Source organism: Parabacteroides distasonis ATCC 8503 (genome assembly GCF_000012845.1).
In the GTDB taxonomy this organism is placed as follows: Bacteria; Bacteroidota; Bacteroidia; order Bacteroidales; family Tannerellaceae; genus Parabacteroides; species Parabacteroides distasonis.
The window spans coordinates 147,501-205,171 of record NC_009615.1 but is presented as its reverse complement, the minus strand read 5'-3'; the positions used below and the strand labels follow the sequence as shown (position 1 = coordinate 205,171).

The 57,671-nt window shown below is 43.4% G+C and carries 59 protein-coding genes and 1 tRNA gene (1 of these 60 only partly in view); 29 read left to right on the top strand and 31 right to left on the bottom strand.

Annotated elements, in window-relative coordinates; genetic code table 11:
* The 17 genes from secG to BDI_RS00885 form a co-directional block, all read right to left on the bottom strand.
* A protein-coding gene (secG, locus tag BDI_RS00965) for a preprotein translocase subunit SecG (protein WP_005861586.1) crosses the window boundary here: on the bottom strand, positions 1-40 show its 5' portion. Its footprint begins 344 nt before the window's first position; the window shows 40 of its 384 coding nt (coding positions 1-40); its start codon is at positions 38-40; its stop codon lies off the left edge, out of view.
* Between the two features lie 7 nt (positions 41-47).
* The gene (locus BDI_RS00960; protein WP_005861584.1) at positions 48-815 is read right to left on the bottom strand and encodes a hypothetical protein; all 768 of its coding nucleotides are present in this window, start codon (positions 813-815) and stop codon (positions 48-50) included.
* Between the two features lies 1 nt (position 816).
* Positions 817-1,353 carry an LptE family protein gene (locus BDI_RS00955; protein ID WP_005861582.1) on the bottom strand — a complete coding sequence of 179 codons (537 nt, stop codon included), beginning with the start codon at positions 1,351-1,353 and terminating at the stop codon, positions 817-819.
* A 4-nt stretch (positions 1,354-1,357) separates the two neighbouring features.
* Complete coding sequence (locus tag BDI_RS00950; protein ID WP_005861580.1) at positions 1,358-2,548, bottom strand: sigma-54 interaction domain-containing protein; 1,191 nt, start codon at positions 2,546-2,548, stop codon at positions 1,358-1,360.
* Positions 2,549-2,652: 104 nt separating this feature from the next.
* Positions 2,653-3,480, bottom strand: coding sequence for a lysophospholipid acyltransferase family protein (locus BDI_RS00945; protein WP_005861578.1), 828 nt, complete (start codon positions 3,478-3,480; stop codon positions 2,653-2,655).
* Positions 3,481-3,483: 3 nt separating this feature from the next.
* Positions 3,484-4,371: a CDP-alcohol phosphatidyltransferase family protein gene (locus BDI_RS00940; RefSeq protein ID WP_005861576.1), complete on the bottom strand. Its 888-nt coding sequence runs from the start codon at positions 4,369-4,371 to the stop codon at positions 3,484-3,486.
* A gap of 7 nt (positions 4,372-4,378) precedes the next feature.
* Positions 4,379-5,107 (bottom strand): SDR family NAD(P)-dependent oxidoreductase, encoded by a 729-nt coding sequence (locus tag BDI_RS00935; protein WP_011965922.1) that lies wholly within the window; start codon positions 5,105-5,107, stop codon positions 4,379-4,381.
* Positions 5,108-5,118: 11 nt separating this feature from the next.
* Positions 5,119-5,586 carry an adenylyltransferase/cytidyltransferase family protein gene (locus BDI_RS00930; protein WP_005861572.1) on the bottom strand — a complete coding sequence of 156 codons (468 nt, stop codon included), beginning with the start codon at positions 5,584-5,586 and terminating at the stop codon, positions 5,119-5,121.
* A gap of 168 nt (positions 5,587-5,754) precedes the next feature.
* Positions 5,755-6,864, bottom strand: a complete 1,110-nt coding sequence (gene pdxA, locus BDI_RS00925; protein ID WP_005861570.1) for a 4-hydroxythreonine-4-phosphate dehydrogenase PdxA — start codon at positions 6,862-6,864, stop codon at positions 5,755-5,757.
* 16 nt (positions 6,865-6,880) lie between these two features.
* On the bottom strand, positions 6,881-7,918 hold the full coding sequence (locus BDI_RS00920; RefSeq protein WP_005861568.1) for a DUF4837 family protein: 1,038 nt from the start codon (positions 7,916-7,918) through the stop codon (positions 6,881-6,883).
* Between the two features lie 16 nt (positions 7,919-7,934).
* On the bottom strand, positions 7,935-8,966 hold the full coding sequence (gene rlmN, locus BDI_RS00915; protein WP_005861566.1) for a 23S rRNA (adenine(2503)-C(2))-methyltransferase RlmN: 1,032 nt from the start codon (positions 8,964-8,966) through the stop codon (positions 7,935-7,937).
* 136 nt (positions 8,967-9,102) lie between these two features.
* Positions 9,103-11,238: a SurA N-terminal domain-containing protein gene (locus BDI_RS00910; RefSeq protein WP_005861564.1), complete on the bottom strand. Its 2,136-nt coding sequence runs from the start codon at positions 11,236-11,238 to the stop codon at positions 9,103-9,105.
* A gap of 96 nt (positions 11,239-11,334) precedes the next feature.
* Entirely contained in the window at positions 11,335-12,588 is a 1,254-nt protein-coding gene (locus BDI_RS00905) for a hemolysin family protein (protein ID WP_005861562.1), read from the bottom strand.
* A 1-nt stretch (position 12,589) separates the two neighbouring features.
* Positions 12,590-13,255: an LPS export ABC transporter periplasmic protein LptC gene (gene lptC, locus BDI_RS00900; protein WP_011965921.1), complete on the bottom strand. Its 666-nt coding sequence runs from the start codon at positions 13,253-13,255 to the stop codon at positions 12,590-12,592.
* A 2-nt stretch (positions 13,256-13,257) separates the two neighbouring features.
* Positions 13,258-14,622 carry a tetratricopeptide repeat protein gene (locus BDI_RS00895; protein WP_005861558.1) on the bottom strand — a complete coding sequence of 455 codons (1,365 nt, stop codon included), beginning with the start codon at positions 14,620-14,622 and terminating at the stop codon, positions 13,258-13,260.
* An 84-nt stretch (positions 14,623-14,706) separates the two neighbouring features.
* The gene (locus BDI_RS00890) at positions 14,707-15,987 is read right to left on the bottom strand and encodes a membrane protein (RefSeq protein ID WP_005861556.1); all 1,281 of its coding nucleotides are present in this window, start codon (positions 15,985-15,987) and stop codon (positions 14,707-14,709) included.
* A complete protein-coding gene (locus tag BDI_RS00885) occupies positions 15,974-16,801 on the bottom strand; it encodes a type III pantothenate kinase (RefSeq protein ID WP_005861554.1) in 828 nt (275 codons plus the stop codon). The genes BDI_RS00890 and BDI_RS00885 overlap by 14 nt, the downstream gene beginning before the upstream one ends.
* Before the next feature lie 36 nt (positions 16,802-16,837).
* Between BDI_RS00885 and BDI_RS00880 the strand changes: the two genes are divergently transcribed.
* The 9 genes from BDI_RS00880 to BDI_RS00840 all read left to right on the top strand — a co-directional run bounded on the left by BDI_RS00880 (position 16,838) and on the right by BDI_RS00840 (position 24,227).
* Complete coding sequence (locus BDI_RS00880) at positions 16,838-17,884, top strand: DUF2776 domain-containing protein (protein WP_011965920.1); 1,047 nt, start codon at positions 16,838-16,840, stop codon at positions 17,882-17,884.
* A gap of 343 nt (positions 17,885-18,227) precedes the next feature.
* A tRNA-Thr gene (locus BDI_RS00875) sits at positions 18,228-18,301 on the top strand.
* Positions 18,302-18,429: 128 nt separating this feature from the next.
* The gene (locus BDI_RS00870; protein WP_011965919.1) at positions 18,430-18,960 is read left to right on the top strand and encodes a DUF4199 domain-containing protein; all 531 of its coding nucleotides are present in this window, start codon (positions 18,430-18,432) and stop codon (positions 18,958-18,960) included.
* A gap of 21 nt (positions 18,961-18,981) precedes the next feature.
* Complete coding sequence (locus BDI_RS00865) at positions 18,982-19,932, top strand: glycosyltransferase family 2 protein (RefSeq protein ID WP_005861546.1); 951 nt, start codon at positions 18,982-18,984, stop codon at positions 19,930-19,932.
* The gene (locus BDI_RS00860; RefSeq protein ID WP_008774126.1) at positions 19,929-20,450 is read left to right on the top strand and encodes a nitroreductase family protein; all 522 of its coding nucleotides are present in this window, start codon (positions 19,929-19,931) and stop codon (positions 20,448-20,450) included. Before BDI_RS00865 ends, BDI_RS00860 begins: the two co-directional genes overlap by 4 nt.
* A gap of 1 nt (position 20,451) precedes the next feature.
* The gene (locus BDI_RS00855) at positions 20,452-21,018 is read left to right on the top strand and encodes a manganese efflux pump MntP (protein WP_008780773.1); all 567 of its coding nucleotides are present in this window, start codon (positions 20,452-20,454) and stop codon (positions 21,016-21,018) included.
* A 44-nt stretch (positions 21,019-21,062) separates the two neighbouring features.
* Positions 21,063-22,787 carry a dihydroxy-acid dehydratase gene (gene ilvD, locus BDI_RS00850; RefSeq protein ID WP_011965918.1) on the top strand — a complete coding sequence of 575 codons (1,725 nt, stop codon included), beginning with the start codon at positions 21,063-21,065 and terminating at the stop codon, positions 22,785-22,787.
* Positions 22,788-22,809: 22 nt separating this feature from the next.
* Positions 22,810-23,841: an FAD:protein FMN transferase gene (locus tag BDI_RS00845; RefSeq protein WP_011965917.1), complete on the top strand. Its 1,032-nt coding sequence runs from the start codon at positions 22,810-22,812 to the stop codon at positions 23,839-23,841.
* 8 nt (positions 23,842-23,849) lie between these two features.
* The gene (locus BDI_RS00840; protein ID WP_005865798.1) at positions 23,850-24,227 is read left to right on the top strand and encodes a hypothetical protein; all 378 of its coding nucleotides are present in this window, start codon (positions 23,850-23,852) and stop codon (positions 24,225-24,227) included.
* Positions 24,228-24,229: 2 nt separating this feature from the next.
* On the opposite strand, the gene BDI_RS00835 is transcribed toward BDI_RS00840, so the two are convergent.
* The 4 genes from BDI_RS00835 to BDI_RS00820 are packed head-to-tail and all read right to left on the bottom strand — an operon-like array spanning position 24,230 to position 26,687.
* Entirely contained in the window at positions 24,230-24,811 is a 582-nt protein-coding gene (locus BDI_RS00835; RefSeq protein ID WP_005861534.1) for a Maf-like protein, read from the bottom strand.
* 37 nt (positions 24,812-24,848) lie between these two features.
* Complete coding sequence (locus BDI_RS00830) at positions 24,849-25,370, bottom strand: KdsC family phosphatase (RefSeq protein WP_005865795.1); 522 nt, start codon at positions 25,368-25,370, stop codon at positions 24,849-24,851.
* Positions 25,363-26,130, bottom strand: coding sequence for a Rossmann-like and DUF2520 domain-containing protein (locus BDI_RS00825; RefSeq protein ID WP_011965916.1), 768 nt, complete (start codon positions 26,128-26,130; stop codon positions 25,363-25,365). Before BDI_RS00825 ends, BDI_RS00830 begins: the two co-directional genes overlap by 8 nt.
* A complete protein-coding gene (locus tag BDI_RS00820; RefSeq protein WP_041525532.1) occupies positions 26,127-26,687 on the bottom strand; it encodes a nitroreductase family protein in 561 nt (186 codons plus the stop codon). Before BDI_RS00820 ends, BDI_RS00825 begins: the two co-directional genes overlap by 4 nt.
* A gap of 121 nt (positions 26,688-26,808) precedes the next feature.
* Here BDI_RS00820 and BDI_RS00815 point away from each other — a divergent pair, with 121 nt between their 5' ends.
* The 6 genes from BDI_RS00815 (at position 26,809) to BDI_RS00790 (ending at position 33,877) form a co-directional block, all read left to right on the top strand.
* Entirely contained in the window at positions 26,809-29,220 is a 2,412-nt protein-coding gene (locus tag BDI_RS00815; RefSeq protein WP_011965914.1) for a TonB-dependent receptor, read from the top strand.
* A gap of 128 nt (positions 29,221-29,348) precedes the next feature.
* Entirely contained in the window at positions 29,349-29,759 is a 411-nt protein-coding gene (mce, locus tag BDI_RS00810) for a methylmalonyl-CoA epimerase (protein WP_005861524.1), read from the top strand.
* Positions 29,760-29,795: 36 nt separating this feature from the next.
* Complete coding sequence (locus tag BDI_RS00805; RefSeq protein WP_005861522.1) at positions 29,796-31,349, top strand: acyl-CoA carboxylase subunit beta; 1,554 nt, start codon at positions 29,796-29,798, stop codon at positions 31,347-31,349.
* Between the two features lie 21 nt (positions 31,350-31,370).
* Positions 31,371-32,258, top strand: a complete 888-nt coding sequence (locus BDI_RS00800; RefSeq protein WP_005861520.1) for an OadG family transporter subunit — start codon at positions 31,371-31,373, stop codon at positions 32,256-32,258.
* Between the two features lie 22 nt (positions 32,259-32,280).
* Positions 32,281-32,712, top strand: coding sequence for a biotin/lipoyl-containing protein (locus tag BDI_RS00795; protein ID WP_005861518.1), 432 nt, complete (start codon positions 32,281-32,283; stop codon positions 32,710-32,712).
* Between the two features lie 4 nt (positions 32,713-32,716).
* Entirely contained in the window at positions 32,717-33,877 is a 1,161-nt protein-coding gene (locus BDI_RS00790; RefSeq protein WP_005861516.1) for a sodium ion-translocating decarboxylase subunit beta, read from the top strand.
* A gap of 66 nt (positions 33,878-33,943) precedes the next feature.
* Here the strand turns inward: BDI_RS00790 and BDI_RS20950 are convergent, their stop codons facing one another.
* Both BDI_RS20950 and tsaB read right to left on the bottom strand, forming a co-directional pair.
* On the bottom strand, positions 33,944-34,090 hold the full coding sequence (locus tag BDI_RS20950; protein WP_005865784.1) for a hypothetical protein: 147 nt from the start codon (positions 34,088-34,090) through the stop codon (positions 33,944-33,946).
* 68 nt (positions 34,091-34,158) lie between these two features.
* Positions 34,159-34,875 (bottom strand): tRNA (adenosine(37)-N6)-threonylcarbamoyltransferase complex dimerization subunit type 1 TsaB, encoded by a 717-nt coding sequence (gene tsaB / locus BDI_RS00785; protein WP_011965913.1) that lies wholly within the window; start codon positions 34,873-34,875, stop codon positions 34,159-34,161.
* Positions 34,876-35,064: 189 nt separating this feature from the next.
* Between tsaB and BDI_RS00780 the strand changes: the two genes are divergently transcribed.
* The 12 genes from BDI_RS00780 to BDI_RS00730 all read left to right on the top strand — a co-directional run bounded on the left by BDI_RS00780 (position 35,065) and on the right by BDI_RS00730 (position 46,865).
* Positions 35,065-35,937, top strand: coding sequence for a YicC/YloC family endoribonuclease (locus tag BDI_RS00780; protein ID WP_011965912.1), 873 nt, complete (start codon positions 35,065-35,067; stop codon positions 35,935-35,937).
* Positions 35,938-35,951: 14 nt separating this feature from the next.
* Complete coding sequence (gene gmk, locus BDI_RS00775) at positions 35,952-36,518, top strand: guanylate kinase (protein ID WP_005861508.1); 567 nt, start codon at positions 35,952-35,954, stop codon at positions 36,516-36,518.
* A 3-nt stretch (positions 36,519-36,521) separates the two neighbouring features.
* Complete coding sequence (locus BDI_RS00770; protein WP_005861506.1) at positions 36,522-36,701, top strand: hypothetical protein; 180 nt, start codon at positions 36,522-36,524, stop codon at positions 36,699-36,701.
* An 11-nt stretch (positions 36,702-36,712) separates the two neighbouring features.
* Positions 36,713-37,279, top strand: a complete 567-nt coding sequence (nadD, locus tag BDI_RS00765; protein ID WP_005861504.1) for a nicotinate (nicotinamide) nucleotide adenylyltransferase — start codon at positions 36,713-36,715, stop codon at positions 37,277-37,279.
* Between the two features lie 490 nt (positions 37,280-37,769).
* Complete coding sequence (locus BDI_RS19995) at positions 37,770-37,982, top strand: hypothetical protein (protein ID WP_005861498.1); 213 nt, start codon at positions 37,770-37,772, stop codon at positions 37,980-37,982.
* Positions 37,983-38,056: 74 nt separating this feature from the next.
* Entirely contained in the window at positions 38,057-39,175 is a 1,119-nt protein-coding gene (locus BDI_RS00760) for a 6-bladed beta-propeller (RefSeq protein WP_005861496.1), read from the top strand.
* A gap of 19 nt (positions 39,176-39,194) precedes the next feature.
* Positions 39,195-40,742 carry a vitamin K epoxide reductase family protein gene (locus BDI_RS00755; RefSeq protein ID WP_005861494.1) on the top strand — a complete coding sequence of 516 codons (1,548 nt, stop codon included), beginning with the start codon at positions 39,195-39,197 and terminating at the stop codon, positions 40,740-40,742.
* Positions 40,743-40,747: 5 nt separating this feature from the next.
* A complete protein-coding gene (locus BDI_RS00750; RefSeq protein WP_005861493.1) occupies positions 40,748-41,791 on the top strand; it encodes a hypothetical protein in 1,044 nt (347 codons plus the stop codon).
* Complete coding sequence (locus BDI_RS00745; protein WP_005861491.1) at positions 41,782-42,573, top strand: galactosyltransferase-related protein; 792 nt, start codon at positions 41,782-41,784, stop codon at positions 42,571-42,573. The genes BDI_RS00750 and BDI_RS00745 overlap by 10 nt, the downstream gene beginning before the upstream one ends.
* Positions 42,574-42,774: 201 nt before the next feature.
* Positions 42,775-44,505, top strand: coding sequence for a lysine--tRNA ligase (lysS, locus tag BDI_RS00740; protein ID WP_011965911.1), 1,731 nt, complete (start codon positions 42,775-42,777; stop codon positions 44,503-44,505).
* Between the two features lie 12 nt (positions 44,506-44,517).
* Positions 44,518-45,513 (top strand): NAD(P)H-dependent glycerol-3-phosphate dehydrogenase, encoded by a 996-nt coding sequence (locus tag BDI_RS00735; RefSeq protein WP_005861487.1) that lies wholly within the window; start codon positions 44,518-44,520, stop codon positions 45,511-45,513.
* Positions 45,514-45,521: 8 nt separating this feature from the next.
* Complete coding sequence (locus tag BDI_RS00730; RefSeq protein WP_009276520.1) at positions 45,522-46,865, top strand: glucose-6-phosphate isomerase; 1,344 nt, start codon at positions 45,522-45,524, stop codon at positions 46,863-46,865.
* Between the two features lie 70 nt (positions 46,866-46,935).
* Here BDI_RS00730 and BDI_RS00725 read toward each other — a convergent pair whose 3' ends face one another.
* Positions 46,936-47,211, bottom strand: coding sequence for an HU family DNA-binding protein (locus BDI_RS00725; protein ID WP_008780759.1), 276 nt, complete (start codon positions 47,209-47,211; stop codon positions 46,936-46,938).
* Between the two features lie 586 nt (positions 47,212-47,797).
* Between BDI_RS00725 and BDI_RS00720 the strand changes: the two genes are divergently transcribed.
* A complete protein-coding gene (locus tag BDI_RS00720) occupies positions 47,798-48,553 on the top strand; it encodes an HAD-IA family hydrolase (protein ID WP_005861483.1) in 756 nt (251 codons plus the stop codon).
* A 64-nt stretch (positions 48,554-48,617) separates the two neighbouring features.
* Here BDI_RS00720 and BDI_RS00715 read toward each other — a convergent pair whose 3' ends face one another.
* Positions 48,618-49,520 (bottom strand): sugar phosphate isomerase/epimerase family protein, encoded by a 903-nt coding sequence (locus BDI_RS00715; RefSeq protein WP_005861481.1) that lies wholly within the window; start codon positions 49,518-49,520, stop codon positions 48,618-48,620.
* Positions 49,521-49,675: 155 nt separating this feature from the next.
* Between BDI_RS00715 and BDI_RS00710 the strand changes: the two genes are divergently transcribed.
* Positions 49,676-51,064, top strand: coding sequence for a DUF1080 domain-containing protein (locus tag BDI_RS00710; protein WP_005861479.1), 1,389 nt, complete (start codon positions 49,676-49,678; stop codon positions 51,062-51,064).
* Positions 51,065-51,141: 77 nt separating this feature from the next.
* On the opposite strand, the gene BDI_RS00705 is transcribed toward BDI_RS00710, so the two are convergent.
* From BDI_RS00705 to BDI_RS00680, 6 genes are all read right to left on the bottom strand, one after another.
* Positions 51,142-52,398 carry an ABC transporter permease gene (locus tag BDI_RS00705; RefSeq protein WP_011965909.1) on the bottom strand — a complete coding sequence of 419 codons (1,257 nt, stop codon included), beginning with the start codon at positions 52,396-52,398 and terminating at the stop codon, positions 51,142-51,144.
* 12 nt (positions 52,399-52,410) lie between these two features.
* Positions 52,411-53,589: an ABC transporter permease gene (locus tag BDI_RS00700; protein ID WP_011965908.1), complete on the bottom strand. Its 1,179-nt coding sequence runs from the start codon at positions 53,587-53,589 to the stop codon at positions 52,411-52,413.
* Complete coding sequence (locus BDI_RS00695; protein WP_005865742.1) at positions 53,586-54,599, bottom strand: HlyD family secretion protein; 1,014 nt, start codon at positions 54,597-54,599, stop codon at positions 53,586-53,588. The genes BDI_RS00700 and BDI_RS00695 overlap by 4 nt, the downstream gene beginning before the upstream one ends.
* A 30-nt stretch (positions 54,600-54,629) precedes the next feature.
* Positions 54,630-56,015, bottom strand: coding sequence for a TolC family protein (locus BDI_RS00690; protein WP_005861471.1), 1,386 nt, complete (start codon positions 56,013-56,015; stop codon positions 54,630-54,632).
* A 111-nt stretch (positions 56,016-56,126) separates the two neighbouring features.
* A complete protein-coding gene (locus tag BDI_RS00685; RefSeq protein WP_005861469.1) occupies positions 56,127-56,720 on the bottom strand; it encodes a Crp/Fnr family transcriptional regulator in 594 nt (197 codons plus the stop codon).
* Between the two features lie 2 nt (positions 56,721-56,722).
* Entirely contained in the window at positions 56,723-57,628 is a 906-nt protein-coding gene (locus tag BDI_RS00680; protein ID WP_005861467.1) for a hypothetical protein, read from the bottom strand.
* Positions 57,629-57,671: the final 43 nt, after the last annotated feature.

The following is a 57,671-nucleotide window of genomic DNA, read 5'->3' as shown; positions in this document are numbered from 1 at the left end:
TAGAGGCGATCAGGATTAAGATAGAAATAAATACGTACATCTTAGTTTTATTTTTTAGTGTTAATAATCAACTTTTCCAAAAATCTGATTTGGTCTGCAAAGTAAACATTTTTTTCTGGATATTTCAAGCTTAAGTTTTTAATAATTTGCAAAGCCTTATCATATCGTTTCTGTTTTATATAAATCCGAGCTAAAGTTTCCGTAAGGCACGAGTCTTCCAGCGATTTGGACTGCTCATCATCCAAATCTTTCACCGACTCTGGAGTCTCCGCACGGCTGGTTTCCTCACGGATTTCCAGCCCACTACCCGGCATACGCTGTTGGTCATTTTTAATGAACGAATCGATCAAGTCGTGATGTCGAAGCCTATTCTCCGCATCCTCTCCAGATGGCTTCTCTTCTTCCTCTTTCGATAATGACCAAAACATATAATCTGACGATACCGATGGCTGGAACAGGAACGAGGCTTCTTTCTTAGGCTCCGGTTCCTCGTTACGGTTAGAGAGGAATGCGTCTATCAAGGAGAAAGTATCCTCTTTTCGCATATCCGGCTCATGCTCCACACGGGAGTTCAAGCCATATTTATCTCCCTCTATCAGTTGGAACAGCTTTTTCCGGTCCGGCAAGAATATCGCCATCTTCTCCAGCTCCGAGGTAAAACTCATATCATTTAATACGGCCAGATTCTTTAGATACAACATCCGTGCCACTTGAAAATACGGGTAATCCTCCACGATTCGTCGCAACTCAAGAAGAGTCCCCTCGGTCAATTCCGAAGGCTCCTCCATCAAACGATATAAATCCTCCGCCCTCATTCTACCAATTGGCAACCGTAGCGTTATAGATTTGGTCTACTATTTCCTCTATGATTTCCTCGCATAATGTTCCCTCTACCTGCTGCGGCATCAAGTTACTGTCGAACTCGCGGTAAGCGGAGAACGACTGCTCAAAATCCTCATCCGGGTTAACCCGGTTGGAGTAACGAACCCGCACCGTGATCGTCAACCTCGTCTGCGAGGCGATAGCATCCTCCTTCACGGCCATTGGAGCGAAATCGTAACCAGTGATCTCACCCTCCAACTCAAGGTCGCCATTGCTCGGAACCAGTTGCAGACGAGTCTGACGGATGTAAATATCCTTCAAATCCTCCGTAAACTGCGGCGCAAGGGTCGGATTCACGTAGGGAGCTTGGTTCGTGAAGTCACGAATCGTAATGGTCTTCACCTTCGTATAATCGATAGAGGCTCCATTAAACTTATAGGAAATAGAGCAAGCCGTAGCCAATACCGTCAAAAATGAGAGTATAAGCCAATTGGCTGCCGACAAACGTATGTTGACAATCTTCTTTAGCATATTTTTATTCCAAATTGTATTCCTTGATTTTTCGATATAACGTACGCTCCGATATCTTCAAGTCGGCCGCCGCGTTCTTCCGTCGCCCGTTATGCTTCTCCAGAGCCTTACGGATCATCTCCTTCTCCACCTCTTCCAAGGATAAAGTCTCCTCTTCCACATCCTCGGCATCTTGGATCGTCGGGTGCATGGCATGAACCGCCGCCGGATGGATCGGATGCGCATAAGGGGTATCATCCGCCACCGTTGGCATCGGGATATTCCCTCCCATGATATCATGCACTAATTTCTTTAGCTCGTTCACGTCCTTTTTCATATCGAACAAGACTTGATAAAGGATCTCCCGCTCGCTGTTAAATATCTTTTGATCCGAATCTTGCTTCACCAATACCGGATATTTCTCAACATTTACGTTCGGCAGATAAAGGCGCAGGACATCCGCCGTTATATCCCGTGTCTCTTCGATTACGGAGATACGTTCCGTGATATTTTTCAACTCACGCACGTTACCCGGCCAACGGTAAGAAACCAATAATTGACGGGCCTCATCATCCAAGCGGATCGGCGGCATCCGGTATTTCTCGGCGCAATCACTGGCGAACTTACGAAATAATAAGACGATATCTTCCGGACGCTCCCGCAAGGGAGGCACTTGAATAGGCACCGTATTCAAACGATAGTACAAATCCTCACGGAATTTACCTTCCGAAACCGCCTGCACTAAATTCACGTTCGTAGCGGCAACGATACGTACATTCGTCTTCTGTACCTTGGAGGAACCGACCTTGATAAACTCACCCGTCTCCAACACACGAAGCAAGCGTGCTTGCGTAGGAGTTGGCAGCTCTCCTACCTCATCCAAGAAGATCGTTCCACCGTCCGCTACCTCGAAATACCCTTTACGGTCGGCCAACGCCCCGGTAAAAGAACCTTTCTCGTGCCCGAAAAGCTCCGAATCTATCGTCCCTTCCGGAATAGCGCCACAGTTTACGGCTATATATTGTCCATGCTTACGCTGACTGTTCTGGTGAATAATTTGCGGGAAAGTCTCCTTTCCGACACCACTTTCTCCTGTAATAAGAACAGATAAGTCGGTTGGCGCTACCTGGAGCGCAACATCGATCGCACGATTTAATCCCGGGTTATTACCAATAATCCCAAAACGCTGTTTTATCTGTTGTACATCAACCTTCATCACTCTTTCACTTTTAAAATCTGTAATTATTTCAGTTACTCTGCCAAAATTACAAATCTTAATTCAAACTACCACTATTGATAACAGATTCTATCGGTCGTTTCTTATTTTTTAGCACCATATGTACGTTTATACAAGAACTCGGCAAGATCCTTGTCTTCCGGGATGGCGGCGATTTCTTCCGGCGAGATAGGCTCACCGATATATACATCCGCTTTCTTTCCACGCTTATTGAAAGCCTCTGTAGGAATACGCAAGGTACGTATTTGCCAGCTGATATTCCCTAGCCAATAGAAAAAATGGGTATTTTGGAAATCAAAATAAACAGGGTATACCGGTGCTTTCGCCTTACGAACTAAGCGGATCACGCTATGCGCCCACGATAAATCCCGTACCTGTTTCTCTTTTTTATTATAAAATGAGATCGCTCCAGCAGGGAAGAAACCCATCGGATGACCTTCTTTCAGGCGTTGCAGGGATAGTCGCACGCCATTAACATTCGCCGGATTCGCCCCTCGCTTGTGGGAATCGGGCACCACGGATATGAAATTATCCTCCATCGCCCCGATCTTGGTCAAGATGCCGTTCACCATCACCTTAAAGTCCGGACGGCGGGAAGCGAAAATATCAATCAGCATGATTCCATCCAACGAACCGATCGGATGGTTGGAAACGGTAACAAAAGCCCCTTCCGGCAGATGATCTAAAATCTCTTTATTATGAACCTCATAGCTGAGATCGATAATGGGGTCATGCAATAAAGCGGAAGTAAACTCAGCGCCCCGTAAATGACAATTCCGGGCATGTACCTTATTAACCAGATCCACACGTAAGCACTTTATCAGCAACTTACCCAACCATGTCCCCACTCGCCCCTTGAAGAACGGGGCCATCTCTTGCAAATCGTAAATGTCAACAACACTCTTCTTCATACTTTATCCTAAAAACGAGGCACACATCTTCTCGTGTTTCCTCATCACTATCGCTAGTACGATGTTCAACACGATGATCTCGTATAGGTAATAAGCCCAGACCTGTCCCGTTAGTACGATCACAAACATAACCATCGTCCGGCCATTAAAGGTCAACAAGTCTATGTAACGCATTAAATGACGACTCTGTTTACGAAAGTCCACACGGATATTCTCCGGAATATTGTCCCCATACTTCGCGTGCAAATTTTGTAACATACTCTGTAAGGTAGGCGTAGCCTTCACTTGCAACATCGTATACCAACGATATAAGAAGTAGAAAAACTTGTTAATGCCATACTTCATCTCCTTATGTTTCGCCTCCACCTGTTCCAAAGACTGAAACTCCGAGCCTTTATCCTTACTGATAAAATAAAGGTGAAGCGTCTTATAATAATCCGTGATATTCGCTTGGACTAAATGAGACAGACCGGATAAGACCGCCAAGGCAAAGAACCAATCCGTACCGTAATCATGAGACAAACGAAGAGCGAATCCGATATAGATCGAAGCGAACCAGATATCCCCGGCGAATCCGTCCAAGATACGCCCGATAGCGGACTTGATCCCTGTAAGACGTGCCAGCTGCCCATCCACGCAGTCGAGGATATTGGCAAATACCAACAATAATATACCGCAGATATTATATGTCAAATTATCGTGATAAAACATAAATCCGACCGCCGCACCCACGAAGATCGAGATAACCGTAATCATATTCGGGGTAATCCCCGTGCCTCGCAACATACGAGCAATACGAAATCCTATCGGACGATAAAAAATTCGGTCTATCTTATTTTCTGTTTCTATCGACTTTAACGATGCTTCGTATTCCTTATCCAACTCGCTCATTTGTTTCTTATTTATACGAGTAACCGCCATCCACAATGACTACCTCGCCATTAAAATAACTATTCTCTATCAACATTTTATAAACTTCCGCCAATTCATCCGGGTCGCAGAACCGTCCCAAAGAGACCTTGTTCTCTATATTCCGACGGATCTCGGCAGGCTTTGTTTTCTGCCATTCCGTATCGACAAAACCGGGAGCCACGGCATTCACACGCAGTTCATAGGGAACTAAGAACTTCACCATGTTTTTGACCAGCGCATGAACAGCACTTTTCGTCACTCCATATGCCAAGGATACCGAATGAGGCTGTATTCCCATCAAGGAACCCGTAAACACGATACTTCCCCCCTTATTAATCCGTCCAACAATCTTCTGTAAAAGGAAGATCGGGAAATGGATATTAGCAAAGAAAACCCGGTCCCAATCCTCGAATGAAAGTTCCTCAAAAGGATCCCGACAGGTCATTCCCGCATTGAACACAAGGCCGTCCAAACGTAGCCTATTCTCCTCCAAGAAAGAATCGATAACCCCGATCGTATTCCGATCCGAGATATCGGCCCGCAGAATAGAAACCTGTATATCGAAACGCCCCACCAACTCGCTACGTACCTCCTCGGCCGCCGCTTGGTCGGAAGCATAAGTCAGTATAAGGTTATATCCGGCCTTTCCTAAACAGGACGCTACCGCCTTTCCTATCCCTTTTGTCCCACCGGTAATTAAAATAAATTTATCCATGAAACTGATCGTTATTTAGCGGCAGATCCTTTCACTGTTTCCGGCTTCGCCTGACGTTGGGTTGTCAGATTCGCCTCATAAGAATCATGTATCGTTTTTTTCAGATTCGAGGAGGAAACCCCCGTTCCGTAAGGGAAATAAAATACCTGAACGCCTAAATCCTTCAGATAGTCGTACTTTCCGAACCAGTCATCACCTACCACGAAAGCGTCGATATTCAGCTTCTTCACGATTTCCGTATGATCCAAGGAATGTTGTGGAATAACGATATCGGGAGTCTTCAACGCCTCGATGATCTGCAAACGTTCATGGAACGGAATGATCGGCTTCGCTTTATAAGAAGAGACCAACTCATCTGTACTAACCCCGACGATCAATATATCCGCCAAACTACGGGCGTAATTGATCATCCTAAGATGATTATAATGGAACATATCAAACGTTCCGGATGTATATACTATCGTTTTGTCTTTAAACATAATCGTAATTTTCGTTTTAAACCGCAAACTTACGCAAACTTTTCCTATCTTAAAAGTTTAAAACCAAAAAGCGTCCCACGTCCCATACAAAAATGTCATGTCAATAACATCCATTCGTTATTAACATGACATTTTATGTATTTATTGAAACTTGTCAGGAAAGATCTACTATAATCCGTCCGTATCGTCGTCTTTCGTCAAATCCAATTTCTCATTATCTCCCCCCCTATCGAAATATTGCTTACGCAACGGGTTGGCGGTAGCCTCCTGATAACGTAACCGGTTCCGGAAGATATCCAACGCCGCATATAAGGCTTGGCGGAACGACTCTTCTGAGGCCACGTTCTGCCCGGCTATGTCATAAGCTGTTCCATGTGCCGGAGAAGTCCGTACGATCGGCAATCCTGCCGTATAGTTCACCCCGTCATCCATCGCCAACGTCTTGAAAGGAGCGAGCCCTTGATCATGATACATCGCTAAGACACCATCAAATTTATCATACATCTGCGAACCAAAGAAACCGTCAGCCGCATAAGGGCCAAATGACATTACGCCTTTTTTCTCCGCCTCTTGCATTGCCGGTATGATAATCGTCTCCTCTTCCGTACCCAGCAATCCGGCATCACCCGCATGAGGGTTTAAGGAAAGAACCGCGATGCGTGGCTTCACAATACCGAAGTCTTGCTTTAACGACTGATTGAAAATACGCAGCTTATTCACGATATCGCCCACGTTGAGGGAAGACGCAACTTGCGACAATGGAATATGCCCCGTCACCAAAGCGACACGAAGATCATCTTTCATCAAGATCATCAAGGCTTTTTTATCCAAGCCACCGAAGCATTTCTCCAAATACTCAGTATGCCCGGGAAAATGAAAATCCTCGTTCTGGATATTATGTTTATTGATCGGGGCGGTAAGCAGTACATCCACTACTCCCCGCTTCATATCCGTAACCGCCGCTTCCAACGCCTTGAAAGCCGACTCACCGGCAACCGGCGTAGATTTCGACAACTCCACCTTGGTCTCGTCCTCCACGCAGTTAATAATGTTCACCCGGTTTACTCCCGCATCCTCCGCATGTGAAATAATATTCATATTGATAGGAGGAAGCTCCAATGCCTTCCGGTGATAAGCGGCTATCTTGGACGAGCCATAGATAATCGGCGTGCAAAGCTCCGCCATGCGGGTATCGGAAAAGGTCTTTAATATCACCTCATAGCCGATACCATTTATATCTCCGTGGGTGATCCCCACTTTAATCAGTCGTTCTTCCATATATTTTGTTTGTTTATTACTTTTTCTCTTTGGGGATATCCAATGTCTCAGTTACCGGTTCATCAAATTCACCCGGCAAACGTAACGTAAATAAGGCAGCTTCTATTCTACGCATGAAATTACGCTTGTCTGTCTCCGGAGCATACACAAATCCCTCGGCTACAACCACACGATGATTCTTTTCATCCAAGCGGGTGTGGCTTACGAACGGGCCTCCCATCATATCGCCTTGCATTCTCCACAAACCGCGCATCACGCCACAATATTTACCATTTAAGGTTATTGGCGTATACTCCACTCCCGCACGCGTTTCTGTTTGCATATAGGAACCCGGGAACGAACCCGGCAGATTCGCCTTCAATACAGAATCTCGTTTAGCGACCAGATATTCCTCCGTAAACGTATTCGGATCAGTATAAGGGAAAGTATATACGATTAAGTCCATACGGCCTGTGTTAGCGTTATTGGAAGACCAGAAGAAATCTGTCGTATCCTTATAGTACGTGAAGTTTGCCGGAGCGTTTAACATCACGTTCAGGTCGCTTTTCAGGTTATCCATAACCACCATACTATATTCCTTTTGTAATTGCTCTATCGCACGATTCATCTCCACCTTTACGAAGAAGTTGACCAACGCCTTCTCATGGGTCTTTGAATACTCGACGATCGACTCCGTATTAGGAGCTTTCAGCGAAACAACCACCTGTCCTCTAGCCCAGACATTATTCTCGTAGCCTACAGAAACTTTCGTATAAGCGGTGGGATCTATCGTAACCACTAATATATTCCTTACATACCGTAACAGACCTGTAAAATCCTTTGGTTGTACGTAGGTAATCTTCAAAGAAGGCTCGGCTTGCGGCAGTCCGGGCACCGAAGAGGCCAACTCAGACTTTATGGCTTCTCCCGCAGGGCCTTTCCAATCCTTTTGATCCATAACCACGACAACCTCATATGCGAAGCCCGTAGCTTGAGTCATCACAGAACCCGAATTACATGCTCCCATCAAAACAAGAAGCAGCAACATACCGATGAATAAAGAACGTGTTTTCATACCCGTGTGTTTTATATTATACAAATGTAACATTTTTTGCGGTAGAAAGCATTCCACAAGCGGCGAAAATATCCTCCCCTCGTGATGCCCTTATCGTACATACAACTCCTTTGGCGTTTAAGAAATCCCGGAACGCCTCCATTTTAGCGATATCGGAAGTCTCTAAAGACACATTCGGTATCGCATGAAAACGGATCAAGTTTACCCGACAAGGTATTCCACCTAATAAACAACTCAAAGCTTCGGCATGTTTCAAGCTATCGTTCAAATTTTTAAAAACAATGTACTCAAAAGAGACACGTCGTTGATGCGAAAAATCATATTGTTTGATTAAATCGATCACCTCCCTCGCTGGGAATGCCTTTTCAACCGGCATCAAGGAAAGACGTTCCATAGGATAGGGCGAGTGCAGACTTACGGCCAGATGACATTCGCTCTCCTCTAAAAAGCGTTTCAAGCCTTTCGTCACACCGATGGTTGAAACCGTGATACGCTTCGGGCTCCACGCATATCCATACGGGGCCGTGAGTATTTCCAAAACCTTGAAAAGCTCGTCTACGTTATCCAGTGGCTCCCCCATTCCCATGAAAACGATATTCGTCAATGAATCGTTTTCCGGCAAAGACTGGATCTGGTTCAATATCTGGTTCGCTGTCAGGTTTGCCGTGAAGCCTTGTTTTCCCGTCATACAAAACAAGCAATTCATTTTGCATCCGACTTGAGAAGAGACGCAAAGAGTCGCCCGATCATCCGTAGGAATATAAACAGACTCAACAAAACGCCCCGGTCCGGCAGCATATAGATATTTGATCGTACCGTCTTTCGACTTTTGATACTCAGATGGCGGATAAGCCCCGATCTCGAATGAATCCTCTAATAAAGCACGTTTGGCTACCGCTATATTCGTCATCTCCGAAATCCGGGTTATTTTCTTCTTATAAATCCAATCGGCCATTTGCTTAGCCGCATATGCGGGAAGACCCACCTCAGACGCTACACCTTTCAGTTCCTCCAAGGTCATCCCTAATAATTGTCTTTTGTCAACCATTCTATCGATATTTTCTTATTCGCGAAAGTACGAGAAATATTCCACAAAATAAAGATCCCCTGTTTTGTCGTCAAGATATATTTATTTTGACGGCAAAACAGGGGATCTTTTTTATCTTAAGTATAAATACTCTTTATTAATAGAAACGGATACGGTTGTCTTCCACCTTAGCGTTGTTGACCATAGATTGGATAGCTTGGAATCCTACACGATACGCATTCGAAGCATCCAACGCACGGATTTCCTCAGCCTCGTTGAACTCCTTACCATCTTTATTTCTTGCGTATACTTTGAACACATATACACCGTTGTTACCTTTAACCGGAGCACTTACTTGGTCAACTTGAGCCATAGAAACCATAGCGTTCAAGTTCGGTTCGATACCGATACCAGCGATACGGCGAGTACCAAAGTTCACGAACTTCACAGAGTCTACAGAAGAACCCATCGTTTCAGCATATGCCTCAACTGAAGTTAAATTCTTAGCAGCCAATTCCTGAGCGATCTTATCGCCTTTCTTCTGGGCAGCCAATTCAGCTCTCAAAGCCGGAGCGACCATATCAACCGGACGATACCCCTCGGAAATACTTCCTTCTACAGCAGCCACGACAAATTTATCACTACACTCGAAGATCTCAGAGATAGAACCTTTATCGTTCTGGAACGCCCAACGAATTACCGGACGTGAATTCTTGATAGAACCTAACAACTGATCATCTGTAGTAACCGTTGCACCTGAAATCAAGTTATAACCGGCTTCCTTCGCATTCTCCTCCAATTTAGCCATAGAGTTGTTCTTAGATACGAACTGATTCAACTCATTGTAGATGTTGCTATAGGTCTTAGAGCTAGGAGATACAGTCATGTCGATATCTGCGATCTTATATTTTTCAACATTTCCTGTTTTCTCTGTTACTTTTACAAGGTGAGTACCATATAAAGATTTCACAACCGCTACCTCATTCAATGGAGTTGAGAAGACAGCCTTCTTAAAATCATCATTCACACCTCTCAAAGCGGTAACCTCTGTAAACCAACCTAGTTCACCACCATTCTCGGCAGCTTGGTCTGCTGAGTATTTCTTAGCTAATTCAGCGAAATTAGCGCCACCTTTCAACGCCCCCATCAAGCTATCAGCCAAAGCTGTTGTCTCAGCCTCAGATTTACCGGCCAACATGATGTGGCTAACTTTTACTGAGTCCGGAGCGACCGTCTTATCGACTAGCTTAAACATTCTGTATTTGTCATTCTCGAATACAGGACCATAAACAGCGCCAACCTCAGAAGTCGTAGCGAATTGTTTCATCTCAGGATCCAAAGCCTTCTCCGTGAAGAAAGCGTCAACATAAGGAACCTCAGAGTTCTCGTTTACTACATCAGCCACTCTTTCAGACGTAGCTAGCTCCTCTTTCAAGCTCTCGATCTCGGCCTGTGCCTTATCATAATCCTCTTTACTCGGACGGATATCTACGGCGATATATTTAATTACCTTAGATTCTTTTTGTTTATAAAGCTCCTTGCGTTGGTTATACAATTTCTCGATCTCGCTCTTGCTTACCTCAATCGTTGAATCCGGAATCGTAGCATATGATTGCATAGCGTAAATGATATCCGAATTCTCGGCATTATCATTATAAGCTTCCTTAGCGTCCAATGAATTCGCGGAAATAGCCTTACTCAATAATGTCGTATATTTTTGCTCCAAACGTTGACGTTTGATGTTCTTCTCCCAGAACAACCAGAAGTTCTTAGCTTGAATCAGCTGTGCCTGTTGATCTGCCGGATAGCTAGCGATATTATCGGAATCGATTTGTTTCAAGAAATTCAACAAAGCGGCCTTATCAAAAGCACCAGTCTGAGGATTCGTAAACATTTGCATTTGTTGGATCAACGGAGAGATATTCTCACCTTGAACCATATCAAACAATTCTTCCGGACTTACTCCCATACCTAATTTAGCAGTAGCCTCGTCCAACACGACCTCTTGTACCATCGCATCGAATACGGACTGGCGAATCTGTGTCATATATTCCTCGGGCAGGCTGGCTGAACCGGATTGCATCTTATACATCTCGGCCATCTCATCAACGCGACCTTGATAATCTTGAATTTTTACAACCTCTCCATCAATCTCGGCGATCCGTTCCTGTGATTGCCTAAAATAAGTAGAACCAGAGTTTAAAAAGTCTCCAATGATAAAAGCGAACAATGCCAAACCCACCACGAGTACCAGCAGTCCTGCTTTGCTTCTAATTTTTTCCAGCGTAGCCATTTATCTTTATTATTTTTTAAAGTTTATTATTTCACATTTTAAGGGCACAAAGATATGAAAAAAAGGAAATTCCACAGCATATAATCCTTTTTTTTATCAAATCCCTACTTTCATACGTACAAGTTCGATCTTCGTAGCCGTTACTTTGATTATCTTAAACGAATATTTATCGATCTGGACAGTCTCGTTCAATTTCGGGAATTTTTGATAGAAGTGCAAGATAAAACCGGCGATGGTGACATAATCATCCGACTCAGGAAGATCCAACCCGAACATTTCGTTCAAGGTATCAATCTCCATCCTACCCGACAGCAAATACTCATTGTCCGATACTTTTTTAGCCACATGCGACTTCATATCGTGCTCGTCCTCAATCTCTCCGAAAATCTCCTCCACCAAATCCTCAAGTGTCACGATACCCGACGTACCGCCAAACTCATCCACGACAACAGCCAAGCTCTTCTTCTCTTGCATCAGCAGTTTCATCAGTTTATTCGCTGCCATCGTCTCCGGAACGATCGATACGCTACGGATATGCTGGGTCCAATCCTCCGGATTCTTGAAAAGCTCGGAAGAATGGATATATCCGATAATGTTGTCAATATTCTCGTTATACACCAATATTTTCGAAAGTCCTGTCTCGATAAACTTAGAACGCAATTCCTCCATCGTAGCCGACGTATCACAGGCTACGATCTCCGTCCGGGGCACGATACAATCCCTCAAACGGACATTCGAGAAGTCTAAGGCATTCTGGAAAATCTTAACCTCCGTATCCATATCCGAATTTTGAGGTGCATCTTCCAGACTTTGCTGTATAAAATAATCCAAGTCTACCTTGCCTAATGCCTGAGGTGAACTTTTCAAGTTCTTCACGCCCCCTAACTTCAAAATCAAAAAAGATAGCAGGGAAGAGAACTTGGAGACCGGATACAGGATGATATATATAATAAATAATGGTATCGCAAATATATTGAGTGATAAATTAGGATTCAACTTAAATATGGTCTTGGGAATAAACTCCCCGGCAAACAAGATCAAGATCGTAGATATCACGGATTGGATAAAAACGATCAATGCCTCATTCGCAACCACCTTGGCTATAAACGGCTCCAATACGATTGCCATCTGAAGACCATAAACGACCAACGCAATATTATTTCCTACCAACATGGTAGAGATAAACAAATTTGGATTACGATAGAAAATACCCAGTATCTTACTGGATAGACTACGTTCCTTCTTATCCAGCTCGAAACGAAGCTTATTGGAGGAGATAAAAGCGATCTCCATCCCGGAAAAGAATGCGGAAAATGCGAGGGAAATTAAAATATAAGTCAGCGTCCCCACCTTAATTACTTTTTATTGAATCTATTTGTGACACATCTCCCCGGGCACTATCCCCCTGAACTGTCCGTGTCGTATCGGCCAGAGCATCGCTCACCGGGAAAATACCTTGTGAGTTAAATATCTTATACTGAGTCATATCTTGGTTCGACTCAAAGCCTATGCCTGTTATGATCTTATCTTCTTGCTCGATACGCATAAACTTATCAGAATAAACCTTCTCCTGCTTCTGGTCCCAGAACAATTGGGAAGTCTCAAAATGCTCCCCTTGCAGACTTTCCACCTCTACATTACCGATCAGCTCCCAAAGCCCTTTTTTATCATAATAATAGGCTGTATCCGCCTTAATACTCGCTTCTGTCTGGAATAAGGTATCGAACTTCTCCACGTAGATCCCCTCGGGGAAATACCAATGGGGTTCCGCCGCCTTCCCGTAAATCTGCCACTCTTTCGCTTTCAAGCGATATCTCGTGATACCAGAATCGGAGATCAAGGATGACACATCCGTAGCCTTCATCGTATAAGTCTTGTCCGGATCAAACTCAACATCAACCACCTCCTTATGTTCCTTACTGCAAGAGGCAGAAAACAAAAGAAGCATAACAACCACCACGAAGGTAGTTGTTATGCCCATATTTTCCGTTTTACAATGAAAACGATTTCCTATCATAATTACCGAATCGTTGTACGCTCTCCGATCCAACCACCGACAGTGAAAGGTTTGCCCTTCTCCAAATCCGGGTGCATGAAGATCTCCTCCGTAGAAGGAAGGTGAGCACGATAAGATGATATCAAAGTATTAGCCTCTTCAGCAACACTCGGATCTACCTGTTTCGCTTTCTCAAATTTATCGATAGCGGCATTATAAGCAGCTCTTGCCAACACTCCATCATTCGGGAAGACAGATTTAGAAGTAGCGGCATACATCTTGCCGATCAATAAATAAGCATTACCATAGTTTGGATTTACCTCCAAAGCTTTCTGGCAATATTGTCTAGCCTTCGAATAAGCATTTTGCTCAAACAGCAACAATGCGATCATATAATAATCATCAGCTTTTGAAGTCGCGTCCGTTTCTAAATTCGCGGCCTCATCAAAGTATTTAATAGCCGTATCATAATCCTTTATCTTAACGGCTTTCTTTCCTAGCCCAACAGCTGCCTCGGCACTAGGTTCTTGACGATAAGCATAGTCTGATGCCAAAAAGTAAGCCTCGATTTCTTGGCAACCTGTTCTTCTCAACAAAGATATAGTCTCTTTCAAATAAGGTAAGTTATCCTTATTCTCCTCGATCTTAGCAGCATACAAATTCTGCAAAGTCTCGCAATCGGCAGCACCACTATTTGCAAAGGCATTATCAACACCACTCTTATATGCGGTCAAGGCATTCACTTCTTTTTGATTGTTTGCAGCCTGCGCAGCTTTTAACTGAGCATCCAAGCCAGCAGAAACCTTCAAATAATCTTGAATATACTGCTCTTTGAAGTTCGGATCGTTAAGCATTTTCTTCATAGAAGAGAAACTAAACAAGGAGAGACCTAGAGCCTCCGTATCAGCACCTTTCTCATCAACGATCTCCTTCAACCAAGTATAGGCCTGATTATAGTCGGCATTATCGCCTGTTTGCGCTAAATAATCTTGCACTTTTCGAGCAACGATCCAGTCTTTTCCATACCGGCGATCATTTCCAAAATATTTCACACGCTTGTCGTAAACCCCCATCAAATCATCAATAAGAGCATTCTTCTTAGCGGGATCTTTCTCTTGGGCGATCTTCCAGCCCATAATTTTCACACCGTACAAATAGATATCTTTTGTAGCGGCAGGACACTCATCGTACACGATCTTCCAGAAATCATAGGCATCTTTGAAGTTTCCGGCTTTCGCGTAAGGAACGAACAAGCTGATATTGGTAATACAACGCACGCTATCCTCACCGGAACCGAACTGTGTACCATTATCTACTCCTTTCTGCGCATAAGCACCCAATGTACCCATAGTACATCCAAGCGCTAGTAATAAAACTTTGATCTTCATATCTCTTTCTATTAAAGTTAGCTATAAATTTATATTCCTTCAAAAAAGTATCATACTCATTAGACCCTTTCGGCCATTCCCGGTTTAATCCACTTTTCGTTTAAAAAACCATAATTCGTTAAATGTATAGTTCACCGTAAACCGGAAATACTGCTCATCAATCATTGTACGTAATTCCGGACGGATCTTCACGTATTCAAATGACAGGTTCACTAATGAACGGTTATCGATCAATGGAAGCCCAAAACCGATACTCGCCCCATATTCATTATAACCATGTCCTTTATAACCATTCTCCTCGGAGCGACTGACTCTTAAGTACGAATTGCTATAATGAAAACCGGCACGGTATCTGATACGTCCCAGATAATTACGATTATCATAACGAGGAATAAATTCGGCACCAGCCGCTACACGTGTACGATTCTTGAATTGACCTTTCTCGTTATCAAAATAAGCGTTCGCCCAGTCCTCATATAAGAAGTCCGCAGCTAACGTCAACCGGTTCTCCTTCACATAAGAGATACCCGCTCCATAAGAGTTTGGCATATCAAACCGATAATTCTTAATTGTATCGTTCCTTGTATATCCGGATGTAGCCGAAGAACCGACAAGTTGAGTATCATACACAGTCGTATTCAGCTTTTTCCCAGGAGAATAAACGAAACCTACCGTGACATGCTCCGTCTTGCTCAAAGGATGCGTATATTGAATACCAAAATCTAACTTTAAATCACGAATCTCATAACGTTGGTTTCTATACACATCGTCCGCCCCTGTCGAACTCGGGAAAATCAAGTTGCGGGAATGTGTTATATTTCCAAATAAAAATCCGGCGTTCAAACCAATGGAAAGACGCTTCTTCCAAATATCATAGGAGAGCCCTAAATAGGCATCGCTTAAGCCACCTTCGCCACTAAAGCTTTCTCCCCAACTTAAACCGCCCTCAGTACGGCTCTCGCCGAAATCATATCCTACATATGAATAAGGTAATAAACCAATACTCATCGCTAAACGCCGGGTGATCGGAAATTGCATAGCGATATACTCCACGTTTCCATTCATCTGTCGTTGCTTATTCGTACCGTCATAGAACCAAGACACCTGACCGGACGCACCAAAATCAAAAAGGAATGTCAACGAATCCATACAACTATAAGATGCTGGATTTAATGGATTTATCTGTTTAGAGGACCTTAATCCATAACCGACTCCACCCATCGCCCTTCCGGCACCAAAAGATCGATCCGCCAACTCTCCATATCCAAATCGCGTATAAGGCGAGTTCGTGTTATTTTGAGCCCACAATGGCAATTGTGTAAAGATAAGAAAACTTATTATTACTACCTTATTAATTTTCAACATTATACTCTAAGATTCTGTTTAATCCTGTCAACACTAAATTAATGTCTGCAAAGATGGAGTTTTTTAGCCGTCTTTCAAAATAAAACGAATGACCGCCTGTTAAAAAAACCAAAAGATCCGGATATTTTACTTTCAGCTCGTCAATATATCCGTCCATCTCGTAAACAATCCCATTCACCACACCCGCTTGGATAGCCGTTTCCGTACTTCTCCCGATAAGCGGTATATCATCCTCTTCCGTTACCAAAGGCAGTTTCTTCGTAAAATGGTTCAACGCTCGAAAACGGGTTGTCATCCCCGGAGAGATATTCCCTCCCAGAAAGATACCCGGCGCTTCTATCACCTCATACGTGATAGCGGTACCGGCATCGATAACCAGCAGATTTTTTCCCGGCCGCAAATAATTCGCCCCCACGACAGCGGCCAAACGGTCCTTGCCTAGCGTTTTCGGCGTCCCATATTCCACCTTGATCGGTAAAGCTACATGTTCATCCAGAAAGACAAAACGCTGAAGCTTATTTTTTAGATAAGCGATCAACTCATCGTCCGTATCTATCACCGTCGATAAAATGCCTTGCGTAAAAGCGTACTTCTCAAAAAGAGCAGCGACCACAGATACACCGAATTGCTTGTATACAAAAGAAGCCTCTATATGCCCATTTTTATACACAGCGACCTTTGATGACGTGTTACCTTGTTCTATAATAAGATTCACTTCTCTGATATTTTCCGCAAAGAAAAACAAAAATGATGAAATAACACGCAAAAACATCGTATAACCTCTAAAATTCTTCTTGAACAAAAAGGATCGCATCTCTGTTTGAAGAAAAATCTAAATAAAAAACAAGTTATGAATTACGGGATTAGTGTCTTATTCAGGGCGATTCCATTGCTAATGGCCCTCTTTTGTTTCGGTTATGGATTTTTTGTCTTTAACTATGGAGTGGACTCCAGCAGATTCGTCGCCGGACCTGTCGTATTCTCTCTTGGCTTTATTTGTATAGCTTTGTTCGCTACGGCAGCGACCATTATTCGTCAAATTATCCATACATATGATAATGTAGCCAGATTCGCTTTGCCTATCCTTGGATATCTCTCGGCAACCATCACTTTTCTGGCGGGCTTTATCTTACTCATGTCCTCACCGGCGCCAGCAGACTTTGTCGCAGGCCATGTCATTTGCGGGGTGGGCCTTATAACCGCATGCGTAGCGACAACGGCTACCGCCTCTACCCGATTCACCTTAATACAAATGAACGCCAAAAGCGACGATCCCAGAATACCGGATAAAGCGTTCAACTTTTGGCAAGGGTTATTCTTGATCCTTGTAGCATCTCTTATATCCATAGTCGCATGGATTTGGGCTTACCGGTTGCTAGCGCATAGCGAGGAGCATTCCCAATACTTCGTCGCCGGGCACGTGATGGCCGGACTAGCATGTATTTGCACTAGCTTAATCGCTTTAGTCGCCACGATCGCCCGACAAATAAGAAACACATATTCCCGATTGGAAAAAAGGCTATGGCACCGTTTTGTCATCCTGATGGGATCTATCAGTCTGATATGGGGTCTCTTCGTATTAGGAGATAGCGACCCGGCTAATGCCTCAACCGGATATATCATGATCGGCCTTGGATTAGTTTGCTATAGTATCTCCAGCAAGGTGATCTTGCTGTCTAAAATATGGAGGGAAGAATTCAAGCTTGCCAACCGGATTCCATTAATTCCTATATTCACGGCTTTATTCTGCCTTTTCCTCTCCGCTTTCCTTTTCGAGATGGCGGCCGAGCATAGTTATTATGCCATTCCCGCACGGGTATTGGCCGGACTGGGAGCGATCTGCTTTACGTTGTTCTCCATCGTCAGCATATTGGAAAGCGGAACCTCTTCCAAGTAAACTGTTTTTTCATCGTGATGAAAATACTTTTTCTTCATGGTGAAAATACTTTTTCTTCATGATGAAAATATTTTTGCCTCACAATGAAAAAATCAACATTCTTTGATAAACCATCGGCCACAACACATAAAACATTCTTTAACACAACCAAAAGCATAAGGTTTTCAATTCTTTATAAACAATTATCATCCCAAGAGTAAGAAAACGCTTGCAAAGTAAAAAATAATATCTACTTTTGCACCCGGGTAAGTCCTACACGGCATGCTCCCTCGGAATCCCCCAGGGCTTGACCGCAGCAAGGGTACTTGGTCGTAGCGGCGCGATGTAGTAAGCTTACCCACCTGCCTCTTTAGCTCAGTTGGCCAGAGCACGTGATTTGTAATCTCGGGGTCGTTGGTTCGAATCCGACAAGAGGCTCAGATAAGACACATCTTAAAGAAGGAAGCTTATAAATAGGCTTCCTTTTTCGCATTTTAGGCATAATATAGTTGCGCATTTGCATTAATATATTAATTTTGCTGATAAGAATTCAAAACTGCAGCATCATGGAAGAGAATAAGAATTTACTTTTAAAAGGCGCTATGACTTATGGTTTGGCCATGGGTATATATTGGGTAGTGAAATACATCTTTTTCATCTTCAGCGTTTCCGTCCCCTCCTTAAGTCTTGTCTATTGGCTATTGACGCTCGCCGTCCCTTTCATCGCCTACTACATGACGAAAAGATATCGGCACGACATCGGTGGAAGGATCAGTTTCTTTCATGCATGGAGATTCGGCACGATGTTGTATTTTTTCGCCGCATTGATCGTCTCGCTTGAATACTTTGTCTTTTATCAGTTCATCGCCTCGCCTGATTTCGTGGCAAATGCGATCGGGCAATTAACGACTGTACTAAAGGATAGCCAAGTCAGCTCGGAGATGATCGACTCGCTCAGCAAGATTCGTATCTCGCCAATCCACATGGCCATACAAGGAATATTTAATAACGTATTTTACGGCATCATACTTTCTATACCGGTAGCGGCTCTCTTGTGCAGGAACAATTCGACAGGTTCCATCACTGAAAACCGCTAAAAAGTTAATTACAGACAAATAATGGACATATCAGTTGTTATCCCGTTGTATAACGAAGCCGAGTCTTTACCCGAGTTATTCTCGTGGATAGAGCGGGTGATGAAAGAACATAATTATACCTATGAAGTCATTTTCGTGAATGACGGCAGTACGGATAATTCTTGGGAAGTGATCGAGGAGTTGAAGCAACGTTCTCCACACGTCCGGGGAATCAAGTTCCGTCGCAACTACGGTAAGTCGCCGGGATTGCATTGCGGATTCCAACGGGCTAAAGGTGACGTGGTCATTACCATGGACGCCGATCTGCAGGACAGCCCGGATGAGATACCCGAACTTTACCGGATGATCACCGAAGACGGGTACGATCTGGTATCCGGCTGGAAAAAGAAAAGATATGACCCGTTGTCTAAGACGATCCCCACGAAATTATTCAACGCGACAGCTCGTAAATTCTCGGGAATAAAGAACTTACACGATTTCAATTGCGGATTGAAAGCGTATAAGAATGTTGTCATTAAAAATATAGAGGTGTATAACGATATGCACCGTTACATACCTTATTTAGCTAAGATTGCCGGATTTCACAAGATTGGCGAGAAAGTAGTGAAACATCAAGCCCGCAAGTACGGAACTACTAAATTCGGGTTGGATCGCTTCGTGAACGGTTATCTTGATTTGATCACGCTTTGGTTTACTTCCAAATTCGGAAAGAAACCGATGCACTTCTTCGGTTTATGGGGAAGCGCTATGTTCTTCATTGGTTTTATCGCTCTAGTAATCGTACTCAGCATGAAATTGATCTCGATGTACTCTGGAGATCTAAGACCTTTGGTTACAAGTTCCCCTTATTTCTATATTTCATTGACAGCGATGATTCTGGGAACCCAGATGTTCCTAGCGGGCTTTATCGGGGAGTTGATTTCCCGCAATTCTCCGAATCGCAATAACTATAAAATAGAGGATGAGATATGAGTTTCCTAGAATTAGCGAGAAAACGTTGTTCTATCCGAAAGTATGCCCCCAAAAACGTAGAGCAAGAAAAGATTGATTATATCCTAGAAGCAGCTCGTTTGGCCCCTTCGGCGGTAAATTATCAACCTTGGTATTTTGTATGGGTTCAAAGTGCGGAAGGAAAAGCTAAATTACAAGAATGCTATCCCCGGGAATGGTTCAAGCAAGCGCCTTATTACTTGATCGTTTGCGGAGATCATCAGCAATCTTGGAAACGGGGCGATCATAAGGATCATATGGATATCGATACGGCTATCGCTACGGAACACATTTGTTTAGCCGCTGCCGAACAAGGATTGGGAACTTGTTGGGTTTGCAATTTCGACACGGAACTTTGCCGTAAACATTTTAAAATTCCGGAAACGATCGAGCCTGTTGTATTGATACCGTTCGGCTATCCTTCCGACCCGGCATTATTCGATGAGACTCCAAAGAGACGTAAGCCCATAGAAGAAATTATTAAACGGGAATCATTCTAGTATGTTATACATTGAAGTTCTGCTACTAGCGATCGGCTTATCCATGGATAGCCTAGCAGTATCAGTTACCGGCGGCGCAGTTCTTAAGAACAACTGCACCGCCGGTAATATTATTAAGATAGCGAGCGTGCTCGGTATATTCCAAGCCGGAATGACCGTGATTGGTTATACGATGGGATTAGGATTCGAAAAATACATTTGCGCCTTCGATCATTGGATCGCATTTACCCTCTTGCTTTACTTAGGTGGAAAAATGATATACGATAGCACGAAGGAAGAGGAGGAAGACGGGAAATTCGATCCTCTATGTAACCGGACATTATGCGGATTGGGAATAGCGACAAGTATCGATGCCCTCGCCGTAGGAATCTCTCTGGCGATCTTAAAATCACCACTCTTGCTGCAAGCCTCGACTATCGGTGTTGTCACCTTCGCTATCTCTGCCTTCGGTGTCTATTTCGGTAACCGATTCGGCAAGAGAATCGACTTGAAGCTGGACCTCATCGGAGGTTTAATCTTAATCGGTATCGGTACAAAAATTTTAATAGAGCATTTATTCTTTAGCTAGGGATACCTTATTGAATAAATAACCTTATACATTAATTAATAGACATGAAAAGCCAGCAATTACGAAAACTAGCGCCGGAGCTGGATTCACTCCGGCTAGGCAGCGGTTGGAAAATCGACGAATTGAGTAAACCGCAAATCATTGTAGAAAGCAGTTACGGACATAGCCATCCGGGAAGCGCCCATCTGGATAAATTGGTGGACGAGGCCGGAATCGGTATAAAGGAAAAGGGGGGACGTGCCGCAAACTACTTCGTCACTGATATTTGTGATGGAGAGGCGCAGGGACACGATGGTATGAACTACTCATTAGTCTCCCGTGATATCATGGCCGCCATGATGGAGATTCATGTAAAAGCGACTCCTTTCGACGCTGGTGTCTTTATAGCCAGTTGCGACAAATCCGTCCCTGCGCATTTGATGGCGATAGCCCGGCTAGATATGCCTGCTATATTCATGCCCGGTGGTATAATGAAAGCCGGTCCCAACCTACTCACGTTAGAACAAATCGGTACCTATAGCGCCCAATACGAGCGAAAAGAAATAACGGAAGAACAATTCATGGTTTATAAGCGTGACGCATGTCCGGATTGTGGAGCTTGCTCTTTCATGGGTACCGCCTCTACGATGCAAGTAATGGCAGAAGCGCTTGGCATCGCTTTACCGGGCTCCGCCTTGATCCCCGCCCATTTACCCGAGTTAAAAGAAACCGCCCGTAAAGCCGGAGAACATGCACTCGGACTGGCGAAAGAAGAGTTAAAACCCTCCGATATCATGACGATACAAGCGTTTGAAAATGCGATCATGGTACATGCCGCCATAGCGGGTTCCAGCAACAGCCTGCTTCATCTTCCAGCTATCGCCCATGAACTGGGAATCCAGTTATCACCGGATTTGTTCGACAAGATACATCGTAAGATCCCCTACCTTTTAAATATACGTCCCAGCGGTTTTTGGCCCGGCGAATATTTCTGGTATGCGGGAGGCGTACCGGCGATCATGAAAGAAATCAAGGAATTCCTCCATCTCGATGTCAAGACCGTTACCGGCAGAACATTGGGAGAAAACTTAAAAGATTTACAACTCAACGGCTTCTATGAGAATTGCCATAAATATCTTCCTGCCCTAGGAGTAAAGGTTGGCGATATTATCAAACCTCTTCATACACCGATCAAGGCACAAGGAGCCATCGCTATATTGAAAGGAAATTTAGCGCCCGAAGGGGCAGTCGTAAAACATTCGGCGATTTCACCCCGCTTGATGCAAGTCACCCTGAAAGCGAGGGTATTCGATTGTGAGGAGAACGCTATTGAGGCGGTATTACAAAAGAAAATCCATCCGGGAGAAGCGGTATTTATCCGTTATGAAGGACCGAAAGGAAGTGGAATGCCAGAAATGTTTTATACGACAGAAGCGATCGCCTCCGATCCTGAGTTGGTAGAGACCATCGCATTGATCACCGACGGTCGTTTCTCCGGAGCGACCCGAGGCCCGGCGATCGGACATGTATCCCCGGAGGCTTCCGAGGGGGGACCAATCGCCTTGGTCGAGAACGATGACTTGATCCGTATCGATATTCCAGCGAGAACATTGGATATAATCGGTACCGACAGTATTGAGAGAAGCGTGGAAGAGATAGAAAAGATCCTATCCGAAAGGCGTGCACATTGGATAAAATCAGAGTCACAATATAAAAAAGGAATCCTTGATATTTATACACACAATAGCGTCTCCCCCATGAAAGGGGCATATATGGAATTTTTTATGTAAGTTCGCGACATAAAATTTCATAATGATGCGCAAGAATATTACCATATTAGTCAGCCTGTTGATCTTATCGCTTACGGCTTGCTCGGACAAGGGCCAATATTTCGAAGAGAGTGGTTCTGTTTTTCATACAAGTTACCACATCAAATACAAGGCCAAGCAAATCCTAACCGATAAGATCGACAGCGAGCTGCAACGTTTTAACCTCTCCTTAAATCCTTTCAACCCCAACTCCACGATCGCGAAAGTCAATAATAACGAGGATGTGGAGGTAGACGAATGGTTTACCGAAGTATTCAATAAGGCGGAAGAAATCTCCCAAAAATCAGGAGGAGCTTTTGATATTACTTGTGCTCCATTAATTAATCTATGGGGATTCGGATTCAGTAAGATGGATAGCGTAACCCCGCAGATGATCGATAGCATAAAGGCTTTCGTCGGTTATCAAAAAGTAAGATTGGAAGGAAAGAAAATCATCAAAGAAGATCCCCGGATTCTATTGAATTGTTCGTCCATCGCAAAAGGTTATGCTTGCGATGTCATCGCCCGCCTGCTGGAAAAGGAAGGCGTAAAGAACTACATGGTAGAAATAGGTGGTGAGGTTACCATGAAAGGCGTAAATCAACAAGGTGACTGTTGGCGAGTCGGCATCAACAAGCCGGAAATAGGGACAAGTGGCGTAACAAATGATGTTGAAGAGATCGTACAATTATGCCAAAAAGGGGGGGTGGCTACTTCTGGTGACTACCGAAACTTCTACATCAAGGATGGTAAGAAATATGCCCATACGATCAATCCAGCGACCGGTTATCCCGCTGGACAAAATATCCTTAGCGCGACAATCGTGGCGGAAGATTGTATGACAGCAGACGCTTACGCTACGACTTTCATGGTTTTGGGAGTCGAGAAAGCGAAGCTACTGGCACAATCCATCCCCCAAATAGAGTATTTCATTATTTATGCGGACAACAACGGACAACAGAAAGTCACCTACTCAAAAGGTATGTTGGAATACCTTCCTAACAGAAAAACATTGGCTATCCTCGAAAATCCTTAAGTTCCTACATGAAGCGTTATCTAAATCAACTTGAATGCAAAATACTGAGAGCCGGAGATTCCCTGTTTAATACCACAACCACGGATAACCTATTAATCTTCGTATTTTCGGGAAAACTTATTATTTACAGCCAAGAAGGGACACATATAGCGGAAGTGGCAAAAGATCATTTCATGCTACTTGCGCAAAACACCAATCATAAGGTTATAGCCTCAGCCCCTACCCGCCTTATCTTAATACATGCGGGCAGTCTATCCGACATGATCATAAATGACCCGGAATGGAATGTGGAGAAACCGGTCGTCTTACCGATTCCCCCAGCCTTAGCGCACACATTAAATCAGATAGAATATTATATGAAGGATAAATACTTTACCTTGAATTGAGATTAAAAATGTTTCAATTCCTGATAAAGCTTTTGCACAGGTAATCCCATCACGTTATAAAAGCTACCATTGATAGCCTCTACCCCGATATAACCGATCCACTCCTGAATGCCATACCCTCCCGCTTTATCATAAGGTTTATATTTATCCAAATAATAATTAATCTCTTCATCACCCAATTTAGCGAAACAAACCGCAGATTCGACGGAAAAGCCTACATTTTTGTCCTTCGTCATGATACAAACACCGGTTATTACCTGATGTACATGATCCGACAAAGCATGAAGCATAGCATAAGCTTCCTCTCGATTCGCAGGCTTTCCCATAACCCCGTCAAACGTCCAAACGATCGTATCTGCCGTGATTAGCAATTCATCATCCGCCATAGTCGGTTTATAGGCCTCCGCTTTCGAACGGGCAATATATAAAGGGATCTCCATGGAGTCAATAGAATCCGGGTAAGACTCGTCAATATCCGAAATTACCCTCACCTCGAAGTCGATATCCAGACCAGATAACAAATTCCGTCGTCTCGGAGAATTAGAGGCTAAGACGATCTTGTACTTTTTTAAATTCTCTAACATAACCTATTCGATTAAGCGTTACACATTCACCAAAATTTTACCACCCAAAAGCCTCCTCGCCGAACCAGTGTCCTTGCGCCCGCATCGTTTGCTCGATCACGTCCCTAGCTACGCCTTCGCCACCTCGCCGGGAGGATATATATTTCGCTATCTCCTTGATCTCCGGAGCCGCATCCGCAGGTGCCACCGGCAATCCAACTCGCGTCATTACCTCATAATCAGGAATATCATCACCCGCATACATGATTTGCTCAGGAGACAAGCCCGTTTTTTCCATAAAATCCTTAAAGTCATGCACCTTTACAGCGCTACGCATATAAATATGTTGTATTCCTAAACGAGAAAAGCGAATCTGTACGGCTTCCGTATATCCGCCCGTAATTATAGCGACCTCATAACCTTTCTTCACGGCCAATTGCAAGGCATAGCCATCCTTGATATTGACCGTACGCATCGGATCGCCATTCGGGTGAAGCGGAATCACATCGCAGGATAGCACCCCGTCTACATCAAAGACAAAAGCCTTTATTTTTCTCAAATCATAGTTTATACTACTCATGTCGAGCCTCCTTATGTATACTTCGGCTAATCAGCTCATATAGATTTCGCATATCCGGATCTTTAAGCATAGCCATATGTTTGTTTATCACATTTTCGTCATATCGTATAGCTGGTCCCGTTTGGGCCCGCGCCGGCGACATTACATGTACCTTAGCGGCTGTCTCGTCTATCAAAGGTAGCAAGACCTCTCCCGGTATTTGCTGTTCTTCCAAGATCTTTTCAGCTAGCGCATACATATGATTCGTAAAATTACAAGCGAAAACCGCCGCTAAATGTAAGTTCTTTCGCTTCTCGGAGGAGAGGAAACGGACATCACAGGAGAGCGCCCTAGCCACCTCTCCCAGCACCTTCTCATCTTCAGACGAGTTCGCCTCTAAAAAGAACGGTATTTTCTTGAAATCCACCTCCCTACTCTTACTAAACGTTTGTAACGGATAAACCACCCCATATCTAGCCGTAAGACCTTCAAATACAGAGATAGGCATACTCCCTGCCGTATGCACCCACAAACCGTTATTCGGTTTTACACGGGCGATAACATCTTGGAGCACGGCATCTTTCAAAGAGAAAACATACAAGTCGGCATCTTCCACAATCTCTTCCGGGATCACGGTCCACCCACATCCCAATTCATCAGCTAAAATCTTAGCATGCTCACTTGTGTGACTATATACTTGCCCGATACTCATTCCAGACTTACGCATTTCCAACGAAAGCCGGGTAGCTAAGTTTCCGGCACCAACAAATACGACTCTCATTCTCCCGTCTCTTTATTTTCTTCCGGAAGAGAGAACTTTCCTATATGTATCTTCTCCCATTGTAAATGGGATTCATCAAAAGGCTTACGAACCTGATCCTTATAACCGATACCAATGATAGACAAGACATCCAATTGATAAGGGATATCCAGCAACGAACGAACATAATTATTCGAATCCTCCTCGTCCTCTGTTACCCGGTTCCGGATCTGACACCAGCAACTGCCCAATCCCAAATCCTCTGTTTGCAATTGCATATAAATAGAAGCGACCGAAGCGTCCTCGATCCAAACATCGCTTTCCATCACATTCGCCAAGACAACCACGGCCAAGGCACAACCCTCCAGAAAAGCGGAACCATTTTTCTTACACCCGGCAAGTTTCTTCAACATTTCCTTATCTTCCACGACCACGAACTGCCAAGGATTACTACGTTTTGAGGCCGGAGCCATCAACGCCGCCTTCAAGATCAGTTCTACCTGCTCGGGTGAAAGTAGTTGTTCGGTAAACTTACGTGTACTTCTTCTATTTTGTATAAGTGTTGCAAAACTCTCCATTTTTTTCGTTCTTTGTACTCTTTTAATATTAAGATTCGCAAATATAAATATAATTTTTTGCACCCATATATACGTATCGTTCTTTTTTCTCGTTAGTATTTTTATAATTGAACAATAGATTATGAAGATTCGTGCGATAGCCGCGCTGCTATTTATACTTATTTCCGTGAGTGCCTTTGGCGAGGGCCGCATAAAAATCACTGGTTATGTCCGTGACGCCGACGGTAACCCCCTGGAATTAGTGAATGTCCGGGTTAAGAACACGTTGATCGGCTCCATGACCAACGAGAAGGGATATTATTCCTTTTCCATATCGCCGGGAGACTCTATCTCCATTATTTACTCCTGTCTGGGATATAATAAAGCCGAGCGTATCATTCCCTCGGCACAAGCCGACATGCGCCTGAACGTACAGATGAACAATACCTCATTTGATTTAGGGGAAGTATCCGTTACTGCCATCCGCAAGCAGACCACGACCATGGAGTCCCTAAACGCAGACAAAATCAAGTTATTGCCCGATCCCTCCGGAGGTAGTATAGAGAGCTTGGTCGTTACGTTTGCCGGCGTATCGTCCAATAACGAGCTAAGTTCCCAGTATTCCGTACGTGGAGGTAGTTATGATGAAAATATCGTTTATGTGAATGGTATCGAGGTATTCCGTCCGCTTCTGATTCGCTCGGGACAACAAGAGGGCCTTAGCTTTATCAATCCGGACCTAACGGAGGCGGTCAATTTCGCCGCCGGTGGCTTCGAGGCTCGTTACGGAGACAAGATGAGTTCCGTGCTGGATATTACCTATAAAAAGCCTAAGATATTCGAAGGTTCGGCTTCCGCGAGCTTGTTGGGCGCAAATGCTTATGTAGGCAGTTCTATCGGTAAATTTACCCAAGTAACGGGTTTCCGCTTTAAAAGCGGTCGGTCTATTTTGGGTACCATGGATACAGACGCTGAATACGACCCTAAATTTATCGATCTGCAAACTTACATCACGTACCAATTGGCCCCTAAATGGGAAATCAATTTCTTGGGAAACCTCGCTAACAATAATTATAAATTCACCCCTTATAGTCGGGAAACCTCTTTCGGTACAGCCGAGCATCCCAAGAACTTCAAAGTCTATTTCGACGGAAGGGAAAGAGACCGTTTCCAAACCTTATTCGGTGCGCTTACATTGAAACACAATCCCAATGAGAACACAGAGTTGGGACTTCAAGCCTCCGCTTTCAAAAGCAAGGAAGAAGAGGGATACGATATTGCCGGAGAATATTGGCTGAGCGAGAACGGAGCGGAAAATCCGGATGACGATGCGTCAGCCGCCATGTCCGTAGGCCGTTATCACGAGCACGCACGAAACCGTTTGAACTCCACCGTCATGAATGTCGGGCATTATGGGATGGCCCGCCTTTTAAACAATACGTTGAAATGGGGAGCCACGGTACAAATGGAAAAAATCAATGATAAGATCAGTGAATGGGAAAAAAGGGATTCCTCGGGTTATTCTTTGCCCCAAACGGGTAATAACGTAAGCGTATATTCGAACCTCTTTTCTGATAATCAGATAGAAAGCACACGCTTTTCCGCTTATGCGCAAGACGCGTTCAAATTCAGGACCAAGCAAGGTCTGTTCACGTTAGTCGCAGGGGTTAGAGGTAGTTATTGGACTTATAATAAGGAGTTCCTTTTCAGTCCCCGTGCCTCATTGGGCTTTATCCCGAACTTCGACCAAGACTTGACGCTCCGTTTCGCCACCGGACTGTATTATCAATCGCCCTTCTACAAGGAATTACGTAGAGTAGACAAAGATAAGAACGGCAATAATATCACGGTATTGAACAAAGATCTAAAGTCACAACGCTCCATCCATTTCATCTTGGGAGGAGATTATACGTTCCGTGCCGTAGACCGGAATTTCAAGGTGACCGCCGAGATGTACTATAAAAAGCTGGACAATCTGAATCCCTACACCGTAGATAACGTCAAGATCCGCTATTACGGCGAGAATTGCGCCAAAGGTTACGCCATGGGACTCGATGTCAAATTCTTCGGAGAATTCGTACCGGGTACCGACTCATGGATCAGCTTCTCCTTGATGAAAGCCCAGCAAACCATCCGGGAAACAACGACCGTTCCTATGGCCAATAGCCAAGGCTACAACATCTCACTCTTCTTCCAAGATTATTTCCCGGGCTATAAACGAGTCAAGCTAAATCTGAAAGGAGTTCTATCCGGAGGACTTCCCCAGACAATCCCGGGCAAAGGATACGAAGCCGGCTATTTCCGTACGCCCGCCTACAAACGTGTAGATATCGGCCTCTCCTACCAATTGGCAGGAGGCACGGACGCTATCATGGACAGGGGCTTCTTCCGCCATTTGAAAAACATTTGGCTAGGTCTGGATGTATTTAACATATTAGACATCAAAAACGTTAGTTCCTATTATTGGATAACAGATGTATATAATGTCCAATACGCAGTTCCAAACTATCTGACCGGACGTCAATTGAACGTTCGTCTGATTGTCGATTTTTAATAAAATGTATCTTTAAACACATTTACTGGGAGATAAAAACAAAAAATTATTTCCTCATTCATAAAAAGTAGTGTACATTTGCACACAATAGAAACAAACATTTACTAAATCTTTAAATTATTATTGACATGGAACTTACACATATCGAACATTTAGGTATCGCAGTGAAGAGTATCGAGGCTTGTTTACCCTATTATGAAGGCGTTCTTGGATTAAAATGCTACAATATCGAAGTAGTAGCAGACCAAAAAGTAAAAACCGCATTTTTCAAGGTAGGACAGACTAAGATTGAATTACTAGAGCCGACCAGCGAAGATAGCACGATTGCGAAATTTATCGAGAAAAAAGGTGAAGGTATCCACCATATCGCATTTGCGGTACCTGATGTACAGGCAGCTTTGAACGAGGCTGAGGAAAAAGGCGTTAAATTAATCGATAAAGCTCCCCGTGGTGGCGCGGAAGGCTTGAACATCGCTTTCCTTCACCCGAAATCAACTTGCAGCGTATTGACAGAACTTTGCATGCCGGGCAACAAATAATTAATCCGTTCATTTCTAACAACAAATCAAAATACAATGAGTAACCAGCTTGAAAAAGTAAAAGAGCTCATCGCACTTCGTGAGCAAGCTCGTTTGGGTGGAGGAGAGAAAAGAATCGAATCACAGCACAAAAAAGGCAAATATACCGCTCGTGAGCGTATCGCCATGTTGCTTGACGAAGGTAGTTTCGAGGAATTCGACATGTTTGTTCAACACCGTTGTACAAACTTCGGTATCGAGAAAACTAAATATTTAGGCGATGGTATCGTAACAGGTTATGGTACGATCGACGGACGTTTGGTATATATCTTCGCTCAAGATTTCACCGTATTCGGTGGAGCCTTGTCTGAGGCTTTGGCTATGAAGATCTGTAAAGTAATGGATCAAGCCATGAAGATGGGCGCTCCCGTTATCGGTTTGAACGACTCCGGTGGAGCTCGTATCCAAGAAGGTGTAAACGCCTTGGCAGGATACGCAGAGATTTTCCAACGTAACATCTTGGCATCTGGTGTTGTTCCCCAGATTTCCGGTATCTTCGGCCCTTGCGCCGGTGGAGCCGTTTATTCTCCGGCTTTGACAGACTTCAACATCATGACACGTGGTACCAGCTACATGTTCTTGACAGGTCCGAAAGTAGTAAAAACCGTAACAGGTGAGGATGTAACCCAAGAGCAGTTGGGTGGAGCCAGCGTACACACCACGAAATCGGGTGTAGCCCATTTCGCTGTCGATACAGAAGAGGATGGTTTGCAATTGATCCGTAAATTGCTCAGTTTCTTACCACAGAACAACTTGGAAGAAACTCCGTTAGTTGAGTGCAAAGACCCGATCGATCGTCTGGATGATGTATTGAATGATATCATTCCCGATAACGCTAACCAATCTTACGATATGTACGAGGTTATCGGTACGATCGTCGATAACAACGAGTTCCTAGAGGTCCATGCGGACTACGCTAAGAATATCATCGTAGGTTTCGCTCGTTTCAACGGACAATCTGTCGGTATCGTAGCCAACCAGCCGAAGGTTATGGCAGGATGCTTGGATAGCAACGCATCTCGTAAAGCAGGTCGCTTCGTTCGTTTCTGCGACGCTTTCAATATTCCTTTGGTAACATTGGTTGACGTTCCGGGATTCCTTCCGGGTACAGGTCAGGAATACAACGGTGTAATCCTTCATGGCGCTAAATTGCTTTACGCTTATGGTGAGGCTACCGTTCCTAAGATTACCGTTACATTGCGTAAGTCTTACGGTGGAGCTTATTGCGTGATGAGTTCTAAACATTTACGTGGTGATATGAATTACGCATGGCCGACAGCCGAGATCGCCGTTATGGGCCCGAGCGGTGCCGTAGAGGTTATCTTCGCCAAGGAAGTAGCAGCCGCTGAAGATCCGAAAGCATGCGCAGCAGAGAAAGAAGCTGAATATAAGAAAGCATTCGCTAATCCTTATAACGCAGCTCAATACGGTTATATCGACGATGTTATCGAACCGCGTAACACTCGTTTCCGTATAATTCGTGCTTTGCAGCAATTGCAGACTAAGAAGCTAAGCAATCCTGCTAAGAAACATGATAACCTGCCTCTATAATCCGTAAAACAGGAGATGAATATGATAAATAAGAAAATAGGGGTATTGCTACTGTTCGCTTTGCTCATTTCATTCGGGGCAAAGGCACAGCGCGCAACCTCCATGCGAATTAATGAAGTATTGGTTATCAACGAGGATAACTTCGTTGATGACTATGGCAAACGTCATGGCTGGATTGAGTTGTTCAACACTTCGGCCGGAACGGTAAATATCGCGGGATGCTATTTGACAGACGACAAAAACAATCCCATGAAATATCCGATCCCGAAGGGAGACGTATTAACTCAGATCCAACCCCGCCAGCACACACTATTTTGGGCTGACGGACAGCCGGGCAGAGGTACATTCCACGTTAACTTCGTATTAGATCCCTCTAAGGAGAATTATGTTGCCTTATATGACGCCGACGGTAAGACCTTGATCGATGAGATCACAATTCCGGCAGGCCAATTAGCAGACATTAGCTACGGTAGAGTGATTGATGGCGAAAAAGACTGGGCACAGTTAAAGAAAGTCACTCCCAGTACGAACAACTTGACGTTGGACTCCAATGAGAAAATCGATAACTTCAGGGTTAATGACTCTTTAGGTATCGGTATGACTATCACGGCTATGGCTGTTGTATTCTTAGGTCTGTTCTTGTTGTACATCATCTTTAAGCAGATTGGTAAATTATCTATCGCCGCTAGCAAACGTAACGTAGAGAAGGCCGTAGGTTCTGCTTCAGTTACCGCAGACGCAGGACAAGAATCTGGAGAGATATTCGCCGCCATCGCTACCGCTCTATACGAAATGAGCGATGATAATCACGATATCGAGAACACGGTTCTCACTATACGTAAGGTACAACGAGCTTATTCTCCTTGGAGTTCAAAACTCTATGGCTTACGTCAAACTCCTCAAAAGTAATTATCTAAAAACGAACTAAAGAATGAAAAGTTTTAAATATACCATTAACGGTAACGTATATAAAGTACACATCAATTCTGTAGTGGATGATATCGCAGAACTTGAAGTAAACGGAACTCCCTACCAAGTTAAGATGGAGAAACCGGCAAAGAAACAAATGGTTACATTGAAACGCCCAGCTCAAGCCCCGACTACGGCAAGTGGAGACCCTGTTGTTTCCCGTCCGGCGGCTTCTACGACACAAGGGGCTGTTAAGACTCCGCTACCAGGTGTTATCTTGCAGGTTAAGTGCAACGTAGGTGATACCGTGAAGAGAGGTCAAACCTTGATTATCCTTGAGGCTATGAAGATGGAGAACAACATCAACGCAGACCGTGACGGTAAGATTATAGAAATTAAAGTACACAAGGGAGACTCTGTGCTAGAAGGTGCTGATCTCGTAGTAATCGGATAAGACTATGCAAGAGAGCTTTTTAACATTCTTAGGTGAGAACTTACAACTGTTCCTTACCTATACAGGTGTATACAACGCTACTCCGGGACATCTCATCATGATTCTGGTAGGTCTGTTGTTTATATTCCTGGCGATTAAATATGAGTTTGAACCGATGCTTTTGATCCCTATCGGATTCGGTATCTTGATCGGTAATATCCCTTTCAAGGACGCAGGTCTTCAAGTAGGTATTTATGAGCAAGGGTCTGTACTGAACATCCTCTATCAGGGTGTGACCTCTGGATGGTATCCGCCATTGATCTTCCTCGGCATCGGGGCCATGACCGACTTCTCCGCATTGATCTCCAATCCAAAGTTGATGTTGATCGGTGCAGCGGCTCAGTTCGGTATCTTTGGTGCTTATACGATTGCTCTTCAAATGGGATTTGAGCCGAACCAAGCAGGTGCTATCGGTATTATCGGTGGTGCTGACGGTCCGACGGCTATCTTCCTTTCTTCTAAGTTAGCGCCAAACTTAATGGGTGCGATTGCGGTATCCGCCTACTCATACATGGCGTTGGTTCCTATTATCCAACCACCGTTCATGAGATTGCTTACGACTAAGAAAGAGCGTTTGATCCGTATGAAACCGCCGAGAGCCGTTTCTTCCACGGAAAAAATTATCTTCCCGATCGTTGGCTTGTTGCTTACTTGCTTCTTGGTTCCGTCCGGTTTACCATTGTTAGGTATGCTATTCTTCGGAAACTTATTGAAAGAAAGTGGCGTGACTCGTCGTTTGGCAGAGACTGCTCGTGGTCCGCTGATCGATACAATCACGATCTTATTGGGTATCACGGTAGGTGCTTCTACCCAAGCTACACAGTTCTTGACATTGAACTCTATCAAGATCTTCGGTCTAGGTGCGTTATCATTCGTGATCGCTACTTGCGCCGGTGTATTGTTCGTTAAGTTATTCAATTTAATATTGAAAGACGGCAATAAGATCAATCCGCTTATCGGTAACGCCGGTGTATCTGCTGTTCCCGACTCAGCTCGTATCTCTCAAGTCGTAGGTTTGGAATACGACCCGACCAATTACTTGTTGATGCACGCTATGGGTCCGAACGTAGCAGGTGTAATCGGTTCCGCTGTAGCTGCCGGTATCTTGCTAGGATTCCTTGGTTAATAAAACAACTATCTATATTAAAAAAGGCGAGGTCCGAAAGGATCCCGCCTTTTTATGTTATTGTTCTCAGTTAGTTTGCTCTATAGGAACCGGAGTAATCTCCGTACTCGTATCCTCCACCAACGTTGTCCCGAGGAACAACCAGATCATCAAAAGGATTATAGCGACAACCACACCAAATACCAATAGCGTATTCACACTTTTCTTTCTCATGTCTTTAACTGATTTATTCATTTTAGAATAAACAGCCGGAACATGAATTTGGTTGTGTACCCTTACTCTTATTTGTTTTTCCCTAACGCCTCGTTCAGCACTTTATTCTTAGCGATCGTTGCTTGGAATTCTTTCAAATAGAAAGGCTCAAAATAAGCCACATTCTCAAAACGGCCATCATCATATGCTTTCTGCGACAAGGATGCCATATTTACAGCTAATGGATAGATACCATCTATAAAACAGGCGTTCGGAGAAGTGATTACCGTCTCACATTTAGCGGCACCGTCTCCAAAGAAACAAACCTTACCGTTCTCTAAAAAAGAAGCATACGAATCAGCATCTACGATATCAGCAGTCGTAGCACGTATCGTGTTGAGATGGGAATCATAAATCGAAGAGTAGACTTCCATACGACGGGCATCCAACATAGCGCAATACAAGCAATCGGCCTCCTCCTTATTTTTCCGGATAGCGGCAGACGCTAAAATATCCAGCGTATGAATACCGATCAAAGGAATACCGTACCCAAAGCATAATCCTTTAGCCACAGACACCCCGATGCGTAACCCCGTATAAGATCCGGGTCCGCTACTTACCGCCACGGCATCCAGTTTCATCCCTTTCGACTTCGCAGCCTCTAATGCCTCTTCCATATAAACGCCCAATAACGCCGCATGAGACGGCCCCTCGAAGGAAGCCTTCTCAAAGACCACCTCCTCCCCTTCCGACAGGGCTACTGAACATACGGAAGTGGATGTCTCGATATTTAAGATCAATGACATAATAATTAACTATTAACAATTGATAATTGAACGAACAAACAATCTCAATCCTTCAATCTGATTAGGCTGCGAAGGTATACAAAAATTCATTATACTATCAAGGCAGCCCTATGAGAAACATCTATTTATGAGAAAATAAACATCAAATCTAAAAGGAAACCACTATCTTTGCGCAAACTTTTGAGAAAAATGATACAATCAATGACTGGGTTCGGTAAGGTTACTGCCGAGCTCCCTTCAAAAAAAGTAACCGTAGAGATAAAGGCTTTAAACAGTAAGCAATTGGATTTGTCCACCCGTATCCCTTCCATATACAAGGATAAGGAAATGGAGCTTCGGAGCCTGTTACTTCAATCTTTGGAGCGGGGAAAAGTTGAGTTCAATATCTTTATAGAATATATAGGCAAAGATACTCCTACACAGATCAATCTTGCCGCCGTAGAGAATTATTACAACCAAATCAAGGTGATCGCAGAGAAACTGAATATCAGCGTTCCGAACGATTGGTTCCAGACCTTGCTCCGGATGCCGGACGCAATCAAGTCCGAGACCGTAGAACCGGACGAATCCGAATGGGGGGTGGTTTTAGAAACGGTAAAGGACGCTATCAAGCACCTGTGTGATTTCCGTATCCAAGAAGGAGCCATGCTTCAAAAGCTTTTTGAGCAAAAGATAGCCAATATCGCCACTCTGTTGAAAGAAGTGGAGAAATACGAGGGGGAACGTATCGAGAAGATCAAGGCTCGTATCATGGATAACCTGCAAAAGATAGCCGAGAAGGACTATGACAAGAATCGTTTCGAGCAGGAGATGATCTATTACATCGAGAAGCTGGATGTCAACGAGGAAAAGAACCGTTTGGACAACCACTTGAAATATTTTATCTCAACCATGGAATCCGGTCACGGCCAAGGCAAGAAGCTCGGTTTTATCGCTCAGGAAATGGGGCGTGAGATCAATACGCTCGGATCAAAGAGCAACCACGCCGAGATGCAGAAGATCGTGGTCCAGATGAAAGACGAGTTGGAACAAATCAAGGAACAGGTACTAAACGTATTATAATAAGATTAACGAGAATGGCTGGCAAATTAATTATCTTCTCCGCACCCTCGGGTTCCGGAAAATCAACCATTATTAATTATCTTTTGAAACAAGATTTACACCTTCGCTTCTCCATCTCGGCTACCAGCCGGGCTCCGCGGGGAACCGAGAAGAATGGTGTGGAATATTATTTCCTTACGCCGGAAGAGTTCCGCAGTCGTATCGCTAATGGAGACTTCTTGGAATATGAGGAGGTGTATACCGATAAATATTACGGTACGTTAAAGAGCGAGGTAGAGCGTATCTTGAACGAAGGGGATAACGTGATTTTCGATGTGGATGTGGTAGGCGGATGCAATATCAAGAAATTCTATGGAGACCGTGCCCTGTCTGTCTTTATCCAACCTCCTTGCATCGATGACCTACGGAAGCGATTGGAAGGACGGGGAACAGACAGCCCGGAAGTTATCGAAAGCCGTATCGCCAAGGCTGAGTATGAATTAGGGTTCACGGGACAGTTTGATAAGGTTGTCGTAAACGATGATCTGGAGACTGCCCAAAAAGACGCGTTGAAGATCATTCGTGAGTTCTTAAACAAATAGTCTATGTCTAATATATTCAAGAATACCCGTTTTATGATGGGGCTTTCTATCGTTTGTGGGATAGCGAGCCTCGTATTAGGTGGTATTAGCCTGTATTATAAGGAGTATATCATCGGGGGTGCCCTGATATTTAATATATTCATTTGTTTCATCAACTATAAGGGTTGGCAAAAGAAGGGTTAAGTAAAAATCGTATGGGACTCAAGACCGGGATTTACAGTGGATCATTCAATCCCATTCACATAGGCCATCTCGCCTTGGCGAACTGGCTATGTGAGTTCGAGGGATTGGATGAGGTGTGGTTCGTAGTCACGCCTCACAATCCGCTGAAGAAAAAGGATGACCTGCTCGATGACTCACTACGGCTGGAAATGGCCCAAGCCGCTATTGACGGATATCCTAAATTCAGGGTCTGCGATATTGAGTTCTACCTACCGAAACCTTCTTATTCCATTGATACCCTACGAACCTTATCCCGTAACTATCCGAATCGGGACTTTTATTTTATCATGGGAGCCGATAACTGGCAGCTTTTTCCCCGATGGAAAGAACACGAAAAAATACTCCAAGACTACAAACTGCTGATTTATCCCCGCCTAGGATTCGACATCTCGATCCCGGCCATTTATCCGAACGTGAAAAAGGTAGACGCTCCCTTGATGGAAATCTCCTCCACATTTATCCGTAACGCTTACCAAGCCGACAAGGATATCCGTTTCTTCCTGCCGGAAGGAGTGCGGCCTTACTACTATAAGATCTAAACAAACCTGTCTGTCAACTTATATAACCGAAAAAAAGCAGTAGTACTTACTTGCCCATAGAATATATACTGCTAGTGGCAAAGGATATATACTTACTTAGGAAAGTTAGTACTACTCAATCTTAAATGTATGAGCGTACTGACTATGCCTAAATTTACTTCACAGATTTTACTGTTATTTTCTAAGGTACTTCACATCTTAGAGAACCTTCTCCTGAAAAACTTCACAGGGTTGAAAGTTAGTATGAGCTGTTTTTCTAAGCTTCATGTTAACCGATAAAAGAACAAGGAAGTTCAAAATAAAATTAGGTTACATCATTTCTCATGACCTTCCCGTAAAAGTTAATTTTTGTACCCTATACAATTAAATAGATAAAATACATTAAACAAAACACACAAAGCACCGTTTTTCTTGTTTTTAATATTTTTTTAATTTTATTTGTAAACATCAAAGCATTACACATCTATTAACTTTTTAAATCTTTCAAATTATGGACAAACTCAAAAAACTGACAAAAGTCGTACTAAACCAACAAGGTAAAGTTCTTCCAAAAGAGCAAATGATGAAAATCTTAGGGGGAGGAAGTGCGTATTGTCATTGCTGGAACAGTTCCGGTTCCTTTGAAGCCTCCAGCTGCTCTGAGTGTGATTCTAAATGCAATGGTCTTGGAGGAGTACAAAACTGCAATACCATAGGAGGTTAGTAACAAAAGAAAGAACAGGTTTTAGCAGGCGCCATCTGCTAAAACCCGCTTTTTTTCTTAAAACAAAAACGATCATGATCTATCTTCTATTTTTAGTCGCTCTTTTGCTTATCTGTTGTAATCCGGATCAAGCCAAGGATAATAGCAAGGACGAAACAATCGAGTATTTTATTCCACTCTCACATCGGGTAGAAAAAGACGTGGATGAAATGTTTGAGGAATATCGGTATGTCCCCTTGGAAACAAGAGACGATGCATTGATAGACGTACTTTACAAAATCAGAAACATCGCCCTCTTCCAAGAGGACATATACATCGGCTCTGATGACATTTTAATAGCATATGATAAATCAGGAAAAATCAAACGTGTCTTATCTAAAAAAGGGGAGGATCCACAATCATACTTCTTCTTAGGGAATTTCACGATATGGCCTAATGGGGATATCTTAATTTCCTCATCAGGAGATGTCACTACTTATTCCAATTCGTTCAAATTTATTCGCAAATGGAGTGATCATGAGAATATTGGACTTATAGAGGCTATCATCCTATTCAATGACAGCTCATACATTATAAAATGTACGCCTACCGAGAGGCAATTGCGTTACAGAATAATCAATCATAAGAACGGAACCTATATCAGCACCTATGACTCCATAGAGAAACAAAATAAATATATCAGCTCATTCACAAACTCATTCGAACGTTTTGAAGGACTTATAATCTCTCATGGCTATCAAGGCAATGAGATACTTGAGTGTACGATGGATAGTACTAAAGTTCGATATCGAATAAATATCGACAATAAAATTCCTCCAGCGGGATTTTGGGCACAAGACGGAAAGGACTATGTGCAAATCGTAATGGAGGAAGCTGAAAAAGGATACATCGGTCATATCCCAGATTACGTGGAATCAAAGGAAACAATATTACTCTCCTTCAAGGGAAAAAGGGATGATCTTGAAGGGGTTGCCTTAATCGACAAAAAAGATGGAAACGCAAGAGTTTTAGAGAACATCAAGTTCGATGACAACTTCCGGTGGTTGCCCAAACAGTTCTTCTCGTTAGATGAGGGCTGGTGCGCCATGCTAATGTATCCGGAAGACGTTTTGAAGAAGGAAGAGTTCGCACGACGCTTCCCCGGACTGAACGAGGAGAGTAATCCAGTGCTGTTTATCGGGAAGCTGAGATAATCACTAAAAACTCTAAGCTATGGAACATGACAATCTGTTCATCCAAATTTTAGAAATCTTATCGATAAAATACACGAAGGATTTTACCCTAAGATTCTACGAGAAGCATCCACACAAAAACAGCCTGTTTGGATTATCCGAGATGCTACGTTATTATAAGATAGAGAATGTAGCAGCCGAAATTCAAAAAACACAAGAATGCTTATCCTCATTGGATGTACCCTTTGTGGCTTACGTAGATCATGAGTTTGTATTGGTACGACATGTTTCTACCGAGGCAATCATCTATTCATGGCGAGGTAAAAACATCACATTATCTATCCCGGTATTCTTGGAACGATGGTCAGGAATCGTCCTTCTTTTCGAATCCACCGATGAATCTATTGAACCGGATTATAAAGAGCATAGAAAGGAATACTTACGACAGCGGATAGTAATCGCATGTTTCGTTTCATTACTTCTATCATTAATAGGGTGTGCCCTTATCACCAACAGAGGAATGGAGATAGGAATCTGGGGGTTATGGGGTGTTAATGTGATCGGAGCATCTTTCTGCGGTATCCTGCTTTCTCGAGAGATCTTAGGCTCGGATAAATATGTCAACAAAATTTGTTCCTTGTTTTTGAAATCCAGTGATTGCAACGGGACATTGGATTCCCAAGCATCTCATTTCTTGGGGATCAGTTGGAGTGTCTTCGGCTTAGGATATTTTCTTTCCGCAATATTGTTTATCGCCTTGTTGCCCCAATATGTTATATATGCAGAGACTCTGAATATAATCGCATTACCTTATACAGCGTGGAGCGTATGGTACCAAAAATTTAGGGTAAAACAATGGTGCGCTTTATGTTTATCTGTACAAGCTACCGTATGGATCACCTTTCTTATCTCTCTATTCGCGATAGGCATGGATTTCAATCAATGGGATTTATTTGATTTCACTACCATTGGATGCGTGTATGGGCTCGTCATTCTATCGCTCCATTTTACTGTTACATTATACGTAAAAGAAAAGCAAATCCAACGAAGCAACAATAAACTTAGCAGCATAAAACTGAATGCCTCTGTATTTAAGAGCTTATTAAACGAACAGCCTCAATATGACATTGACAAAAATACAGGAATATTATTGGGCAATAGGGATGCCAAAGAGTGGATTACCATTATCTCTAATCCACACTGTGCTCCTTGCGCAAAATTACATCTCCAAATAGAAAAGTTACTCAAAGAATATAAAGAAGAGATTTGCATACAAATCATCTTGACCTCTTTTAGCAAGGAATTAGAACCTAGCGCCATGCTACTGACCTCCATGTATCTACTAAATAATGAATCGGATTATTTACGATTCCTATCTGACTGGTATGCAAAAGGGCGTCATAAAAAAGAGGATTGCTATAAAAGATACAGATTAAATCCTAATGACAAAGATATGTTAGCCAATTTTCAAGCACAAAACGAATGGGTTAGGCGCAATACAATAAGTTCCACTCCAACAGTTTTGACAAATGGTTATTTATTGCCGGAAGAATATGAGTTAAAGGATATGTCGTATTTAATAAATTAAGTACTATGAATAAATTAGCATCACAAATAGATTCGCTAAATAAGCATTTGATAGGCTCATTACATACAAGTTACCCTTTCGGGTTGGCTCATGGCAAAATGGGATTACTCATCTATTTATACCATTTGTATGATTATACGCAAGAAGCTATTTATAAAGAGAAGGCTGAGCGATTGCTGGACGATCTCTTGGAAAACGATCTCTCTAAAAACGCAGAACTCACCGTGGAGGAAGGTTTATGCGGAGTTGCGTTAGGATTGGATTATATTGTAAAAAAGCAATTTGTAGACGGTGATATTAATGATTTGCTAAGTGGTATCGATGATTTGCTATTCAAGAAGCTGGTTTTCGGAAATATGGAATCTAGGTATTCCCTGTCTCAACTCATCCATTTCTTATATTACATTTATAAAAGGCTGGAAATCCAGACAAACGATAATGAGCGTTTCCCTTTCGAGGGCTTAGCAATCAAGTTAGTTAATCAATTGGCCGATTTGATAGACGCCTCCTTTTTCGAGGAATCCTATACGTTTTCCATTTACCAATATCACGTACCGATATTAATGAAAACCCTGTCCTGTCTTATACAATATGATTTTTACAAGGATCGGATACAAAAGGTTCTGGAACAACTATCTCTGTATATGTTCTCCCATTTGCCTCATCTGCATTTGAACCGACTATATCTGTTATGGGGCATGTTACCTTTACGGGTTTGTTCGCCGGATTGGCAAAGATATGTGGATGAACTAAGAAAATCAATCAACCTAGACATAATATATAATAGAGAGATCAAAGGCAGGGATATCTATATCAGTAATGGATACGCTTCTCTATATTTCTTGTTGGAGGGATTAAAAAGGGACTTCCCCGAATACACCATCCCTTTCAATCCGCACCTAATTTACGATCGGATCATCTCGTCTGACGCTTGGGATGCCCTAATGGAGAACGAATACTACTATAATATACACAGAGGATTGCTGAATGGTTTCCCCGGTACGGTGTTGGCATTGTTAAACATTAAGCAAAGATATTTATGCGAATAGACTTGACAGATACAACATTTATTATTCCTGTACGGATCGATTCCATGATCCGTTTGGAGAACCTGTTGATGTCCGTGGACTCAATAGTACGTTATTTCCGGACACGCATCTTAATTCTGGAGGCCTCATCATACCAAAATGAGATTATCCCCTCGTTAATAAAAGATGATACGGTGAAGTACACTTTCCTCGTGGATAAAGATCCTGTATTCTACAAGACCAAATACTTGAATATCCTCGCAAAGCAGGTTGATACTCCACTTGTTTGTATTTGGGACGCAGATGTGATACTGGACCACCTTCAAATATTGGATGCGGTGAAACAGCTTAGAACTAGGACTTCTGATGTCGCTTATCCATATGATGGTAATTTTTTAGATACGTCAGATATATTGAGGGAACATTATTGGCTCCATCGTGACTTAGATTTCCTAAAAAAACATCAAGCAAAGATGAACTCTTTGTACACAGTAGAGGGAGTGATAGGCGCAGTCGGGGGAGCGGTCTTCGCCCAAACGGAAAAATACCTGCAAGCGGGTATGGAGAATGAGGATTTCTATGGCTGGGGCTTGGAGGACGGAGAAAGACATTACCGTTGGTTGAGTTTTGGCTACCGGATTTATCGGAGTGAGGGCTGTTTATTCCATTTGTCTCATCCCCGGGATCAAAATGGGATGTTCCGTTCAAGGATACATAGCGAAAAAGCGATGCATGATATGAATGAAGTAGTAAACTATTCCAAAGAGGAACTTCGAGAAAAGTTCTCCTTGGATTCAAGATAGAGAATTGTATTTAGTGATGAAAGATAAAATTATTGGGTCTTAAGTTCATTGGCCTACAAACCTAAGATACTTCACCAAGGATCCTAAGAGACTTTATCCATGAACAAACAAGATCGGTGACCTCAACCTTTTACCACATAAGTCAGCATAAATCAGAAATATTTTGTACTTTTGCGCCGTATTATACAAAATAATAGCATAATGAATCTATTAGAACTGAGTGAACAGGAAATAATAAGACGTAATAGCATGGAGCAGTTGCGTCAGATGGGGATAGAGCCTTATCCCGCAGCTGAGTATGTAACGAACGCATTTTCCAAAGAAATAAAAGAGACATTCAAAGACGACGCTGAGCCACGCCCGGTAAGTATCGCCGGCCGTATCATGAGCCGTCGTATCATGGGTAAGGCTTCCTTCATGGAATTACAGGATTCCGAGGGTAGAATACAGGTCTATATCTCCCGTGACGATATTTGCCCGGATGAGAATAAGGACACCTACAATGTCGTTTTCAAGAAATTACTGGATATCGGTGATTTCGTCGGGATCAAGGGATTCGTTTTCCGTACTCAGATGGGAGAGATTTCCGTTCATGCGCAAGAATTGACAGTTTTGTCTAAATCACTTCGTCCGCTACCGGTCGTTAAATATAAGGACGGTGTCGCTTACGACGGTTTTAATGACCCGGAGCTTCGTTATCGCCAGCGTTACGTGGATTTGGTAGTAAACGAGGGTGTAAAAGATATTTTCATGAAACGTGCGGCTATCATCAAGACCATGCGTACCGCCTTGGATGAGGCCGGATACACGGAGGTAGAGACTCCGATCCTGCAATCTATCGCAGGAGGAGCCAGCGCACGTCCATTCATCACGCATCACAACTCTTTGGATATCGATCTGTATTTGCGTATCGCTACCGAGTTGTATTTGAAACGATTGATCGTCGGTGGATTCGAGGGTGTATATGAGATCGGTAAGAATTTCCGTAACGAGGGTATGGACCGTACGCACAACCCGGAGTTCACTTGTATGGAACTTTATGTCCAATACAAGGACTATAACTGGATGATGAGCTTCACTGAGAAGCTGTTGGAGCGTATCTGTATCGCCGTGAACGGTACGAGCGAGAGCACGATCGACGGTAAGACAATCAGCTTCAAGGCTCCTTTCCGCCGCTTGCCGATCTTGGAGGCGATCAAGGAAAAGACGGGTTACGACTTGGAAGGTAAGACAGAGGACGAGATTCGTGCGATCTGCAAGGAATTGAAGATGGAGATCGACGATACGATGGGTAAAGGTAAATTGATCGACGAGATCTTCGGGGAGTTCTGCGAGGGTACGTTTATCCAGCCGACCTTCATCATCGACTATCCGGTTGAGATGAGTCCGCTGACTAAGATGCACCGTAGCAAACCGGGATTGACCGAACGCTTCGAGTTGATGGTAAACGGAAAGGAATTGGCGAACGCTTATAGCGAGCTGAACGATCCGATCGACCAAGAAGAACGTTTCAAGGAGCAATTACGCTTGAGCGAGAAAGGGGACGACGAGGCGATGTTCATCGATCAAGATTTCTTACGCGCCCTTCAATTCGGTATGCCTCCTACGTCGGGTATCGGTATCGGTATCGACCGTCTGGTTATGTTGATGACCGGACAGACAACAATCCAAGAAGTATTGCTTTTCCCGCAAATGCGTCCGGAGAAAACTGTAAAAAAAGATAACGCAGACAAATACGTGGCCTTAGGCATTTCAGAGGAGTGGGTTCCCGCTTTGCAAAAAGCCGGCTATCTGACGGTTGAAATGCTGAAAAATGCGAACGCAAACAAATTAAGACAAGAGCTTTGCGAGCTTAATAAAAAATATAAGTTAGAACTGCAAAATCCTACGGTCCAAGAAATAGAAGCTTGGATAGCCAATGTAGGAGAATAAAAGCGTGATACGATGGATTTGCCCGGAAAAATCGCGATAATGGGAGGTGGTAGCTGGGCTACCGCCTTAGCCAAGATCGTACTTTCAACTCAAGATAGTATCAACTGGTACATGCGTAGGCCCGATCGTATCGAGGAGTTCAAGCAGTTGGGACACAATCCGTGTTACCTCACCGCCGTGAAATTCGACACGAACAAGATAAACTTCTATTCCAATATCAACCAAGCGATCAAGGACTCGGATACCTTGATCTTCGCTACGCCTTCCCCTTTCTTGAAACAACATTTGAAGAAGGTGAAGACCTCTTTGAAAGATAAGTTTATCATCTCGGCGATCAAGGGTATCGTACCGGATGAGAATATGTTGATTACGGATTACTTCGCGGAGTATTACAAGGTTCCAACAGAAAATATAGCAGTTATCGGTGGTCCCTGTCATGCGGAAGAGATCGCTCTGGAACGGCTCTCGTACATTACGTTGGCTTGTTCTGACATCGAGAAGGTCCGTACGATATCCCCCGTTTTCAAGAATCAATACTTAAAGAATTCCTTCTGTAAGGATGTGACCGGTATCGAATACGCCGCCGTACTGAAGAACGTGTACGCTATCGCCGCCGGTATTTGCCATGGAATGAAATATGGCGATAACTTCCAAGCCGTATTTATCTCGAACGCTATTGAGGAGATGCGTAATTTCGTGGACGCCGTACACGGGCTGGAGCGGGATATCACCGACTCCGTCTACCTTGGCGATTTGCTGGTTACCGCTTATTCCCGGTTCAGCCGTAACCGTACTTTCGGAACCATGATCGGTAAAGGATATTCCGTGAAGACAGCGCAGCTGGAGATGGAAATGATCGCCGAGGGATATTATGGAACCAAGTGTATGCGTGAGATCAACGAGAAATATAAAGTGAACATGCCGATACTGGACGCTGTTTATGATATATTGTACGAGAAGAAATCGCCGACAACGGTCATTCGTCAATTAACGGAAACGTTTAAATAAAATAGCATATGAAAAACATCAGTTTAAACATCGACAAGGCTCTGGGCACTGTCTCCAAGGAACAGGTTTACGCTCAAGAGGCCAAGGCAATGGAATGTATTGCCACATTACATAACGGTAACGGAGCAGGTAACGACTTTTTGGGTTGGTTGCATCTCCCCTCTTCTATCACGGACGCAGAGTTGGCCGACATCGAGAATACGGCGAACGTGCTTCGTTCTAAATGTGAGGTGGTCGTAGCCATTGGTATCGGTGGTAGCTATTTGGGTACCAAAGCGGTAGTAGAAGCGTTAAACAACAGCTTCGACTGGTTGCAAAACGACCGTAAAAACCCGGTTATGTTATACGCCGGACACAATATCGGAGAGGATTATCTTTATGAATTAAGCGAAGTTTTGAAAGGTAAGCAATTCGGTATTATCAATATCTCCAAGTCTGGTACGACTACAGAGCCGGCTTTGGCTTTCCGTATCTTGAAGAAACAATTGGAAGATGCTGTTGGCAAGGAAGAGGCTAAACATCGTATCGTAGCTATCACGGACGCTAAGAGAGGCGCTTTGCGTACTTTGGCAGATCAAGAAGGTTACAAGACTTTCATCATCCCTGATAACGTAGGTGGACGTTTCTCTGTTTTAACTCCGGTAGGTTTGCTTCCGATCGCCGTGGCAGGTATCAGCATCCGCGACTTGGTTGCTGGAGCAGTTTCCATGGAAAAAGCTACAGACGCGAGCGTTCCTTTCGCTGATAATATGGCCGCTATCTATGCCGCTACTCGTAATGAATTATATAAGAACGGTAAAAAGATTGAGATCTTGGCTAACTTCCATCCGAAATTGCACTATATCGCAGAATGGTGGAAACAACTTTACGGAGAGAGCGAAGGTAAAGACGGTAAAGGTATTTTCCCAGCATCCGTAGATTTGACAACCGATTTGCATTCCATGGGGCAATGGATCCAAGACGGTGAGCGTACGATTTTCGAAACGGTTATCTCCGTGGAAGCTACAGATCATAGCGTATTGGTCCCTACAGATGAAGCCGATTTAGATGGCTTGAACTTCTTGGCAGGCAAGCATGTAGACGAGGTAAACAAGATGGCCGAATTAGGTACTCAGTTGGCTCACGTAGATGGTGGTGTTCCTAATATTAAGGTTAATATGCCAGAAGTAAGCGCATTCTATATCGGTCAGTTGTTCTATTTCTTCGAGAAAGCTTGCGGTATCAGTGGTTATATGTTAGGTGTGAATCCTTTCAATCAACCGGGTGTCGAGGCTTATAAGAAGAATATGTTCGCCCTGTTGAATAAGCCGGGATACGAGAAAGAAAGCGAAGCTATCAAAGCACGTTTATAATACGATTTACCCCATAAAAAAACGGTTTTCTCATCACGAGGAAACCGTTTTTTCGTTTGAATAGTTTTTATTACTCATTTAATTCTTTAAGTAAATCGCTCCCGGCTTTGAATTTGACCGAGACACGTGGAGTAATCATTACTTCCTCCCCTGTTTTCGGATTACGTGCCAATCGCTCGGATTGTTGCCAAGGTACAAAAGATCCAAATCCTTTCATGGAAATAGATTCTCCTTCCCGTATTCCTTTCGCCACAACAGTCGGTAACGCATTCACTACGGCCCTAACAACATTTTTCGGCAATCCTGTTTCTTCCACAAGAGATTGTACTAATTCTCCTCTATTCATACTAGATAATAAATATACCATTCTTCACCAGAAAAGAGTCCGGTGAGAACTCTAGTTAGCGCATTAATAACGAATTTTCAAAGGCTATAACTTGCTATGAATAAGTGATATCATAATACTGTATACTATTTCTTATTAATTATATTTCTACCAAAGTCTCACTTGTCTATCTGAAAGGGGTTCAATTATACCTGCATTTAGGTATATAATATTTCTGTATGCATTGATTTTTAATATATGATATTTTGATATTCCCCAAATATTCATATATTTGCAATGATTAAACAACTAAGTTCTCACCGAACTACGTCATAATTTATTGATTAATTATCTCAACGAAATAAATTTATATCCCTTATTTTTCAATACATCTATCAACTCATCCAGATAATTATAAAATTTATCAATCCGGTTAGGGTGTACATGTAGGTGGATCAAAAGTAAGCACCCATTTAAACCATTTTTGTTTCATAAAATGAAATTCCATTATATATCATATTTATTTAATTTCAAGAAGCTTTCCTCCCATTTCTGTTAATTCCGATTTATTACGTACCTTTGTATTGGTTTTTAAGAAGGTAATAACATGATTCAAGAAGCGATTATCCGATATCTGCGTAAACACAGGCAGGAATCCCTTTCTCCCAAAGCTGTTCTTTTCGATATGGATGGTGTATTATATGACTCTATGCGTTTTCATGCACGGGCATGGCATGAGGTAGCGACCCTCCATCAGCTAACTTCTCGGCCGGAAGACTTTTATATGTTCGAAGGACGTACTGGGGAAAGCACGATCAACGAGCTATACCAACGCACTTTCCAACGAGACGCTACCGCCGAGGAGAAGCAAACGATCTATAAAGAGAAAGCGGATCTATTCAATACCTATAATGACGGTGCCCCCATGACCGGCGCCGCAGAGGTTCTAAAAGAAGTGGAAGCATCTGGACTGCAACGATTGGTTGTCACCGGTTCCGGCCAACATAGCTTGATCGATAAGCTAAACCATACCTATCCGGGACATTTCAACCGAGAGAAAATGGTTACGGCTTTCGACGTGAAATATGGCAAGCCACACCCCGAACCTTATTTAATGGGACTTCAAAAAGCGCATGTGAAGCCTAACGAAGCTTTTGTGGTAGAGAACGCTCCCATGGGAGTAGAAGCTGCCGTGGCAGCCAATATCTTTACGATAGCCGTAAACACCGGACCTCTCCCCGATCAAGTTTTATTAGATGCCGGAGCGGATTTACTATATCCGGATATGGAAAACTTAGCTAAAGATTGGAAACAAATCATCGAGCTTGCGAAATCCACCCGATTGAACGAGTATTCCAAATAAGCGAACATAAAAAAAGAGGCTACCCGATAATGAAGTAGCCTCTTCTTTTTTATCATCGAACGGATTATTTCACATAATCAGCCTTATTCAAGAAATCATAGCTCTGCTGAACGCTGGCAACCGGATCATTGTTTGTATATTGCTCAACTTCAACATACCAATCCTTTACGTTATTAGCGTACATTTGATCGAAGATAGGCTTGAAATTCATCTTGCCACTTGCGCCGATCTCTTTCTCATCCTTGATATGGATAGCCTTGAACTGGCTCGGACGGTTCTTCAAGTAAGCGACAGGATCACCGCCACCCATCATTACCCAGTATACATCCATCTCGAAGAATACGTGGTTCGGGCTTACGTTATCCAGCAAGAAATCATAGATCAACTGATCGTCGATCTTACGGAACTCGAAGTCGTGGTTGTGATAACCGAACGCGATGCTAGCGGCAGCGGTCTTATAACCAACCGTGTTAAAATAATCGCAGTACATCTTCAAGTCATCCAATGTAGTCTTATCGTTAACCGGCATCCACGGTTGAACCATATATTTAACGCCTAACTCATTATGAGCATCAATCGCTTGATCCCACCAACTCATAACCTCGGCTTCTTTTTCTTTCGTAAATGCCTGTCCAAGGTGAGCGCTCGTACACTTCATACCTAGGTCATTCACCATTTTCTTAAATTCAGCGGGAGCTAAACCGTAAATCTTTCCGTTATCATAGCTTGCTGTCTCCAGATTCTTATAACCCATCTTAGCGGCGGTTTCCAATACTTTCTGGATACCTTCTTCTTTTACAAGGTCTCTTAAAGAATACAATTGAAGCCCTATATATTTAGAAGACTCCGATGCTGTAGCGGCAGCTTGTCCTGATTTACCGCCACAAGAAGATAATAACTGCGGGGCTACCAACCCACCCGCAAGCATCAAAGAGGCTTGCTTCAAAAAATTACGTCTGTTCTGCATAGTACTATTAATTAAGTTTGATTGAGAATTTTTACAAAAGTAAGACTATATTCTTAGGTTTATATCTTTATGGAAGTTAAAATCTTCAAAAAGGACATTGTATTTTAATTTTCGTTATCTTTGGAGGATATATTATTACTTAAATCATTTATATCATGAAAAAATTATCAATTCTAGCGATGGGCCTTCTCTTTGTCCTGACCACAGCCTGTAGTGTTTCCGGCAGTGGTACCTTATTCGATGGCAAAGATAGTAACAAATGGAAAATGACAGGCGATGTCTCCGTTCAAGACGACATAATGACCTTGAAAGGTACGGATGCACTGGCCGTACTGAAAAACGGCAAATACAAAAACTTCGATCTGACCCTTGATTTACGTACTACCCCGGGAGGCAAAGGCGCCGTCTGGTTCCATACGGACCCGACCTTGAAGAAAGGATATCGTATCGCTATCAATAATGACCGGGCTGATAAGGTTTGGTGGAAAATGACAGGAAGTCTTGTTTCCGTGAGGAATTTGACCAAAAGCTTCGTAAAAGAAGATCAATGGTTCAAGATGGATATCCGGGTAGCCGGACAAGAGATTGATGTAAATATAAACGGCGAACCGGTTGTGGAGTATATCCAACCGACCGCCCCATATCGTACGGACGCTAACGCCTATGCCTTATTATCGGAAGGGACATTTGCCATAGAGAGTGATGGTAGCGGTGAGATCCAGATCAAGAACATCACCGTGAACGTAATTGATGAATCCACGATCGATATCAACGCACAATTGGCGGAAGCTAACGATGAGCAAAATGACGAGATCATTAAATTACATCAATCGGATTTCCCGGTATTAGATTATCACGTGCACTTAAAAGGTGGCTTAACCAAGGAAGTTGCCGCTAAGCAATCCCGCAAGACCGGTATCAATTATACGATCGCACCGAACTGCGGCATCGGTTTCCCAATCACGAACGACCAACAAGTCATGGATTACCTAAATGAGATGCGCTCACAGCCTTTCATCCTTGGCATGCAAGCGGAAGGACGCGAATGGATAACCACATTCTCTCCCGAGACTCTTAAAGAATTCGACTATGTGTTTACGGACGCTTTGACGTTCAAGGACAATAAAGGTCGCCGTACCCGCCTATGGATTCCGGAAGAGACTTGGATCGAGAATGAGGAGCAATATATGGACATGATCGTAGATCGTATCTGCTCCGTATTGGAAGAGCCGGTAGATATCTATGTAAATCCTTGTTTCTTGCCATCTCCGATGGATAAGCGTTTTGACGAATTCTGGACGGAGGCCCGCATGAACCGTTTCGTCGAGGCATTGGCAAAAAGCGGAAAAGCTTTAGAGATCAACGAACTATACAATATTCCAAATAAAGCGATCATTATGAAGGCGAAAGCCGCCGGCGTTAAATTCACGTTTGGAAGTAACAACGTGACACCAAACGTCAGCGATCTGTCTTACAGTATCCGCATGATGAAAGAATGTGGCCTGACGGCTGAGGATATGTATAAACCGAAAGTTAAAATCTAATCACACATTTACCCTCACCCTAATCCCCCGTTTAGGGACACCCTAAATGAGCGATTAGGGTAGACCTAAACGAGGGATTATTCTCTCTCTCGCAACATCCGTCGCATCTTCATATACCGATATTGCTTAATAATCATCTTGCGGCTACGTATGATCTGATAACGGTAAATGATACAAGACAAGATGAAATATACGCCCGCTTGAATCCATAATACCCGATATTCATGCGCCACCTCATGCAAGGAAGCGCCAGCCGTATTGATACGAATAAATCCCTGGATACCCGGAGTAGAAGGAAACAAATAACCCACCACTTTCCAAAACGGAGGAATAGCCGCCTCCGGCCAAGAGACACCCGAGATAAATAACAAGATGACAGACGTGAAAACGAATACCAACATAGGTGACTCACGACTCGTCATAAATCCAGATAGCGTCATAGACATAAAAATACAGGCAAACAGGTAAGGCAGTAAAAACAACAAAATAGTCAGTGGCTCACCAACCTGAGGTAAGGAGAATAACTTAGGGACAATAGCCAATACCCAGATGCAAACCACCACATACAGCAAAAGATAAGTCAGCGACTTGCCGAACACGATACGCAAAGTCCCATTAAAATGCCGGCAAATAGGCACCAGACTATGAAAGCGGTTCTTTTCCCGGGCCGTTCCTCCCAACATTCCGATACCCAATATCAAAGTCTGTTGCAACACCAAGATCAAGATAGCCGGTACCAAGAAACTGGCAAAGCCATTCTGGGAATTAAACAACGCTACCGATTCATACGGGATCGGGTCTACCGTGATCTGGTCCATCTTATCCGTAGACGACGGATTATTATGCATCCGAAGTTCCTTACCCATATCCAATGACACCTCTGTCGTCGCCAAAAGGAAAGCCTTATAAAACAATAAGGCGCTCATATCGCAATACAACGAGACGGTTGTCTGTCGCCCTTCATGCAGGTCCTTACTATAATCCGGGGGAAAGAACAAAATTCCATAGGCCTTCTTCTCATCTAACATCTTCTTGGCTTCCGCCATATCCGGACAAACACCCACTACTTCCACATCCGGCGTGGCGTTAACCCGTCTGGTAAACTCACGACTCAAATAGGAATCACTTTGGTCTACCACCACCATCTTCGCCTCGTGTACTACCTCGTTATTATATATAAATGAATAAAGCAGCGGATATACGAAAGGCACCAAGAAAAAGAAGATCATGACCCCCGCATCCTTAAACACGTTTCTCAATTCATCTTTCCAAATATAAAACGTATCCAGAAGACCTTCCTTTATGATATATCGTAAACGATGTTCTCTTTTCATCACATACAGTTTTTACGGTAGATATTTGAAATCCAACAACGCCCTCTTCAAGTTCCGCCCGATAAGGAACGGCAAGATCAGAAATCCCAACAACCAAGCGTACTCGCCCAACGTATAGAATAGCGCCCGCCCGTTCAAGGCTTGATCGACATAAATCAAGAAATAATGCCGCAGAGGAAACAAACGTGCCAACGCTTGCAACGTAGGGTCCATACCTTGTACCGGAAACGAGAATCCGACAATGGAGAACGAGATCATTCCGAACAGACTGGCGAAGCTAAGCCCTAAACGGGGAATCGGTAATACGCCGATCATAAATACGCCTACCGCCTGAGAGGATATAATCAGCAAAAACATCGCCAAAAGCATCGGAAACCAACCGCTATTTAACGGGAAAGAATTAAATCCATACAACACCGCACAATACATAAAGCCTACGACCGTAAAAATAGCCGTCTGCGGCAATAACTTTCCCAACAAACTAACTGCGATAGAACTCCCTCCCATATCCAACCATTTACGGGATGTGGAATATTTAATTTCCGTACCGATACTGAATACTGTCACTAGAAATACCATCAACTGAATGATACCCGGCAAAACCGTATTATTCAAATATACCGAATAATTCAACCACGGATTGCCGATCGGATGCGTATCGATCACGATCGGTTGTAGCTGTCCCATGATCTGCGCTTCGGTATATCCTTTAGCTTGTCCGGTTTGTAAACCCACAGCGGCCCCCGCCAATACTGACATCGTTTTCATATCCCGAAACAGCAAGGAAGCGGCGATCAAATAGGTACCATTCGTATAAAAAGACAACCGGGGCTGCTTTCCAGATGTGGCGTCCACGGCGAAACCGGATGGAATGTAAAAAATTCCATATACATTCCCTTTCTGCATTTCCTGACGAGCCTCGGTAAACGACATGGTTTTCATATACACCTCTGTCTGCTCAAAGGCATCCAGCTGGCGAATCAAATTGCGTGAGGTAGCAGAGTTATCCATATCCACCACCGCTATCGGCAGATCGGTCGGCAATCCCTCATGCATCAACGATACAAAGAAAATGACACAGATAGCCGGAGCGATCAGCATACAAAAGAAGTAAATCGGTTGAGCCACCAGCCGATGCACCTCACGCTTCGCGATAAGCCAGATTCTATGCAAACTTTCTTTATAGGTCATACGATCTCTTTCCCTTTTTTCTTTAAGATCACGGACATTCCCGGACGAAGATCAGCGACTTTCTCCAACGGACGAGCACGCACCTCGAAAGTCTTCGAGTCATATTGTCCATTCGTCTTTGTCGCTTTCCATGCGGCATACGAACCCATATCCTTCATATAATAGACTTTCAACTTCACCGGTAGGTCCCCCAACGCTGGAATAAAAGCATTTACCTCCGAACCAATCTTGATATCTTTCAACAGATCCTCACGAATACTGAAAGTTACCCATACATCATTTAAATCAGAGATATTCATGATCGGAGCGCCTGTACCAACCAACTCACCGACTTCCGGGAACCGTTCTGAAACCTCCCCGTCAATCGGAGCCACCAAAGCGCTCTCGCCCACATACGACTCCACTTCGGCGATAGCACCTTCCGCACGTTGGACCATAGCGGCAGCGGCAGCCTTATCTTCCTTACGGGCACCTTCTTTTGCCATCTCATATTGAGAACGGGCAGCCTTCTCTGTCGCTACCATAGCGTTATAATTAGCCTCCACCTCGTCTCTTTTTTGAGCGGACATCACCCCTTTCTCGTATAAATTCTGAATACGATCGAAAGATTTCTTAGCGATAGTTAATCCAGCTTGCGCCTTTTGCCACATCTCATAAGCGGCCGTGATTTCCTGTTCACGGGCTCCTTTAATCGCTTTAGCGTTCTGCGCCTCCGCTGCCGCACGAGCCGCCTCCGCTTGTTTCAGCTTCGCCATAACCTCGGGCGTATCTAAAAAGACCAAAGTATCTCCGGCTTTTACCTGATCGCCTTCGCCAAAACGATAAGAAGCGATACGTCCGGGAACCTTACCGGAGATACGAACTTGGGTGGCCTCGGCCTGCCCCATTATAATATCGTCAGGCGGTGTAAGCAGGAAGAAACCCGCCAAGGCTACCAATCCGATCACGACCAATACCGTGATAAAAGCTAACATCATGTTACTGATAGAAAACTTCTTGTTCTCGTTCATCTCTGTGTATATTTTTATTTGTTATTACTCTTATTCATTTGCGGACAGTTTACCCAAAGCCTTGCTTAGATAAACTTCTGTTAATTTCACCTCGATTTGAGCATCAATCAAACTAGAGCGAGCAGAAACCCATGCTGTCTGCGCCTCCATTAAGTTCAAAGCCGGGATAACCCCTTCCTCAAAACCGAAATTCGCACGCCGCAAATTCTCTTCCGCATTTTCCATATTACGGGAAGAAGCGATCAACTTTTTGCCCGCTTCATTCACTTTATAAACGGATTGATTTACCTGCAACTCGATCTTTTCACGAGCATCCTGCCATTCCAGTGTTTTTATGCGCGTTTCCGCTTTCGCCGAGTTACGCCTATAAGTGCCTTCCCACCAACCGGACAAGGGTACCTTTACCATAACTCCGACATTAAACATACCGGCGAAATCATTTTTAAAACCATTAAAAACATTCGGATTCGTGACGAAGTAATTCGCCGCTAAAGCGACATTAGGCAACATCTCTGCCAAAGCAATACGTTCTTTTCGCTTATAGATTTTCGTTGCCAGATCCAAACTTCTCAGTTCATTACGATTCATGAAAGCCTCATTCAGATCGGCCGAGGCTTGTGTTGTCTCTACCGGAAAATTATCCAGCTTCTCGTCTGCAAGCGATAAATCCTCCTCTAAAGACAGACCACAAATTTGCGCTAAAAGCATTCGGGTTAAAGCCAGACCATTCTCAACCTTAGTCTGAGCCATCTCCGCCTCATTCAGTTTCACCTTGACAGAAAGACCATCGGCCTCGGTAGCGACTCCCTCATAGATCATAGCGGTCACATCACTATCCATCTTACGGAGCAAATCCACATAAGCGTCCGCCAATTTCTTCTTATTCACCAAAGATATGACCTGCCAATAGGTCTCGTCAGTCTTATAAATCAAGTCCTGCAACTGTAAATTATTCATTGACTCCGCTAATTGCTTGGCAAACTTAGTGATTTGGTTATAATTAACGATCTTCCCGCCCATGAACACAGGCTGCACCAACGATACATTACCCACCCAGATATTCTGCACATCCAAATGTTGCATATCGTTCACCCCACTCATCAAATGTTGGATCATCGGTAATTGGGCCAAGCCACCTAAAGAAGAGCTCAAGGATGAGGACAAAGCGCCCATGTCCAGTAAGTTTATATCCTTCTGGTTCCACATATAGGCACCGTTTGCCGATAATTGAGGAAAATACTTGGTAAAAGCGGCTTTCTTCTCGTTATCCGCCATCTTGATCTTTTCGCCAGAGATTTGTAGCTCCTTATTGTTCTGGATCGCCAGATTCCGGCACTCTTCCAATGTCAACATTCGCTGAGCGTGCATACAGCTCACCGTGACTACAAATGTTAATAGTAAGATAGTTCGTTTCATCTTTATATCGTTTTAACCTACCTATATAATGCCATCATATTCCCTATGTGACAAAAATATAAAAACCCGCACAAAAGTATAGGTTTAAAGCGAATATAAAATTGAACTAATTCAATAAAGGATACGTTTCTTCAACTTACAATACCAAGAATCACTAACCCCCATATATTGAGCTATATATTTATCAGGGACCCGGCTTACGATCCATTGGTGGTTCGTATAAAGATATTTCAGGAATTCTTCCGCCTTACAGGTTTGACGGACAGCGAACATTGAATAGAGCTTGGAAATAATCATCAGCATCACATTCTGATAACAGGTAGCGAAAGCTGGATATCCCAACGACAAACGTTCGATATCCGTCCGGGAAAAACAGAGCAATTCACCATCCTCGATAGCTTTCACCTCAAACTCGGAAGGGACTTGTGTAAAATAACCTATTGTAGAAACAAAAGGGTACATACTATCCGAGGAGAAACCGGTTACGCATTCATTCCCATTCTCATTAATATATTGATTGATAAAAAGCCCTTTATTAATAAAATAGGCATCTTGGCACAACTCGCCCGTACGAATCAAATAATCCCCTTTCCGGATTGTCACACCTCGAGTACAACTTTCCAAATCCTTTAGGAAAGATTCATCTCGAGACAGAATCTCCGGAATAAAACTTAGGAACTTCTCAAAGTCGGGAGATAATTTCATAGTTAATCATCCAAGGTAAATCTCTTCTGTCCGATCAAATTACCGTCAGAGAAAATATCCACACGGTAAGTACCCGGAGATAAGAATTCCTCGATATTCCAATACATGGTCACTGCCACCTCCTCACCTTCATATTCTATCATTTTCTTCATAGAATAATTGATTTCCTTTCCTTCAAAAGCGAATACATCCGCACGGCTTTTCACCAATATATCGTCATCCGGTTTCATGATCCGTACATATACCATCTTTTCGCCGACAGGAGCGGTAATGTTCTTCGCTATCTTGAAAGTCACGACGAATTGCTGCATCTTCTTAATACGCTTAGCGAGTTTACCTCGAGAGTTCACAGGAGTCACGTTAATATCCGTCGCATCCAAACGACTAGCTAACGTTACTCTTTCCGTCAATTTCTCTTTTTCCTTTTTCAAGGTAGCAGCTTGTGAAGTAGCCCTCTGATATTTCTGAACAGCCTCTTTCTTTTCAACCTTCAATTGCTCATTCTCACGATTCAAGGAATCGATTTGGACAACATAGTTACGCATGATTTTACGTAAGGTATCCAATTCCTTTTTCAAGCGAGCTATTTCCTTCGCATTCGTAGCCTTCACCGTACGCAATTCTTCCAATAAACGTTGTACCTTTGCTTGCTCCGTAGATAATAGGGCAACAAGGGAATCATTGCCTACGCTAAACTTATAACCTTCATATTGAAGAGACAATTCATTATATTCATCCTCCAAAGATTCTTTCTCAAGATCAAAGGTTTCCACCAAATCAGTCATTTGCTGCTTTTGATGATAAATATAATAACCGGCACCAGCAATAATCAGTACCAATACTATAACTGCTACGATAAGTAGCGAAAGTTTATTTACTTCTTTATTCTCTTTCTTTTCAGTATCCATATGAGGTTCTTAGCTATTACAAAAGCACAAAATTACAATTTCT

Bases quoted from the DNA above. Each gene is read 5' to 3' on its own strand.
- ilvD (WP_011965918.1), top strand. From the start codon at position 21,063: ATGAAAAGCCAGCAATTACGAAAACTAGCGCCGGAGCTGGATTCACTC.
- BDI_RS00815 (WP_011965914.1), top strand. From the start codon at position 26,809: ATGAAGATTCGTGCGATAGCCGCGCTGCTATTTATACTTATTTCCGTG.
- BDI_RS00945 (WP_005861578.1), bottom strand. From the start codon at position 3,480: ATGAAGAAGAGTGTTGTTGACATTTACGATTTGCAAGAGATGGCCCCG.
- BDI_RS00845 (WP_011965917.1), top strand. From the start codon at position 22,810: ATGATGCGCAAGAATATTACCATATTAGTCAGCCTGTTGATCTTATCG.
- BDI_RS00960 (WP_005861584.1), bottom strand. From the start codon at position 815: ATGAGGGCGGAGGATTTATATCGTTTGATGGAGGAGCCTTCGGAATTG.
- nadD (WP_005861504.1), top strand. From the start codon at position 36,713: ATGGGACTCAAGACCGGGATTTACAGTGGATCATTCAATCCCATTCAC.
- BDI_RS00780 (WP_011965912.1), top strand. From the start codon at position 35,065: ATGATACAATCAATGACTGGGTTCGGTAAGGTTACTGCCGAGCTCCCT.
- BDI_RS00725 (WP_008780759.1), bottom strand. From the start codon at position 47,211: ATGAATAGAGGAGAATTAGTACAATCTCTTGTGGAAGAAACAGGATTG.
- BDI_RS00955 (WP_005861582.1), bottom strand. From the start codon at position 1,353: ATGCTAAAGAAGATTGTCAACATACGTTTGTCGGCAGCCAATTGGCTT.
- BDI_RS00690 (WP_005861471.1), bottom strand. From the start codon at position 56,015: ATGAAACGAACTATCTTACTATTAACATTTGTAGTCACGGTGAGCTGT.
- lysS (WP_011965911.1), top strand. From the start codon at position 42,775: ATGAATCTATTAGAACTGAGTGAACAGGAAATAATAAGACGTAATAGC.
- BDI_RS00680 (WP_005861467.1), bottom strand. From the start codon at position 57,628: ATGGATACTGAAAAGAAAGAGAATAAAGAAGTAAATAAACTTTCGCTA.
- BDI_RS00890 (WP_005861556.1), bottom strand. From the start codon at position 15,987: ATGTTGAAAATTAATAAGGTAGTAATAATAAGTTTTCTTATCTTTACA.
- mce (WP_005861524.1), top strand. From the start codon at position 29,349: ATGGAACTTACACATATCGAACATTTAGGTATCGCAGTGAAGAGTATC.
- BDI_RS00920 (WP_005861568.1), bottom strand. From the start codon at position 7,918: ATGAAAACACGTTCTTTATTCATCGGTATGTTGCTGCTTCTTGTTTTG.
- BDI_RS00820 (WP_041525532.1), bottom strand. From the start codon at position 26,687: ATGGAGAGTTTTGCAACACTTATACAAAATAGAAGAAGTACACGTAAG.
- BDI_RS00730 (WP_009276520.1), top strand. From the start codon at position 45,522: ATGAAAAACATCAGTTTAAACATCGACAAGGCTCTGGGCACTGTCTCC.
- BDI_RS00855 (WP_008780773.1), top strand. From the start codon at position 20,452: ATGTTATACATTGAAGTTCTGCTACTAGCGATCGGCTTATCCATGGAT.
- BDI_RS00735 (WP_005861487.1), top strand. From the start codon at position 44,518: ATGGATTTGCCCGGAAAAATCGCGATAATGGGAGGTGGTAGCTGGGCT.
- lptC (WP_011965921.1), bottom strand. From the start codon at position 13,255: ATGATAGGAAATCGTTTTCATTGTAAAACGGAAAATATGGGCATAACA.
- tsaB (WP_011965913.1), bottom strand. From the start codon at position 34,875: ATGTCATTGATCTTAAATATCGAGACATCCACTTCCGTATGTTCAGTA.
- BDI_RS00880 (WP_011965920.1), top strand. From the start codon at position 16,838: ATGAATTACGGGATTAGTGTCTTATTCAGGGCGATTCCATTGCTAATG.
- BDI_RS00830 (WP_005865795.1), bottom strand. From the start codon at position 25,370: ATGAGTAGTATAAACTATGATTTGAGAAAAATAAAGGCTTTTGTCTTT.
- BDI_RS00870 (WP_011965919.1), top strand. From the start codon at position 18,430: ATGGAAGAGAATAAGAATTTACTTTTAAAAGGCGCTATGACTTATGGT.
- BDI_RS00770 (WP_005861506.1), top strand. From the start codon at position 36,522: ATGTCTAATATATTCAAGAATACCCGTTTTATGATGGGGCTTTCTATC.
- BDI_RS00840 (WP_005865798.1), top strand. From the start codon at position 23,850: ATGAAGCGTTATCTAAATCAACTTGAATGCAAAATACTGAGAGCCGGA.
- BDI_RS00685 (WP_005861469.1), bottom strand. From the start codon at position 56,720: ATGAAATTATCTCCCGACTTTGAGAAGTTCCTAAGTTTTATTCCGGAG.
- BDI_RS00935 (WP_011965922.1), bottom strand. From the start codon at position 5,107: ATGGATAAATTTATTTTAATTACCGGTGGGACAAAAGGGATAGGAAAG.
- BDI_RS00750 (WP_005861493.1), top strand. From the start codon at position 40,748: ATGAATAAATTAGCATCACAAATAGATTCGCTAAATAAGCATTTGATA.
- BDI_RS00835 (WP_005861534.1), bottom strand. From the start codon at position 24,811: ATGTTAGAGAATTTAAAAAAGTACAAGATCGTCTTAGCCTCTAATTCT.
- BDI_RS00940 (WP_005861576.1), bottom strand. From the start codon at position 4,371: ATGAGCGAGTTGGATAAGGAATACGAAGCATCGTTAAAGTCGATAGAA.
- BDI_RS00825 (WP_011965916.1), bottom strand. From the start codon at position 26,130: ATGAGAGTCGTATTTGTTGGTGCCGGAAACTTAGCTACCCGGCTTTCG.
- BDI_RS00700 (WP_011965908.1), bottom strand. From the start codon at position 53,589: ATGACCTATAAAGAAAGTTTGCATAGAATCTGGCTTATCGCGAAGCGT.
- BDI_RS00865 (WP_005861546.1), top strand. From the start codon at position 18,982: ATGGACATATCAGTTGTTATCCCGTTGTATAACGAAGCCGAGTCTTTA.
- BDI_RS00930 (WP_005861572.1), bottom strand. From the start codon at position 5,586: ATGTTTAAAGACAAAACGATAGTATATACATCCGGAACGTTTGATATG.
- BDI_RS00790 (WP_005861516.1), top strand. From the start codon at position 32,717: ATGCAAGAGAGCTTTTTAACATTCTTAGGTGAGAACTTACAACTGTTC.
- BDI_RS00910 (WP_005861564.1), bottom strand. From the start codon at position 11,238: ATGGCTACGCTGGAAAAAATTAGAAGCAAAGCAGGACTGCTGGTACTC.
- BDI_RS00705 (WP_011965909.1), bottom strand. From the start codon at position 52,398: ATGAAAAGAGAACATCGTTTACGATATATCATAAAGGAAGGTCTTCTG.
- BDI_RS00755 (WP_005861494.1), top strand. From the start codon at position 39,195: ATGGAACATGACAATCTGTTCATCCAAATTTTAGAAATCTTATCGATA.
- BDI_RS00885 (WP_005861554.1), bottom strand. From the start codon at position 16,801: ATGCGATCCTTTTTGTTCAAGAAGAATTTTAGAGGTTATACGATGTTT.
- pdxA (WP_005861570.1), bottom strand. From the start codon at position 6,864: ATGGAAGAACGACTGATTAAAGTGGGGATCACCCACGGAGATATAAAT.
- BDI_RS00715 (WP_005861481.1), bottom strand. From the start codon at position 49,520: ATGCAGAACAGACGTAATTTTTTGAAGCAAGCCTCTTTGATGCTTGCG.
- BDI_RS00720 (WP_005861483.1), top strand. From the start codon at position 47,798: ATGATTCAAGAAGCGATTATCCGATATCTGCGTAAACACAGGCAGGAA.
- BDI_RS00695 (WP_005865742.1), bottom strand. From the start codon at position 54,599: ATGAACGAGAACAAGAAGTTTTCTATCAGTAACATGATGTTAGCTTTT.
- BDI_RS00710 (WP_005861479.1), top strand. From the start codon at position 49,676: ATGAAAAAATTATCAATTCTAGCGATGGGCCTTCTCTTTGTCCTGACC.
- BDI_RS00805 (WP_005861522.1), top strand. From the start codon at position 29,796: ATGAGTAACCAGCTTGAAAAAGTAAAAGAGCTCATCGCACTTCGTGAG.
- BDI_RS00895 (WP_005861558.1), bottom strand. From the start codon at position 14,622: ATGAAGATCAAAGTTTTATTACTAGCGCTTGGATGTACTATGGGTACA.
- BDI_RS00760 (WP_005861496.1), top strand. From the start codon at position 38,057: ATGATCTATCTTCTATTTTTAGTCGCTCTTTTGCTTATCTGTTGTAAT.
- BDI_RS19995 (WP_005861498.1), top strand. From the start codon at position 37,770: ATGGACAAACTCAAAAAACTGACAAAAGTCGTACTAAACCAACAAGGT.
- BDI_RS00745 (WP_005861491.1), top strand. From the start codon at position 41,782: ATGCGAATAGACTTGACAGATACAACATTTATTATTCCTGTACGGATC.
- BDI_RS00860 (WP_008774126.1), top strand. From the start codon at position 19,929: ATGAGTTTCCTAGAATTAGCGAGAAAACGTTGTTCTATCCGAAAGTAT.
- gmk (WP_005861508.1), top strand. From the start codon at position 35,952: ATGGCTGGCAAATTAATTATCTTCTCCGCACCCTCGGGTTCCGGAAAA.
- BDI_RS00950 (WP_005861580.1), bottom strand. From the start codon at position 2,548: ATGAAGGTTGATGTACAACAGATAAAACAGCGTTTTGGGATTATTGGT.
- rlmN (WP_005861566.1), bottom strand. From the start codon at position 8,966: ATGGTTGACAAAAGACAATTATTAGGGATGACCTTGGAGGAACTGAAA.
- BDI_RS20950 (WP_005865784.1), bottom strand. From the start codon at position 34,090: ATGAGAAAGAAAAGTGTGAATACGCTATTGGTATTTGGTGTGGTTGTC.
- BDI_RS00795 (WP_005861518.1), top strand. From the start codon at position 32,281: ATGAAAAGTTTTAAATATACCATTAACGGTAACGTATATAAAGTACAC.
- BDI_RS00800 (WP_005861520.1), top strand. From the start codon at position 31,371: ATGATAAATAAGAAAATAGGGGTATTGCTACTGTTCGCTTTGCTCATT.